63 protein-coding genes (2 of these 63 only partly in view) are annotated in these 57,671 nt (G+C 35.8%); 49 read left to right on the forward strand and 14 right to left on the reverse strand.

The window, feature by feature from the left end; genetic code table 11:
* From alaS to M948_RS34380, 11 genes are all read left to right on the forward strand, one after another.
* Positions 1-664, forward strand: the final stretch of a protein-coding gene (alaS, locus tag M948_RS34330; RefSeq protein ID WP_021291024.1) for an alanine--tRNA ligase. The gene continues 1,979 nt to the left of window position 1, outside the view; the window shows 664 of its 2,643 coding nt (coding positions 1,980-2,643); its start codon lies off the left edge, out of view; the stop codon is at positions 662-664.
* Positions 665-795: 131 nt separating this feature from the next.
* Complete coding sequence (locus M948_RS34335) at positions 796-1,068, forward strand: IreB family regulatory phosphoprotein (protein ID WP_021291025.1); 273 nt, start codon at positions 796-798, stop codon at positions 1,066-1,068.
* The gene (ruvX, locus tag M948_RS34340) at positions 1,065-1,478 is read left to right on the forward strand and encodes a Holliday junction resolvase RuvX (protein ID WP_021291026.1); all 414 of its coding nucleotides are present in this window, start codon (positions 1,065-1,067) and stop codon (positions 1,476-1,478) included. The genes M948_RS34335 and ruvX overlap by 4 nt, the downstream gene beginning before the upstream one ends.
* 11 nt (positions 1,479-1,489) lie before the next feature.
* Positions 1,490-1,777 (forward strand): DUF1292 domain-containing protein, encoded by a 288-nt coding sequence (locus M948_RS34345; RefSeq protein ID WP_021291027.1) that lies wholly within the window; start codon positions 1,490-1,492, stop codon positions 1,775-1,777.
* Positions 1,778-1,901: 124 nt separating this feature from the next.
* On the forward strand, positions 1,902-3,020 hold the full coding sequence (mltG, locus tag M948_RS34350; protein ID WP_021291028.1) for an endolytic transglycosylase MltG: 1,119 nt from the start codon (positions 1,902-1,904) through the stop codon (positions 3,018-3,020).
* Between the two features lie 82 nt (positions 3,021-3,102).
* On the forward strand, positions 3,103-3,738 hold the full coding sequence (locus M948_RS34355; protein WP_021291029.1) for an O-methyltransferase: 636 nt from the start codon (positions 3,103-3,105) through the stop codon (positions 3,736-3,738).
* Between the two features lie 24 nt (positions 3,739-3,762).
* The gene (gene udk, locus M948_RS34360; protein ID WP_021291030.1) at positions 3,763-4,395 is read left to right on the forward strand and encodes a uridine kinase; all 633 of its coding nucleotides are present in this window, start codon (positions 3,763-3,765) and stop codon (positions 4,393-4,395) included.
* A 189-nt stretch (positions 4,396-4,584) separates the two neighbouring features.
* Positions 4,585-5,061 carry a transcription elongation factor GreA gene (greA, locus tag M948_RS34365; protein ID WP_021291031.1) on the forward strand — a complete coding sequence of 159 codons (477 nt, stop codon included), beginning with the start codon at positions 4,585-4,587 and terminating at the stop codon, positions 5,059-5,061.
* Positions 5,062-5,493: 432 nt separating this feature from the next.
* Positions 5,494-6,183 carry a YrrS family protein gene (locus M948_RS34370; RefSeq protein WP_021291032.1) on the forward strand — a complete coding sequence of 230 codons (690 nt, stop codon included), beginning with the start codon at positions 5,494-5,496 and terminating at the stop codon, positions 6,181-6,183.
* Positions 6,184-6,208: 25 nt separating this feature from the next.
* Positions 6,209-6,898 carry a 5'-methylthioadenosine/S-adenosylhomocysteine nucleosidase gene (mtnN, locus tag M948_RS34375; RefSeq protein WP_021291033.1) on the forward strand — a complete coding sequence of 230 codons (690 nt, stop codon included), beginning with the start codon at positions 6,209-6,211 and terminating at the stop codon, positions 6,896-6,898.
* A gap of 76 nt (positions 6,899-6,974) precedes the next feature.
* Positions 6,975-7,211: a YrhC family protein gene (locus tag M948_RS34380; protein ID WP_021291034.1), complete on the forward strand. Its 237-nt coding sequence runs from the start codon at positions 6,975-6,977 to the stop codon at positions 7,209-7,211.
* Between the two features lie 37 nt (positions 7,212-7,248).
* Here M948_RS34380 and sigK read toward each other — a convergent pair whose 3' ends face one another.
* From sigK to M948_RS34425, 9 genes are all read right to left on the reverse strand, one after another.
* On the reverse strand, positions 7,249-7,953 hold the full coding sequence (sigK, locus tag M948_RS34385; protein WP_021291035.1) for an RNA polymerase sporulation sigma factor SigK: 705 nt from the start codon (positions 7,951-7,953) through the stop codon (positions 7,249-7,251).
* A gap of 126 nt (positions 7,954-8,079) precedes the next feature.
* A complete protein-coding gene (locus M948_RS34390; protein ID WP_021291036.1) occupies positions 8,080-9,558 on the reverse strand; it encodes a UDP-N-acetylmuramoyl-L-alanyl-D-glutamate--2,6-diaminopimelate ligase in 1,479 nt (492 codons plus the stop codon).
* A gap of 101 nt (positions 9,559-9,659) precedes the next feature.
* Positions 9,660-10,034: a monovalent cation/H(+) antiporter subunit G gene (mnhG, locus tag M948_RS34395; protein ID WP_021291037.1), complete on the reverse strand. Its 375-nt coding sequence runs from the start codon at positions 10,032-10,034 to the stop codon at positions 9,660-9,662.
* Positions 10,015-10,329, reverse strand: coding sequence for a Na(+)/H(+) antiporter subunit F1 (locus M948_RS34400; protein ID WP_021291038.1), 315 nt, complete (start codon positions 10,327-10,329; stop codon positions 10,015-10,017). The genes mnhG and M948_RS34400 overlap by 20 nt, the downstream gene beginning before the upstream one ends.
* Positions 10,326-10,802, reverse strand: coding sequence for a Na+/H+ antiporter subunit E (locus M948_RS34405; protein WP_021291039.1), 477 nt, complete (start codon positions 10,800-10,802; stop codon positions 10,326-10,328). Before M948_RS34405 ends, M948_RS34400 begins: the two co-directional genes overlap by 4 nt.
* 7 nt (positions 10,803-10,809) lie before the next feature.
* Entirely contained in the window at positions 10,810-12,291 is a 1,482-nt protein-coding gene (locus M948_RS34410; protein WP_021291040.1) for a Na+/H+ antiporter subunit D, read from the reverse strand.
* Positions 12,284-12,622 (reverse strand): Na(+)/H(+) antiporter subunit C, encoded by a 339-nt coding sequence (locus M948_RS34415; RefSeq protein ID WP_021291041.1) that lies wholly within the window; start codon positions 12,620-12,622, stop codon positions 12,284-12,286. Before M948_RS34415 ends, M948_RS34410 begins: the two co-directional genes overlap by 8 nt.
* A gap of 2 nt (positions 12,623-12,624) precedes the next feature.
* Entirely contained in the window at positions 12,625-14,946 is a 2,322-nt protein-coding gene (locus M948_RS34420; protein ID WP_021291042.1) for a Na+/H+ antiporter subunit A, read from the reverse strand.
* A gap of 332 nt (positions 14,947-15,278) precedes the next feature.
* Positions 15,279-15,425, reverse strand: coding sequence for a sporulation histidine kinase inhibitor Sda (locus M948_RS34425; protein WP_021291043.1), 147 nt, complete (start codon positions 15,423-15,425; stop codon positions 15,279-15,281).
* A gap of 543 nt (positions 15,426-15,968) precedes the next feature.
* Between M948_RS34425 and M948_RS34430 the strand changes: the two genes are divergently transcribed.
* The 11 genes from M948_RS34430 to M948_RS34480 all read left to right on the forward strand — a co-directional run bounded on the left by M948_RS34430 (position 15,969) and on the right by M948_RS34480 (position 24,586).
* Positions 15,969-16,484 carry a YqeG family HAD IIIA-type phosphatase gene (locus M948_RS34430; protein WP_021291044.1) on the forward strand — a complete coding sequence of 172 codons (516 nt, stop codon included), beginning with the start codon at positions 15,969-15,971 and terminating at the stop codon, positions 16,482-16,484.
* A 2-nt stretch (positions 16,485-16,486) separates the two neighbouring features.
* Positions 16,487-17,587, forward strand: a complete 1,101-nt coding sequence (gene yqeH, locus M948_RS34435; RefSeq protein WP_021291045.1) for a ribosome biogenesis GTPase YqeH — start codon at positions 16,487-16,489, stop codon at positions 17,585-17,587.
* A 12-nt stretch (positions 17,588-17,599) separates the two neighbouring features.
* Positions 17,600-18,436, forward strand: coding sequence for a shikimate dehydrogenase (aroE, locus tag M948_RS34440; protein ID WP_021291046.1), 837 nt, complete (start codon positions 17,600-17,602; stop codon positions 18,434-18,436).
* 1 nt (position 18,437) lies between these two features.
* A complete protein-coding gene (yhbY, locus tag M948_RS34445; RefSeq protein ID WP_021291047.1) occupies positions 18,438-18,728 on the forward strand; it encodes a ribosome assembly RNA-binding protein YhbY in 291 nt (96 codons plus the stop codon).
* An 8-nt stretch (positions 18,729-18,736) separates the two neighbouring features.
* Complete coding sequence (locus M948_RS34450; RefSeq protein WP_021291048.1) at positions 18,737-19,303, forward strand: nicotinate-nucleotide adenylyltransferase; 567 nt, start codon at positions 18,737-18,739, stop codon at positions 19,301-19,303.
* The gene (gene yqeK / locus M948_RS34455; protein WP_021291049.1) at positions 19,293-19,862 is read left to right on the forward strand and encodes a bis(5'-nucleosyl)-tetraphosphatase (symmetrical) YqeK; all 570 of its coding nucleotides are present in this window, start codon (positions 19,293-19,295) and stop codon (positions 19,860-19,862) included. Before M948_RS34450 ends, yqeK begins: the two co-directional genes overlap by 11 nt.
* A gap of 5 nt (positions 19,863-19,867) precedes the next feature.
* On the forward strand, positions 19,868-20,221 hold the full coding sequence (gene rsfS, locus M948_RS34460) for a ribosome silencing factor (RefSeq protein ID WP_021291050.1): 354 nt from the start codon (positions 19,868-19,870) through the stop codon (positions 20,219-20,221).
* Positions 20,222-20,226: 5 nt separating this feature from the next.
* The gene (locus M948_RS34465) at positions 20,227-20,979 is read left to right on the forward strand and encodes a class I SAM-dependent DNA methyltransferase (protein ID WP_021291051.1); all 753 of its coding nucleotides are present in this window, start codon (positions 20,227-20,229) and stop codon (positions 20,977-20,979) included.
* Positions 20,980-21,089: 110 nt separating this feature from the next.
* The gene (locus tag M948_RS34470) at positions 21,090-21,698 is read left to right on the forward strand and encodes a helix-hairpin-helix domain-containing protein (protein WP_021291052.1); all 609 of its coding nucleotides are present in this window, start codon (positions 21,090-21,092) and stop codon (positions 21,696-21,698) included.
* A 31-nt stretch (positions 21,699-21,729) separates the two neighbouring features.
* The gene (locus tag M948_RS34475) at positions 21,730-22,302 is read left to right on the forward strand and encodes a ComE operon protein 2 (protein WP_021291053.1); all 573 of its coding nucleotides are present in this window, start codon (positions 21,730-21,732) and stop codon (positions 22,300-22,302) included.
* A 4-nt stretch (positions 22,303-22,306) separates the two neighbouring features.
* Entirely contained in the window at positions 22,307-24,586 is a 2,280-nt protein-coding gene (locus M948_RS34480; protein WP_021291054.1) for a DNA internalization-related competence protein ComEC/Rec2, read from the forward strand.
* A gap of 85 nt (positions 24,587-24,671) precedes the next feature.
* Here the strand turns inward: M948_RS34480 and M948_RS42840 are convergent, their stop codons facing one another.
* Entirely contained in the window at positions 24,672-24,806 is a 135-nt protein-coding gene (locus M948_RS42840) for a YqzM family protein (RefSeq protein WP_021291055.1), read from the reverse strand.
* Positions 24,807-25,126: 320 nt separating this feature from the next.
* Here M948_RS42840 and holA point away from each other — a divergent pair, with 320 nt between their 5' ends.
* A complete protein-coding gene (gene holA / locus M948_RS34490) occupies positions 25,127-26,152 on the forward strand; it encodes a DNA polymerase III subunit delta (protein WP_021291056.1) in 1,026 nt (341 codons plus the stop codon).
* Between the two features lie 45 nt (positions 26,153-26,197).
* On the opposite strand, the gene rpsT is transcribed toward holA, so the two are convergent.
* Positions 26,198-26,464 carry a 30S ribosomal protein S20 gene (gene rpsT, locus M948_RS34495; RefSeq protein ID WP_021291057.1) on the reverse strand — a complete coding sequence of 89 codons (267 nt, stop codon included), beginning with the start codon at positions 26,462-26,464 and terminating at the stop codon, positions 26,198-26,200.
* Between the two features lie 205 nt (positions 26,465-26,669).
* On the opposite strand from rpsT, the gene gpr reads away from it, so the two are divergent.
* From gpr to lepA, 4 genes are all read left to right on the forward strand, one after another.
* Positions 26,670-27,779 carry a GPR endopeptidase gene (gene gpr, locus M948_RS34500; RefSeq protein ID WP_031335495.1) on the forward strand — a complete coding sequence of 370 codons (1,110 nt, stop codon included), beginning with the start codon at positions 26,670-26,672 and terminating at the stop codon, positions 27,777-27,779.
* A gap of 108 nt (positions 27,780-27,887) precedes the next feature.
* Entirely contained in the window at positions 27,888-29,048 is a 1,161-nt protein-coding gene (gene spoIIP / locus M948_RS34505) for a stage II sporulation protein P (RefSeq protein ID WP_031335496.1), read from the forward strand.
* Positions 29,049-29,060: 12 nt separating this feature from the next.
* Positions 29,061-29,384: a hypothetical protein gene (locus M948_RS34510; RefSeq protein WP_021291060.1), complete on the forward strand. Its 324-nt coding sequence runs from the start codon at positions 29,061-29,063 to the stop codon at positions 29,382-29,384.
* A 299-nt stretch (positions 29,385-29,683) separates the two neighbouring features.
* Positions 29,684-31,492, forward strand: a complete 1,809-nt coding sequence (lepA, locus tag M948_RS34515; protein ID WP_021291061.1) for a translation elongation factor 4 — start codon at positions 29,684-29,686, stop codon at positions 31,490-31,492.
* 323 nt (positions 31,493-31,815) lie between these two features.
* Here the strand turns inward: lepA and M948_RS34520 are convergent, their stop codons facing one another.
* Genes M948_RS34520 through M948_RS34530 form a run of 3 tightly spaced genes read right to left on the reverse strand, consistent with a single transcriptional unit; the run spans position 31,816 to position 35,474 of the window.
* On the reverse strand, positions 31,816-32,931 hold the full coding sequence (locus tag M948_RS34520; RefSeq protein WP_021291062.1) for a Ger(x)C family spore germination protein: 1,116 nt from the start codon (positions 32,929-32,931) through the stop codon (positions 31,816-31,818).
* Positions 32,928-34,016 carry a GerAB/ArcD/ProY family transporter gene (locus M948_RS34525; RefSeq protein ID WP_021291063.1) on the reverse strand — a complete coding sequence of 363 codons (1,089 nt, stop codon included), beginning with the start codon at positions 34,014-34,016 and terminating at the stop codon, positions 32,928-32,930. Before M948_RS34525 ends, M948_RS34520 begins: the two co-directional genes overlap by 4 nt.
* Before the next feature lie 36 nt (positions 34,017-34,052).
* Positions 34,053-35,474, reverse strand: coding sequence for a spore germination protein (locus M948_RS34530; protein ID WP_021291064.1), 1,422 nt, complete (start codon positions 35,472-35,474; stop codon positions 34,053-34,055).
* 654 nt (positions 35,475-36,128) lie between these two features.
* On the opposite strand from M948_RS34530, the gene M948_RS34535 reads away from it, so the two are divergent.
* From M948_RS34535 to era, 22 genes are all read left to right on the forward strand, one after another.
* The gene (locus M948_RS34535; RefSeq protein ID WP_021291065.1) at positions 36,129-37,043 is read left to right on the forward strand and encodes a class I SAM-dependent methyltransferase; all 915 of its coding nucleotides are present in this window, start codon (positions 36,129-36,131) and stop codon (positions 37,041-37,043) included.
* A gap of 452 nt (positions 37,044-37,495) precedes the next feature.
* Positions 37,496-38,656: a radical SAM family heme chaperone HemW gene (hemW, locus tag M948_RS34540; RefSeq protein ID WP_021291066.1), complete on the forward strand. Its 1,161-nt coding sequence runs from the start codon at positions 37,496-37,498 to the stop codon at positions 38,654-38,656.
* A 155-nt stretch (positions 38,657-38,811) separates the two neighbouring features.
* Entirely contained in the window at positions 38,812-39,843 is a 1,032-nt protein-coding gene (gene hrcA / locus M948_RS34545; protein ID WP_021291067.1) for a heat-inducible transcriptional repressor HrcA, read from the forward strand.
* Positions 39,844-39,944: 101 nt separating this feature from the next.
* Complete coding sequence (gene grpE, locus M948_RS34550; RefSeq protein WP_021291068.1) at positions 39,945-40,550, forward strand: nucleotide exchange factor GrpE; 606 nt, start codon at positions 39,945-39,947, stop codon at positions 40,548-40,550.
* A 29-nt stretch (positions 40,551-40,579) separates the two neighbouring features.
* Positions 40,580-42,418 carry a molecular chaperone DnaK gene (dnaK, locus tag M948_RS34555; RefSeq protein WP_021291069.1) on the forward strand — a complete coding sequence of 613 codons (1,839 nt, stop codon included), beginning with the start codon at positions 40,580-40,582 and terminating at the stop codon, positions 42,416-42,418.
* A 194-nt stretch (positions 42,419-42,612) separates the two neighbouring features.
* On the forward strand, positions 42,613-43,740 hold the full coding sequence (gene dnaJ / locus M948_RS34560; RefSeq protein ID WP_021291070.1) for a molecular chaperone DnaJ: 1,128 nt from the start codon (positions 42,613-42,615) through the stop codon (positions 43,738-43,740).
* 93 nt (positions 43,741-43,833) lie between these two features.
* On the forward strand, positions 43,834-44,772 hold the full coding sequence (gene prmA / locus M948_RS34565; RefSeq protein ID WP_021291071.1) for a 50S ribosomal protein L11 methyltransferase: 939 nt from the start codon (positions 43,834-43,836) through the stop codon (positions 44,770-44,772).
* 29 nt (positions 44,773-44,801) lie between these two features.
* Positions 44,802-45,560 (forward strand): 16S rRNA (uracil(1498)-N(3))-methyltransferase, encoded by a 759-nt coding sequence (locus tag M948_RS34570; protein WP_021291072.1) that lies wholly within the window; start codon positions 44,802-44,804, stop codon positions 45,558-45,560.
* Positions 45,560-46,909, forward strand: coding sequence for a tRNA (N(6)-L-threonylcarbamoyladenosine(37)-C(2))-methylthiotransferase MtaB (mtaB, locus tag M948_RS34575; RefSeq protein ID WP_021291073.1), 1,350 nt, complete (start codon positions 45,560-45,562; stop codon positions 46,907-46,909). The genes M948_RS34570 and mtaB overlap by 1 nt, the downstream gene beginning before the upstream one ends.
* Positions 46,910-47,031: 122 nt before the next feature.
* Positions 47,032-47,703, forward strand: coding sequence for a deoxyribose-phosphate aldolase (gene deoC, locus M948_RS34580; RefSeq protein WP_021291074.1), 672 nt, complete (start codon positions 47,032-47,034; stop codon positions 47,701-47,703).
* A 133-nt stretch (positions 47,704-47,836) separates the two neighbouring features.
* Positions 47,837-48,013, forward strand: a complete 177-nt coding sequence (rpsU, locus tag M948_RS34585; protein ID WP_019377991.1) for a 30S ribosomal protein S21 — start codon at positions 47,837-47,839, stop codon at positions 48,011-48,013.
* Positions 48,014-48,028: 15 nt separating this feature from the next.
* A complete protein-coding gene (locus M948_RS34590) occupies positions 48,029-48,481 on the forward strand; it encodes a GatB/YqeY domain-containing protein (RefSeq protein WP_021291075.1) in 453 nt (150 codons plus the stop codon).
* Between the two features lie 182 nt (positions 48,482-48,663).
* Positions 48,664-49,989 (forward strand): NfeD family protein, encoded by a 1,326-nt coding sequence (locus M948_RS34595; protein ID WP_021291076.1) that lies wholly within the window; start codon positions 48,664-48,666, stop codon positions 49,987-49,989.
* Between the two features lie 80 nt (positions 49,990-50,069).
* The gene (gene floA / locus M948_RS34600) at positions 50,070-51,065 is read left to right on the forward strand and encodes a flotillin-like protein FloA (protein ID WP_021291077.1); all 996 of its coding nucleotides are present in this window, start codon (positions 50,070-50,072) and stop codon (positions 51,063-51,065) included.
* A gap of 16 nt (positions 51,066-51,081) precedes the next feature.
* The gene (locus tag M948_RS34605) at positions 51,082-51,591 is read left to right on the forward strand and encodes a hypothetical protein (RefSeq protein ID WP_021291078.1); all 510 of its coding nucleotides are present in this window, start codon (positions 51,082-51,084) and stop codon (positions 51,589-51,591) included.
* A 174-nt stretch (positions 51,592-51,765) separates the two neighbouring features.
* Positions 51,766-52,050: a sporulation protein YqfC gene (yqfC, locus tag M948_RS34610; RefSeq protein WP_021291079.1), complete on the forward strand. Its 285-nt coding sequence runs from the start codon at positions 51,766-51,768 to the stop codon at positions 52,048-52,050.
* Between the two features lie 10 nt (positions 52,051-52,060).
* Entirely contained in the window at positions 52,061-53,278 is a 1,218-nt protein-coding gene (gene yqfD, locus M948_RS34615) for a sporulation protein YqfD (RefSeq protein WP_021291080.1), read from the forward strand.
* Positions 53,279-53,280: 2 nt separating this feature from the next.
* Entirely contained in the window at positions 53,281-54,243 is a 963-nt protein-coding gene (locus M948_RS34620) for a PhoH family protein (protein WP_021291081.1), read from the forward strand.
* Between the two features lie 71 nt (positions 54,244-54,314).
* Positions 54,315-56,456 carry an HD family phosphohydrolase gene (locus tag M948_RS34625; protein WP_021291082.1) on the forward strand — a complete coding sequence of 714 codons (2,142 nt, stop codon included), beginning with the start codon at positions 54,315-54,317 and terminating at the stop codon, positions 56,454-56,456.
* Positions 56,457-56,921 carry an rRNA maturation RNase YbeY gene (ybeY, locus tag M948_RS34630; protein WP_021291083.1) on the forward strand — a complete coding sequence of 155 codons (465 nt, stop codon included), beginning with the start codon at positions 56,457-56,459 and terminating at the stop codon, positions 56,919-56,921.
* Positions 56,911-57,273, forward strand: coding sequence for a diacylglycerol kinase family protein (locus M948_RS34635; protein ID WP_021291084.1), 363 nt, complete (start codon positions 56,911-56,913; stop codon positions 57,271-57,273). Before ybeY ends, M948_RS34635 begins: the two co-directional genes overlap by 11 nt.
* 246 nt (positions 57,274-57,519) lie before the next feature.
* Positions 57,520-57,671: the 5' end (the start) of a GTPase Era gene (gene era, locus M948_RS34640; protein ID WP_021291085.1), read on the forward strand. Its footprint extends 751 nt past the window's final position; the window shows 152 of its 903 coding nt (coding positions 1-152); it begins with the start codon at positions 57,520-57,522; its stop codon lies beyond the right edge, outside the window.

Consider the following 57,671-nt stretch of genomic DNA (forward strand, 5'->3'; position numbering starts at 1 on the left):
CGGTGATTATAGTATTGAGTTATGTGGCGGTTGTCATGTAGTAAATACGGCTGAAATCGGTTTGTTTAAGATAGTTTCCGAAAGTGGCATTGGTGCTGGAACGAGAAGAATTGAAGCAGTTACGAGCAAGCAAGCTTATCAGTTCTTATCGTCAAAACTCGGTGTGCTCCACCAGTCTGCCCAATTGCTAAAATCAGCGGAAGAAGCAGTACCTGAAAAAATAGAAAGCCTATTCCAAAACATCAAAGATATGCAAAAGGAAAAAGAGTCTTTACGTGCTAAATTATCCAATGTTGAAGCATCATCTATTCTTAATAACGTAGAAACCATCGAAGGGGTTCCTATATTGGCAGAAAAAGTAGATGTCGGAGATATGAATCAATTACGCAATATGGTGGATGATTTAAAACAAAAACTTGGGTCGGGAATCATTCTATTAGCGATGGAAAGCAACGGAAAAGTTCAATTAGCTGCTGGTGTATCGAAAGATCTAATGGATAATGGATTTCATGCTGGTCAACTCATAAAACAAGCTGCGCAAGCCTGTGGCGGCGGTGGCGGTGGACGTCCTGATATGGCTCAAGCTGGGGGGAAAGATGCAAGCAAAATCATCCAAGCATTGTCTACAGTGAAGGATTATGTAATAGAACAAACCAATCGCTAATTTGTATATCGGCTAGTAAAAAAGATATAATTAATTCTATAATCATGTTAAGATAATAGAAGAAGCTTACATTCTGAAAATGATTTCACTAAGGGTCATTTTCAGAATGATTCTAAGATCGAGGTGTCATGATGAGTTCAATTGATAAAACGATGAAGTTCAATTTTTCGGAGGAACCATTTGACCAGGATGTTAAGGAGATACTGTTCACTGTGCATCAAGCATTAAAAGAAAAAGGATATAACCCGATCAATCAGATTGTCGGTTATTTACTTTCTGGTGATCCAGCATATATCCCACGGTATAATGATGCGCGTAATCTAATTCGGAAAATTGAACGTGATGAAGTAATTGAAGAACTGGTTAAATTTTACTTAGAGCAGCAACCCGAGGATGAACAATGAAATTACTTGGATTAGATGTTGGCTCCAAAACCATTGGTGTCGCTGTTAGCGACGCACTTGGTTGGACAGCACAAGGAATTACCACATTAAAATGGAATGAAGAAGAGATTACTTCTGCAGATAAAGAAATAAAAGCTTTAATAGATGAGCATCAGATAGGGAAAGCTATTATTGGACTTCCCAAGAACATGAATGGTACCATCGGTGAACGAGGAGAAATGTCGATCGCTTATGCAGAACATGTTAAAAATACGCATGGTATTGAGACCGAACTATGGGATGAGCGTTTAACGACAATGGCTGCGGAACGAGTTTTATTAGAAGCTGATATGAGTAGGAAAAAGCGTAAGAAGGTCATTGATAAAATGGCTGCGGTTATGATTTTACAAGGTTACTTAGACCAAGGATAAGGAGTGAAAAGATGGCATTAGAAGAAAAAGAGCGAATTATTATTCCTGATGAAAATGGAGAAGAACATCTATTTGAGGTATTGTTTACCTTTGATGTGGATGAAACAAAACAAAGCTATATTGCTGTTATCCCTGTAGAACAGTCAGAGGATGAAGAAGTAGAAGTTTATGCTTTTCGTTATGAAGAAAAAGATAATGATGAGGATGATTTATCCTTATTTCCAATCGAGTCTGACAAGGAATGGGAAATGGTTGAAGAGATGCTCCATACATTAGCAGACCAGGAGAACGAAGTATAAGTTCCACTTCATTTATGAAAGCTGATGTCACATTCTGACATCAGCTTTTTATGTTTCAGCATAAAATTAATGGAATATAATAGCGATTTTTAGTATAATATAGCGGAATGAGAGGGGGATATTCATGTCCAAAGATAAAAAGAATAGCAATTTCAGGGACAACCTCGAGGCTCGTAGTGAAGAAGCCAAAACCGTTCGTAAAATTGTATCTATTATTATTATCGCTTTATTGTTAATTTTGTTAATAGGTGGTATTTCTGGATATTTATATGTAAAATCTGCGCTTGAGCCAGTGGATCCAGAAAGTAATGAAGAAGTGAAAGTAACGATACCAATTGGTTCATCATCTTCACAGATTGCTTCTATTCTAGAGAAAAACGGAGTTATTAAAGATGCGCTTGTTTTTCGTTTTTACATAAAATTTAATAATGAATCTAATTTTCAGGCTGGTGAATATACATTTACAACTGGGATGAAATTAGACGAAATCATTGACTCACTGAAAAATGGCAAAATTATGGCAGAACCAGTACATTCGATAACGATTCCTGAAGGAAAGACTGTGGAAGAATTAGCAGAAATTTATGCAAAAGAATTAAGCTTTACAAAAGAAGACTTTTTAAACAAGGTAAATAACAGGAACTTTATCGAGCAATTAATGGAAGCATACCCTTCTATTTTATCGGATGACATTTTAAATCCAGAAATTCGGACGCCACTAGAAGGTTACTTATTCGCATCTACTTATGAATTTTATGAAAAAGAACCAAGTGTTGAAACAGTTATTTATGAAATGATGAAAAAGACAGATACAGTGGTATCTAAATACCTTGATGAGATTAGTGAGAATAATTTTTCTGTCCATGAAGCCGTTACCTTTGCTTCGGTGATAGAAAAGGAGGCAAGTACAGCAAAACAACGTAAAAAGATTGCTGGTGTTTTCTATAACCGCATTGAACAAGGTATGAAACTACAGACAGACCCAACCGTATTATATGCATTAGGCAAACATAAAGAACGAGTACTTTATGAAGATTTGGAAATAGAGTCTCCATATAATACATATTATGTAGAAGGTTTACCTATTGGTCCGATTGGTAGCTATGCTGAAAGCTCTTTAGCAGCAGCATTGAACCCTGAAGATTCTGATTACTTATACTTTCTACATGATGGAGATGGAGAGATATATTATGCAGAAAATCTAGAGCAGCATAATAAAAATAAACAAGAGCATATGAATTAACTTGCCATACTGATTCATCCCCCTGTTTCATTTTAAATGAGAAGGGGGATGAATCCGATTTATTCTAAAAAGAGGGTATTTCATGGATGAACAAATAATAAACTATTTATCGAAGATTTTACCAGCAAGAGAAGAAAACATCAGTGATCTAGAAAAAAAAGCAAAAACAGAAAAAATACCTATTATGGAACCAATAAGTATGCATTTTGTACTACAAATGCTACGTCTAAAACACCCCATCAACATCTTGGAAATCGGAACAGCAATTGGATATTCTGCATTAAGGATGCTGGAGGCAGTTCCCAACGCTAGTATTATCACAATCGAAAAGGATGAACAGCGTTATCAGGAAGCAATTAAGAATATTCAAAAGCAAGGTAAAGAAGAGCAAATACATGTTATTCATGGGGATGCACTCGAACAATTAAATAATTTGCAAAAAGATCAATTATTTGATGTAATATTTATCGATGCAGCAAAAGGTCAGTATCGACGGTTTTTTGAGCAATCAGCACCTTATTTAAATAAAGCGGGCATGATACTAACTGATAATGTTTTATTTAGGGGGTATGTTGCCCAGCAAGAGCTGGCACCAGCAAGATTTAAGAATATGGTCAAAAAAATCGATAATTATAATGAATGGCTTATGCATCATCCAGATTTTACAACGACTATTGTACCAATTGGAGATGGAGTTGCAATTAGTTTAAAGAAGTGAAGCTTAGAAGGGAGTACCTTATCCATGCAGGATAGACCAGTAGTAATTGGCGTGGCTGGTGGAAGCGGCAGCGGTAAAACATCTGTCACACGCTCTATATGCCAGCGATTCTCCGATCAAACCATTCTTGTTATTGAACAAGATTATTATTATAAAGACCAAAGTCATTTGCCCTTCGAGGAGCGGTTAAATACAAATTATGATCATCCACTGGCCTTTGATAATGATTTGTTAATTGAACATATACATGCATTGCTAAAGGGAAAAGAAATTAATAAACCTGTTTATGATTATAAAATCCATACAAGATCAGAAGAAGTCATTCTGGTCCAACCAAAGGATGTGATTATTCTAGAAGGGATTTTAATTCTAGAGGATCCTCGATTAGTGGATTTAATGGATATTAAAGTATATGTTGATACGGATGCAGATCTACGTATTATTCGTCGCCTGATGCGAGATATAAATGAGAGGGGCCGGTCTTTAGACTCTGTAATCGATCAGTATATTAATAATGTAAGACCGTCTCATTTGCAATTTATCGAACCTACGAAACGATATGCAGATATTATTATTCCAGAAGGTGGACAAAACCATGTAGCAATAGACATTATGGCAACAAAGATTGAAAAAATACTTTTCAAAAATCAAACCTAGAATTAAAGAAAAGTGTTGAAAATTTGTAAGAAGTCTGCCATAGTAATGTTTAGTACATTTTTTCAGGTAATTGAGACATGAAAATCATATCTTGGTTATTTCAATATGTTTATTCACTCAATGTCAATTAATTAAAAGGGGTTAGTAATCCTTAAGAGGTTACTAAAGGAATAAAAAGGAGTGTTTAGAATGGCTACAGAGAAAAGTTATTATATGACTCAAGAAGGAAAGAAAAATTTAGAAGAAGAATTACATTATTTGAAAACAGAAAGAAGACAAGAAGTCGTTGAACGCATAAAGGTAGCACGTGATTTTGGGGATCTTTCTGAGAACTCGGAGTATGATGCGGCTAAAGACGATCAAGCCTTTGTAGAATCAAGAATTGCACAAGTAGAGAAAATGATTCGTAATGCAGTAATCATTGAAAATGATAATGATAATCCAAATATTGTTTCATTGGGTAATACAGTCACCTTCCAAGAGCTTCCTGATGGTGATGAAGAATCCTATACAATCGTAGGTAGTGCAGAAGCGGATCCTTTTGAAGGAAAGATATCCAATGATTCGCCCATGGCTAAAAGTCTGCTTGGACAAGAAGTAGGTGCTCAAGTTACGGTGGCAACTCCAGGAGGAGAAATCGAGGTTAAAATTGTAAAGGTTGACTAAAAAACGAGCATAGCCCGTTTTCAGGCTGTCGAGAAACTCGACAGCCATCTTTATTTAAAGAAGTTCAAAATGAACTGTATCGGTTGGCTCTATGATTCATTGCGTGTCGTGTCTCTAGGTCAGAAGAAAGGCATAATGTAATGAGAGAGAAAAAGAGATTTTCTACAAACTGGTTTGCCTGCTTTTTTGATAGGAGAATAAAAAACGAGTACGTTACGACAGCCAATTAAACTGGAGATCTTTCAGAGAAAGTGAAGTTCTATCCACGGAAAAACATCCTGTTGCGTCTACACTTTTAGAGTGCCGCTGTTAGGTTATTAGGAAGAAACAACAAATTGTCTAATGTTAAGATACAATTGTAATATCTCTATCATATTCTTCTGCTTCAAAAATATGATATTATAGTAGAGTAGATATGGGAGGGCTAAAAGTATGAGTGATTTAGATAAAGGTTCGAGACTAAATAAATTTGAAAAACGTAGAAAAAATACGAAGTCTATTTCCATTTTGCTTGTGGTAGTTGCCATTCTAATCATAATATTTCTTGGATTTTTGATATTTGGTGGTGGCGAGGATAATACGTCAGAAGAAACCGACTCATCAAATTCTGAAAATCAATCCGAGCAAGAAGAAAATAATAATGAGGATAATAATAGCAGTGGAGACCAATTTACTAGAGGAGATAGCGAAGAAGATGCTGCAAATAAAGAAGACCAGGACCAGAATAATGATCAACAAGAATCCACAGAAGAGGATACGGAAGCAGAGAATAATGCAGAGGTAGAAAAGGAACAAGTTGAATCATCTAATAGTAATGTGGTTGAAGCTTATACGGGTGATTGGGAGCCAATTGGAACAGAACAGGAAGGACCGCATACTACGAATTATAATGATGGATCTCAAGATCGAATTGAGATAGCTCGAGCAGCAGCAGAAGTGACTGGCCTCGATGAAAGTTCAATGGTTACCCATTGGGTAGGTAATGGAGGAGACCAGAAAGTAGAAGCAACAGTGTCTAACTCTGATAATACAGAGATATACCGAGTTTATTTATCATGGGTTGATAATAACGGTTGGAAACCAACAAAAGTAGAAAAATTGAATCAAGTAGAAACAAATTAAGAATGCGTGTGATGGAGGAGAAGCCATGACAATAGGTATCATTGGTGCTATGGATGAAGAGGTTGCTCTAGTATTAGAGACAATGACTGAAAAACAAGAAAAAGAAGTTGCCAACTGTTTATTTATAAGTGGTAAACTTAATGGACAAGCTATCGTTTTATTAAAATCTGGAATAGGTAAGGTTAATGCTGCAATGGCAACAACTATTCTGCATGAGCGATTTACAGTTGACTGCATTATAAATACAGGATCTGCAGGTGGTTTTGCAAAAGAATTAGAAGTAGGAGATGTTGTAATATCTACTCAGGTCGTCCATCATGATGTGGATGCAACAGCATTTGACTATGCATATGGTCAAGTACCAAGTATGCCTGCAATGTATGATGCAGATGCAGGATTGGTAACTAAAACTACAAAAGTAGTTCAGCAAATGGGAATCCGCTCAAAAGAAGGCATCATTGCTACAGGGGACTCATTTATGTCTGATCCTAATCGTGTAGTATTTGTTCGTGAAAAATTTCCTACGATGATAGCCGCTGAGATGGAGGCTGCTGCTGTAGCGCAAGTCTGTTATCAATACAAAACGCCATTTGTAATTATTCGAGCGTTGTCAGATATAGCTGGTAAGGAATCTTCAATATCGTTTGATGCATTTCTAGAAACGGCAGCAACGAATGCGGCAAATCTAATTATTAAATTAGTGAGAGAAATCTAATTATAATTTACCATTAATTACCTCCTGCTTAACCTATTAATCTATGATACGATCTATAAGTAGAAGGAGGGCTATAATGGTGAATGAGCGGCTGAAACAGCTACAAAATAAATTTAAGGACTATCAACGATTTATTGGAGCCTTGCTTATCTTAGCTAGTTACTTATGGTTGGGGGCTATGATCAATACCTTTATTCGACCTTCTAACGATGGACCAGTGTTACTGATTTTAGCATTTCTATCTGTGGTACTAGGAATAGGGCTTGCATTTAAACAAAAACAAATAAAACAAGAAATAGAGGAGGAGCGCTAATCTTTAAGATTAGCGCTCCTTTGGTTTAGATCGCACGTTATCTTCCTCGTTCCTTCCGATAATACTCATGGAATACTTTCATTAATGCTCTCTTCTCAATACGTGATACATAACTACGAGAGATGTTTAATTTTTTCGCAATTTCTCGTTGGGTCATCTCTTGTTGGTCATTAAGGCCGTAACGATAAACAATGACTTCTCTTTCTCGATTATCTAAAATAGCGAAATAATCCTCCATCTTTTCTATTTCCATGTTGAGTTGGATAAATTCTATAATATTTTGATTCTCGGCTTCCAAAATATCGATAAGACTAATTTCATTTCCCTCTTTGTCTTGGCCAATAGGGTCGTGCAGGGAAACATCTTTTTTTACTTTTTTTAACGCACGTAAATGCATAAGTATTTCGTTTTCAATACAACGAGCTGCATAAGTTGCAAGTTTTGTTCCTTTATCAGTGGAATAACTTTCAACTCCTTTAATCAAACCAATTGTGCCAATTGAAATAAGGTCTTCTGCATCTTCTCCTGTATTTTCAAACTTTTTAACAATATGTGCCACTAATCGGAGATTATGTTCGATTAGTTTATTTCTTGCTGTTTCACTTCCGTCCTGCATTTGTTTAATATATTCTATTTCTTCTTCTGGTGGTAAGGGTTGAGGGAAAGCGTGATTTTTAACATAGGAAACAAAGAACATTGCTTCTTTAATAAGAAGTGCTAAGGCACTTAAAATGCCGGACAAATATATCCTCCTCCTCCATATTACGGTCTGGGCCATCACCTATACCTTATTGTTATGTACGGAGGAGGTAGAAAGTGTCTGTCCTTTAAAAATTTATGCTCTTAACAATAAATAAAGCCCTGTACTTTAATCCGTGTTACGTTGGAATTTAGAATTGGCAAATTCAGTGGCGATAAGTGCGTCATTATGTGGGTGTTTTGTTTCACCAATAATTTGATAATTTTCTTGTCCTTTACCTGCAAAAATAATGGTATCTCCAGGCTCACTAATTCGAATCGCTTGTTCAATAGCTTGTTTGCGATCGGATATGAGTAGGTAATCATCGTGTAGCATCCCCTTTTCCATATCTCGAATGATTCTGTCGCTTGCTTCAGTTCTTGGGTCGTTCACTGTCAAGATAACAACATCAGCATGTGAAGCTTTTTTTGCCATCAACGGTCGCTTTTCTCGATCTCGTTCACCGCCAGTACCAACTACTAAAATGATGCGTTTCTGTTTAAAAGGAGCAACTGTTTTTATACATTTTTCGACGGCATCTGGCGTATGAGCATAATCGACATACATCGTAATTGGCGCATTTACAACTAATTTCTCCATTCTCCCGGTTATATTAGAAATTTCAGGTAAAAAATGGATCATCGTTTTTATATCATTGCCATCTGCGTATAGGGAAGCAAGAGCAGCTAATGTGTTATAAACATTAAACTCACCTAATAAGTTGATAGCGATAGTAACTCTGCCTTCAGGATATTCTAAAGTAAATGTTGTCTCATTGATTGTATAGTTTATGGCAAATGCTCTGAAATCAGCATTTTTGTGTAAGCCATAAGTAATAACTTCGGCTGAAGTAGCCATCTTATATGTTTCTGACCAAGGGTCGTCCTGGTTAAGAATGGCATATTTTGATTTGGACATATCATTACCTAGCTGCGCGAATAAAAGCCCTTTTACATAGCCATATGCTTCCATCGTTTGATGATAGTCTAGATGGTCTTGAGAAAGGTTTGTAAAAACTGCGATATCATAGTCAATTCCCCATAGACGTCCTTGGGCTAAGCCATGGGAAGATACCTCCATAACCACCTTTCTTACATGCTGATCACGTGATAGAGCTAGTAAAGCTTGATTTGTGAGTACATCGCTCGTGGTGTTTTCGGTATAGTACTTTTTGTTATCGACTTGAAAGCCGTTTGTACCAGCTAAAGCTGATTTTATCCCGCATCGTTGAAGTAATTTTTGAATTAAGGTTGTAACTGTCGTTTTACCATTTGTACCAGTGACCCCGAATAGTGTCATTTGAGAAGAAGGGTAATTGTGGAATTTATTGATTAGTTGTGCCATTGCTCTTTTTGTATCAGGAACTAGGATGAATGCAGATTTGTTAAAATCTATTTCTAACTGCTTCTCAGCGACAATAATATTAGCTCCGTTATTTATTGCATCATGGTAGTAATCATGACCATCCTGCTTATGACCAGAAATACAAATAAATAAGGAATTGTTGGTAACTTCCCTAGAATCTTGATGTATCGAATTAACGCATTCCGGTAGATGTCCGTAAATTTGCTTTAAATGGAGACTTTCCAGTAATTCCAGTGTTTTCATGATTGTATCCTCTCATCCTTTAAAGTAACTATATTTTATCCGAGTAGAAAATAAATATTTATGAAAAAGAAGTGACTGTCGGGAGACGGTCACTTCTTTTGTTATTGATTCTCTGTATATTCATTGATTGCATCCTGATAAGCATCTCTGCGATTTTTAAGATGTGGTTTTACTCCATAAGCATGCGCAGCTCTGCCAATCATATGAGCTGAAACGGGAGCTGTTAAAAGAATAAATACGATAGCTAAAAGTAATTTACCACTAACAATACCGTGTGCTAAATAGAGATAAAGAAAAGCTCCAATAAGAATACATGCAATTCCTAATGTCGATGCCTTTGTAGCGGCATGTAATCTCGTATAAACATCTGGGAATCGAACAATCCCGATAGATGCCGATAAAATAAAGAATGTTCCACCAAGAATAAATACAATTACAAGTATATTTAAAATGATGCTAATCCAAGTCTCTATCAATGATAACACCCTTTTCTAGATATTTTGCAATTGCAAGCGTTGAGAGAAATGCTAGGATTCCAATTAATAAAATGACATCGTTCAGTTTTGTCGTAACAATGTGTATTGCCAATAAACCTGCCAGCCCCATTAAATTAATTCCGATTGCGTCAAGAGCCACTGCCCGATCTGGTTGAGTCGGGCCAGCAATCACTCGATACAATAAGAATGCTAATGAAATAGCAACACCTATAAAACAAACGATTACAACAACAGATAGTAAATCTTCTGTTGCAGCTAAAATATTATCTGTCATCGTGTCACCTCCATAATTGCTTTTTCGAAAGTATTCTTGATCGATAATATGGAAGCATCACTGTCGTCAATATGCATGGCGTGAATGAATAGTTTTGTATTATCACGAGAAACTGCTACAGATAGCGTTCCCGGTGTTAGCGAAATTAGATTAGCTAATAAGGTAATTTCCCAGTTACTTTTAAGCTCGGTTGGAAGTTCAAAGATACCAGGCTCAACATCTGGCTTTGGTGTATAAACTAACTTCACAATATCCATATTTGAGGAGAATAGTTCCTTGATAAAGAGCAGGATTAATCGCACAATTTTTATAACACGTCGTAAATAAAACGTGTCTGGGACAAATCGTCTCAATAGGAATAAGAGAAGAATTCCCCACAGATATCCAGCGATAAAGCTTGGAACAGAATACGATTCACTTAAAAACATCCACATGAATGCAATAATTAAGTTAATTACAATCTGAAAGGCCATTTAACAACTACTCCTTTAACACAGAATCAATGTAGATTTCCGGATCAAGCAGGTAAGTAGAAATTGACTCGATACTCGGATAGAAGAATTCTGCTCCAACACCTAACAGTACAGAAATTGCCAATAAAATAACGATGGGACCAAGTAACCCTTTTGTAGATTTTTTTGGTATGTCACCCATTGTTTCTTTATCTCCCCAGAACCCATTTATAAATATCTTTATAACGGAGTAAAGGATAAGTAAACTAGTGATTAGGCCAACAATGGCAATAGCTATTTCACCCTGCTCAAATGCACCTTTTAATAGAAGAAGCTTGCCAATAAATCCGCTGAATGGCGGCAGGCCAGCTAAAACCAACGCGGAAATAAACAAGAGCCATCCTAGCATCGGATAATGGTGAATAAGCCCTCCCATTTTACGTAAGTCGGAGGTTCCAGCAACATATGCAATTACTCCGACGAGTAAAAATAGGGCAGACTTGATTATCATGTCGTTAATCAGATAATAGATAGTACCGCTTATTCCATCTGGATTTAATAAGCCAATGCCTAATATAATAAACCCAATAGCTGGAATAATATTATAAGCAATGATTAATTTAATATTGGATGTAGATAATGCACCAATAACACCAAATATCATTGATAATCCAGCAATCCATAAAAACATCTCATGTGTCAACTCTGTTTTATGGATAAAGATTAATGAGAATACACGTAAAATCGAGTAAATTCCTACCTTTGTTAATAATGCACCGAATAAAGCCGATATAACTGGGTTCGGTACAATATACGATTTAGGAAGCCAATAATATAACGGAAATAGGGCAGCTTTGGTAGCAAATACAAAAAACAGTAATATCCCTATCGTTGTTAATATTCCTTGTTGATCTACCTCTTGTACTCTTTGGGCAATTTGTGCCATATTTACAGTTCCTACAACGGAATATAGAAAAGCGATTGCTGTAACAAACAGCATAGAAGAAAATAAGTTAATGAGTAAGTATTTTAATGATTCTCTTAACTGTACTTTGCCCCCGCCTAACACAATTAAGCCATACGAAGCCATAAGTAATACTTCAAAGAATACAAAAAGGTTAAATAGATCACCAGTTGTGAATGCCCCAGACACACCAGTAATTAAGAAAAAGAAAAAGGGATAAAAATAGAAATTCTCCCTTTTATCTAATTCGGCGTGAGGTGCATAGAAAGCACAGGCTGTTGCAATCAGGTTCGTTGTTAGCACCAATACCGCTGCAAGGCCATCCATGACTAGAATGATTCCATATGGAGCCATCCAATCGCCTGTTTCCATTACAATGGTGCCTTTATCAAAAACATGCCATGTAATATAACCAGCTGTAGCTAAACTGATTAAGGAAAACAGTTTGGTTAGTGCCCTGGATACTCTGACTTTTTGATTAAAGAAAATCAGAATGATTGCTGATATTAATGGAATGATGATTGGTAATACCGCTAAATTACTCATTTTCGTTACCCCTTAATTGTTCCATATTATCTGTATTATTCTCTTTCGTCGTACGATAGGCCAGAACTAATAGGAGACTGGTGACTCCGAAACTAATTACAATGGATGTAAGAATTAATGCTTGTGGTAGTGGATCCGTATAATCGGAAATGCCTTCGGTTAATACAGGAGGCTGTCCTGTTTTTAACCTTCCCATCGTGAGAATAAGAATATGTGCACCGTGGGACAGCAAAGCTGTACCAATAACAATTCGTAGCAATTGTTTTTGCAAAATATTGTAGATAGCTGTAGCAAAAAGCACTCCTGCTAAAATAGAAGTGATAATTTCCATATCTATTCTGCCCCCTTATTGTTTTTATTTTTAATGAGGCCAACGATAGCAAGCGCAGCTATACCAAGAACGGCAATTTCAAATAGCGTATCTAGTCCACGCATGTCTACGAGAATTACATTAACAATATTGTCTCCGCCACCAAGTTTATATGAGTTTTCTACAAAATAATCAGAGATAGATTCAAACCATCTACTGCTATGAGCTGAAATAGCAACTAATGTGATTAAAGTACCAAAGCCAATAGAGATAATTGCATTCATTGCTTTTGTCTTGGCAGAATCCGTGGACTTTCTTAGCTTTGGAAGATGGTAGAAACATAATAAGAAAAGCGCAACTGAGACAGTTTCGATAACAAGCTGAGTAAGGGCAATATCAGGAGCCCGATAAATAACAAATAATATTGCTACCCCGAATCCAACGACACCTAAAACAAGAACAGCAGCTACGTTATGATTCATATAAATTGTTCCAATTGCAGCTGCAATCATTACCATAACAACTGCTATTTCAATAAATGATATATCTGCCAACTGATTTGTATTCATAGCAAAGCCATCACTGATAAACATAAACACAAAGGATACGATTAGGGTTGTTCCTAATATTAATGACATATATGTCTTGAGTGATCCTGTCATGTAATACTTCGTAATAGCCTGAGATACGGTATCTACATTTGCAACGATTGCATCGTAAACCTTATTAAAACTAACTTTTCCAGGCAGAAGGCGATAAACTCCCTGCCATTTACTTCTAGTTAAGAAAAGGGTGGCACCTAATGCGACTACAATTAATGACATCCATAGAGCAGGTGAATTCCAACCATGCCAAAACTTCACTTTATGAAACTCTGCGTTACTATTAATTGCCTCAGCTGCATGCTGCAAGAAAGGCGCATTTACCATATTTGGGAACAATCCAATTAGGATTACACCAAGTACTAATAAAATAGGTGAAACAAGCATACCAAAAGGTGCTTCATGTGGTTTCTTAGGAAGCTGACATAAATTCTTTTTTCCGGTAAATGTACCGAAGAAGAAGTACATGGAATAAACAAATGTAAAAATACTCCCTAGCACTGCCAAATATGGAATCGCTTGAGACCAGAAACCTGGGTCTTCTAAATGAATACTTGCTTCAAAGAAGAGTTCTTTGCTATAAAATCCATTTAAAAACGGTAAAGGTACACCTGCCATTGAGAAGGTAGCAAATATAGCCAAAGTTGCAGTTATTGGCATAAAAGTGGCTAGTCCACCAAGTTTGCGAATATCCCTTGTACCCGTTTCGTGATCGACGATTCCAGCAACCATAAATAGACTACCTTTGAAAGTTGCGTGATTTAATATATGGAAGACAGCTGCAAACACAGCGGCTGTTGTTCCAAATCCAAGCATTGTCATTATCATTCCAAGTTGACTGATAGTGGAGAATGCAAGAATAGCTTTTAGATCTGTTTGTCTTACTGACATATAAGATCCCCAACATAGGGTGATTATCCCAGCTACACTTACGATAATAAAGAACCATTCGTAACTAGAGAAAATAGGAGAGAATCTAGCAACTAAAAAGATACCTGCCTTTACCATCGTTGCTGAGTGGAGGTATGCACTTACTGGCGTGGGAGCCTCCATTGCATCGGGTAGCCAAATATGAAATGGGAATTGGGCTGATTTTGTAAACGCTCCTAATAAGATAAATCCCAATATTAGTGGCAAATAATTACTGCTTAGAATCACATCAACTTGATTTATCATCTGCTGGATACTAGTTGTACCTGTAACCACATATAATAGAATAAAGCCACCTAGCATACTTAATCCGCCAAGAACGGTAATTAACATTGACTTTAATGCGCCATAACGTGAGCGCTCTTTAAAATGCCAATAACCGATCAATAAGAAGGAAGATATGGAAGTTAATTCCCAAAATGTATATAGTACAAAGAGATTATCGGATAAAACGACCCCTAACATCGCACTCATAAACATAAGAAGATAAACATAAAAATGTCCTAATCTTTCAGATTTATCTAAATAATAAATGGAATAAAGTACAACTAACGTACCGATTCCACTAATTAATAAAACAAACAACAAGCTTAGACCATCCAAATAAAAATCAAAATTTATGCCCAAAGAGGGTATCCAGCTATATTGTTCAAGAATTGGACTGAAATCACTTCCTACAAATTGAACAAAATAGAGAAATATAATAAAAGGAACAAAGAAGACAAAAATGCCTGTATGTATCTTTTCTTTGAGTTTACTTAATGCAGGGATAAAGCATGCAATAAGAAGTGGAACAAGTACTGCAAAAATCATCGAATGGGACTCCTCCTTCATTAAAATCATCGCTGTTGTTATTTTGTACGTAATTGTGTATTCCATTACAGAAATTAGAGAACGATAAAAATGTGGTACGTTATCCATCGGGGAAAATGTAAAATGCTAGGGCTGATGTTGATTCAAACTACTTGTTTATTAAAGTAGGGAAATTGCTTGATATGAATGGTTTTAACACTGCCATTATGTATCAATTATCCAAGAAATAGTTTAACACAATAAATTACCAATAAAAATAAAAAACCCTTAGGATTCATAAAATCTTAAAGGGTTTTCGTGTTTCTACATATTTATAATACATCTAAAATTTTTTAACCTGATTTTGTGTTTTTTATTTTATGCGATAAACGTCTTCTATGAATTTCTTCTTCTATCAGGGATAGAAAATCAGGGCTTAAATTTAATTCATTTGCTGTAAAATAGGATTCAAGTAATAATTCGTCGGACAAATGCTCCATAAATACAGCCCTCCTAAAAGTGGGAATCTTCTGCAATTAAGTTAATAATAATTTACCATGATCTAACAGGCAGGACAAGGTGCAAGTTATCTACATGAGGGTGTAGATAACTTGTGTACAAAAAGTTTAAATCTCCCTTAAACATGATTAAATCAACTCGAAAATTGTTAATAAAGTTATCCACAATGCAAAAAATGAAGGTATTTGTCGAACGATTTATGCATATTTTCGGCTTAAATTACATACTTCAAGTAGGATTGACAAATCATTTGTTCCTTTCATTTATTATCTGGCAATGAAGTTTTCTTTTATCGACAAAGTTTCGCTTTCCCCCTCATGTAACTAGCAGTAGTAATCCTTCTGCAACGGAAACAGGGAAGAGGGTGGGACTGCCAGTAAGTGCCCGATTGGCTCAACTATCATTCCAAAAAAAGCAAATGGAATGAAGTTTCGCTTTATAATTCTAGAAAGATGGTATAGGATATGGTTATAATAGAGACTTAGGTTTACTGTTAGTAGATAGAGTGATAATGAGGTGTCAGTGTGTTAAATTATTTTCTTCCGAACGAACATGTAAAAAGTATCTTTGATATTCACCCTGCTGTTCTAAAAGACAAGGGGATTAAAGGTATCATTACGGATTTAGATAATACATTAGTTGCTTGGGATGTAAAAGAAGCAACTTCTGAAGTTATTCAATGGTTTAAACTTATGAGAGAACATGGAATTAAAGTAACGATCATATCCAATAATAACCAAGAGCGAGTAAAAGTATTTTCGGAACCATTGGATACTCCATTTGTATTTAGTGCAAGAAAACCATTAAGTAAAGCATTTAAAACAACGGCAGAGAAAATGGACTTAAAAAATGAAGAAATTGTTGTCATTGGTGATCAATTATTAACGGATGTTTTAGGTGGCAATTTCGCAGGTTTTTATACCATCTTAGTTGTTCCGATTGTCCAAACGGATGGTAAAATTACGCAATTTAATCGCAGGATAGAACGACGTATATTGTCTTATATGCGTAAAAAAGGAAAAATTAGCTGGGAGGATTAAAGATGGAGGATTTATACTGTCAAGGTTGTGGTGCAAAAATTCAATCTACCGATAAAGGTCAGCCTGGATACACACCACCATCCTCGTTAAATAAAGAAGATGTTTTATGTCAACGATGTTTTCGCCTAAAACATTATAATGAAATACAGGATGTATCTATTACGGATGATGATTTTTTGAAAATGGTAAGTCAGATAAGAGAAAAAAAGGGGCTGGTTGTCCATGTTATAGATATTTTTGATGTAAATGGGAGTTTAATTAGCAGCCTGCCACGAATTGTAGGAGATAATCCGGTGCTATTAGTAGGAAATAAAATGGATTTATTACCGAAGTCGGTGAATAAAAGAAAACTTACACAATGGCTTCGCTCTCAAGCGAAAGCAGTTGGAATAAAAGTAAAGGACGTTTGTTTGATTTCTTCTACAAAAGGGCAAGGGATGGAGGAATTAACCGAGCAAATAGAATCATTTCGTGATGAGAAAAATGTATATATAGTAGGTACGACAAATGTTGGGAAATCAACCTTTATTAATCGCCTTATTAAACAATCTACGGGGTTCAGTGAAGTAATTACAACATCTTACTTTCCTGGCACGACACTAGGTTTTATTGAAATCCCTTTAGATGAAACGTCCTCCTTAATAGATACACCGGGGATTGTAAACAAACAACAGATCGCTCATTACATTTCATCAGCTGATTTAAAACTTATTACACCGAACAAAGAAATTAAGCCACGAACGTACCAATTGAATGAAGGACAAACGTTGTATTTTGGTGGCTTAGCTAGGTTGGATTTTGTAAAAGGTCCTCGGCAATCCTTTGTTTGTTATTTTTCAAATCAGTTGCCAATCCATCGTACGAAACTTGAAAAAGCAGATGAATTATATGAAAATCATATTGGTGAACTTTTGTCACCCCCAAATAAGGAATCATTGCAAAAACTCCCAAAACTAACTGTAAATAATTTTAAGGTTACACAAGATAAACAAGATATCGTGTTTCCTGGTCTCGGATGGGTTAGTATCATGGGAGACGGTGCAACAGTGGCTGCGCATAGCCCAGAAGGAGTAGCTGTTTCAATAAGGAATTCATTTAATTAGGAGGGGGAAGTTTTGAACTACCGATTTGGTCTAATTGGTTATCCAATTCAACATTCTTTATCACCTTGGATACATAAAAGGTTTATGGAGAAAACAAGAAGTAATGGATCGTATGAAAAAGTTGAAATTTTGCCCACTGAACCATTTGAAGACAAGCTAATTCAGTTAAAAAAAGAGCGATTAGATGGATTTAACGTAACGGTACCTTATAAACAAGCGATTATTCCTTTTCTTGATGAAATAGACCCTACTGCATGGACCATAGGTGCTGTGAATACAGTGGTGAATATTGATGGCAAATGGAAAGGCTATAATACCGATGGGATTGGTTATGTCCGATCCTTACAGTCTAAATACCCAGAGTGGTTCGCTAAGGCTAAAAAACGCGCGCTCATTCTTGGTGCAGGTGGAGCTGCTCGCGGAATATTTGTGGCATTAAAACATGCGGGGTTTGCAAAAATAGATATTGCTAATCGTACATTACAAAATGCTGACTCGATTATAGAGATCAGCCCGCAAAATGCTGCTGCTTTAACGTTCAGTGATGCAAAGGAAAAACTTCAAGAATATGATGTTCTGATACAAACAACATCTGTTGGAATGAAGCCATCGATTGAACAGTCAATTATCGATTTGAAGGACTTACATTCAGTCATAGCTAGTGATATTGTTTATCAGCCAATTAAGACTACTTTTTTACAGCAAGCTGAAGATAATGGACTCTCTATCCATTACGGTCATACAATGTTGCTCTATCAGGCGCAATATGCATTTGAAATATGGACAGGTATAAAGCCGTCTGTAATCGGAATGGATGAGGAATTACAACGTATATTGGAAGGAAGATAATATGTTATCAGGAAAACAAAAACGTTTTTTACGTGCAAAAGCAAATCAACTGAAACCAATTTTTCAAGTAGGTAAAATTGGTGTAAACCAAAATATGATCGAACAAATTATAGATGCCTTAGAAAAGCGTGAGTTACTTAAGGTCAGTATATTACAAAATTGTATGGAAGATAAAGATACTGTTGCGCGTTTATTAGCAGAAGGTACAGGAGCCGAAGTCGTGCAAATTATTGGCAATAATATTGTCTTGTATAAGGAATCTGAAGAAAATAAGCAAATTCATCTGCCGTAGGTGACACGATGAAACATATTGGTATTTTAGGTGGAACGTTTGACCCACCACACATGGGACATTTAATTATAGCAGAAGAAGTAAGGATAGCATTGCAGTTAGATGAAGTGTGGTTTATTCCTTCCTATACACCACCTCATAAAGCCCAAACAAAAACGAGTGCTCGTGATCGCTTAAATATGGTTAAGCGCGCAATCCAAGACAATCCTTTTTTTAAAGTGAATACAATCGAACTGGAGCGAAGCGGTAAATCGTATACGATTCAAACAATAAAGGATTTACAGGAACAACATACGGATACGACATTTTATTTTATTATAGGTGGAGACATGATTGAATATTTGCCAAAATGGCATCGAATAGAGGAGCTTATACAGTTAATTGAATTTGTTGGAGTACAAAGGCCGAATTATTCAATAGAAACTCCTTATCCCATTACTGTAGTGGATATTCCATTAATGGAGATTTCTTCGACTTTCTTGCGAGATCGTATGAGACAAAACAGATCGGTACACTACTTCCTTCTTCCATCCGTATATAACTATATGAAGGAGCATCAATTATATGAACATTGATCTAATAAAGGAGAAAGTAGAACCTCATTTAACAAGAGAACGGTATGAGCATACATTACGTGTGGCAGAGACGGCAATTCAATTAGCTATACGCTTTGATGCATCAAAGGAAAAAGCTCAACTTGCAGGTATTTTACATGATTATGCAAAATATCGCTCGAAGGAGGAATTGGCAAGTTGGATCGAAACATCTGATTTGCCCAATACATTACTCGATTTTCATCATGAATTGTGGCATGGACCAGTGGGAGCGCTAATGGTAGAACGTGATTTTGGAGTGGAAGACTTGGAAATTCGTAATGCTATTCATTACCATACAACTGGAAGAGCAAAAATGAGTAAACTAGAAATGATCATTTTTTTAGCTGATTACATTGAACCAGGAAGGAAATTTCCGGGAGTGGATGAAGTAAGGAAAACATCTAAACAAGATCTAGAACATGCCTGCCTAATGGCATCGCAGAATACAATTAGGTATTTAATGTCGAAACAAGCTACAATCTACCCGGATACATTTCATACGTATAATGATTTAACTAGAAGGGTCTACGGAGGTTAGCACTAATGGAAAATAAAAATATTATTCAACTTGTTGCGGAAGCTTGTGATGATAAGCGTGCAGAGGATATCATTGCCTTGGATATGAATGATGTATCTTTAGTGGCAGATTACTTTTTAATTTGCCATGGTAATAATGAGCGACAAGTCCAAGCTATTGCAAGAGGGATTAAAGATAAAATGGACGAACATGATATATCTTTAAAACGATTAGAGGGATTTGAACAAGCTAGGTGGATATTAGTTGATATTGGAGATGTCGTTTGTCACATTTTCCATAAAGATGAACGTCATTATTACAATCTAGAACGTCTTTGGGGAGACGCTTCCCAGGTCTCTATTCAATTGGAACAGGATTGATATCGATGGTCTACAAACGAATGGCAAATGTATATGATATCTTGATGAAGGATGCACCATATGATCAGTGGATACAATTTACAGAAAATCTAATTCAGGGAAGAAACATCCAGCAGATAGCAGATTTAGGATGTGGTACAGGAGAAGTTGCCATTAAGCTAGCAAAAAAAGGCTATCAAGTAACTGGAGTTGACTATGCAGTTGATATGCTTACGTACGCTGAGCATAAAAGTAGCAAAGAAAAACTTCCGATTCAATGGATATGTCAGGATTTACGCCATCTTGATGGGTTGCAATATCAAGATTTAGTGATTAGTTACTGTGATGTTATTAATTATATAACTACGGAATCAGAATTAAGGGATACATTTAAGCGTATTTATCATGCTTTGAAACCAGCTGGTTTATTTTTGTTTGATATTCATGCTATTTCATTTATAACAAATCATTATATCAACGAAACATTTGCTGAAGTTAATGACGAAGCATCTTATATTTGGTTTTGTAATGAGGGAGAGCAGCCTGGAGAAATGCATCATGAGCTTACTTTTTTTATGACGAATGATGATGGTATCAGTTATTCTCGCTTTGACGAGGATCATTATCAGCGAACATTTTCTATTGATTTTTATAAAAATTTATTAATGGATGCTGGTTTTAAAAATATAAAAGTCTACGGAGATTTTTCGGTAAAAGAAGATAATATAACGAAAAATACTGCAAGAATTTTCTTTTCAGTCGAGAAATCCTCAGAATAATTATGTCTTCTGAGGACTTTCTCGTAAAAAGGGATTAGAAGTGTGTTTGTCGAAGAATGTATAGGTAAATATCTTTCCTCACCTTTTCCCCGAACAAAGGAGGTGAACCCTTGTACTTCGATCGTATTAAAAAAATTCTCTTCTTAATCGGAATCCCTATCACTATTATTATATTACTGATTGTAATGAGCGATAGAAGTAACAACGAAGATGAGACACAAATAATAGATAAGAATGAACCGAAAGATCCAGATGATCCATTGTCAGACAAAGCAACATCCAATGAAGCGCTAATAGATGATCAGCAAATGGTGGTTGATGTTAAAGGTGAAGTGAATAAACCAGGAGTTTATGAAATGGAAGAAGAAGATCGTGTGATTAATGCTATTGAAATAGCTGGTGGTTTTACAGAAGAAGCGGATCAAACGCAAGTTAATTTAGCACAGCGAATTCAAGATGAAATGGTTATTTCTGTAGTTAAAGAGGGAGATACTGAAGCCCAAACCTTATCCGTAAACGAAAAGGATAAGCTTCATCTTAATCAAGCAACTTTGGAAGAAATTGAAGCATTAAATGGTATCGGTCCAACAAAAGCAGAAGCAATCGTACAATATCGAGAAGAAAATGGACTGTTTAAAAGTGTAGAGGACTTATTGAATGTTTCAGGAATCGGTGAAAAAACGCTTGAAGCATTTCAAGAAGATATTCAAGTTCCGTAATAATGTATCAACTTAAAAAGGGGAATAGAGGATGGAACGTATTTCTTGGGATCAATATTTTATGGCGCAAAGTCACTTATTATCACTTCGCAGCACGTGCACTAGACTAATGGTAGGCGCTACAATTGTTAGGGAAAAACGCATTATAGCTGGTGGTTACAATGGCAGTGTTTCTGGCAGTGTTCACTGTATTGATGAAGGATGCTATGTCATTGACGGCCATTGTGTACGAACAATTCATGCAGAAGCAAATGCATTATTACAGTGTGCAAAATTTGGTGTTCCTACACAGAATGCTGATATTTACGTTACACATTTTCCTTGCCTACAATGCTGTAAGCAACTAATTCAAGCAGGAATTCGTACGGTGTATTATGCAGAAGATTATCATAACCATGAATATGCTATTCAATTATTTAAAGAAGCAGGTGTGACAACGAAAAAAGTAGAGCTAAACTACTTGGCTGTTGATACCGCTTATACCGAAAAACAAATATATATTCAGGAGCTTTTTCGTAAATTGGAAACTACAGATATAGATACAAGCGAATTAGAAGCATGGAAAAAGAAGGCTACCCAATTATTTGATTTAAGCAAAAGGTGAGGCTGTGAGCGGAAATTGGCACTATCCAGCGCTTGCAGCTACTGTGAGCATCGTTGCTGTATTCGTCGAACAATTTAGTATCATCGTAGTTTGGTTTATAAGTTTGATGTTTTTATTTTATAGGAGGAGGATAGCTGCATTACCACTTATGCTATCTCTCCTATCCACTATCTTTTTTTACTTCTACATCCCACAACTGGACGTTATGTTAAATCCAGTGAACCAACCTCTAAATGAACGTAGAATTCTATCTGGTCAAATTATCTCTCCAATCAACCAAACCTCAGAAATGATATCATTTACTTTCCAAGAAAAAGCTTCTCCTTTCAGTATTGCTATTACGTATTTCCACTCCGGCCAGGATGAATTGAAACCTTTGGTAGAACTGCAGTTTGGAGCAGAATGTACGATCGATACATTAATTGAATTACCTAACACTGCAACAAATCCTGGACAATTTGATTACGCTAAATTTTTAAAGACAAAAGGGATTGCTTACGAAGCAACACTGTCTAATTTAGATGATGTAAACTGTCGGAAGACAGATGGGATCTTACATTATATTTTTCAATTTCGCATGCAATTACTTAGCTACATTGATCATCATATCAGTGAAGATGCCGCTGTATGGGTTCGTGCTCTGGTTTTAGGCGATGACTCTGGTATAGATGATACAACGATTGATTTATTTCAAAGGTGGGGACTTAGTCATCTCTTAGCTATTTCAGGATTGCATGTCGGTTTAGTAATCTCTATGTTGTATTTTATTTTTATTAAAATGAATGTAACAACGAAAGAAACAGCTCATTGGATCATGATGTTAGGTTTGCCGGTTTATGCCATTTTAGCAGGCGGAGAACCATCTGTATGGCGCGCCTGTTTAATGACTCTACTCGTTATTGTTATAATGAAATTAAAATGGAGAATTAATACTACCGATGTAATAAGTATGATTTTTCTCTTGCTCATCTTAGTTAATAATACAATTATCTATCATGTTGGTTTCCAATTTTCCTTTTCTGTAACATTTGGTTTATTGTTATCAAGGCGTGTTATCGCAAGAGATGAATCAAGAATTCGCCAACTATTATGGATTAGTTTTGTTGCGCAAATGACGATTCTCCCCTTCCAATTTTATTATTTCTACACATTCCAACCGTTATCCTTACTTTTAAATGTCATCATTGTTCCTTATTTCACACTCTTTGTTATTCCAACTATGTTTATATTGCTTATTACTTCACCAATATCGTTGCTTCAATCATTTTTTGATCATTCATTTGTAACCATTCACTCTATATTTATAAATTTCCTTGAGATCATTGATCACTACTTCAATTACCCATTTGTAATTGGACCTTTATCTGTTCTTGCAATCCTAATGTACTACCTTACATTTATTAGGTTTATGCAGTTTATAGAGCGTAAGAAACAAGCAACAGCTTTCTATTACGGGTTTTTACTTGTTGTTATCCTTGTTAGTGATGCATCAAGACCTTATTTTTCTCCTTGGGGATCCGTGACAATGTTGGATGTCGGCCAAGGGGATGCATTTGTCATTGAAATGCCATACCGAAAAGGTGTAATAATGATTGATGCAGGTGCAACCTTTTCCTTTAATGATCAAAAAGCAACGAATTCCGTTTTTAAACAAGTGATTAAACCATTTTTGCATGCGAAAGGAATTTCATCTATTGACACTATTTTTATCAGTCATGAAGATACAGATCATATGGGGAGTATTCCGTTTATTCTCCATGACTTTACAGTGAAGTCAATAATAATTAGTGATTTTTACGATCAAGGGAATCTGCCGGTTTCTAATTCGAAAATAAATTTATATAGGGTGAAACGTGGAGATACGATAAAAATGAAAAACCTTGTCTTTCATGTCTTATCTCCAACTAATGACAAGTCCTCACCAAATGAGAATTCATTAGTGTTGTATACAGAGCTAGGGGGTAAAAAATGGTTATTTACAGGCGATATTAGCAAAGATGAAGAAGCAGAAATAATTCATACTTATCCAAACTTAACCGTTGATGTTTTAAAAATTGCTCATCATGGTAGTCAAACATCTTCAGATAAGCAAATGTTAGACCAGCTGAAACCAGATATCGGATTAATCTCCGTCGGAAAAAATAATACGTATGGTCATCCAGCCCGAGAGGTGATTCAACTATTAGAATCACATGATATGTCAATACTTCGAACCGATCGTCATGGAGCTGTTCAATATCATTTTAAAGCAAATAAAGGAACATTCTTTCAAGTTTTGCCATAAGAATATATCATCATCGCTTAACATAATAAAAAGAGACTGTATAACAGTCTCTTTACTACGTTCATTTATGTAATGAACTTGGGAATTATGAACCGGCTACACTGACAATTACTCCAATAGCAAATATTACGAGAAAGAAAATAAAGGAGAACGCAAAGCCTTTAATGGAATCTACAACGTCATTATTTTTAGATTGAATCTCTTTTTCAAATTCGTTCACAAAAACCCCTCCTATATCACCATTAGTATAAATTAAATAATTAAAAAAATCCATACTTGCAGTTATTTTTTCGTCAAAGATGAATCATCCCAAATTTAGAAAGACTTAACATCTATACTTTTTACTTAGAAAGGAAAATCTATAGGTAAATCCAAATATCGCTTGGTCAGCTGTTTCTAGGGCAGGTGAGTCAGGCGTTGATATAGATTGGAGAGGGAAGAGAGATGCTTCCTCTCTTTCCCTCTCTTAAATTCCTTGCCATTCTTTGAATTGCGCTTTACCATTATATATAGTTAAAGAAAATAGTTGGAGTGAATGGCATGTCATACTTAGATGTAGCTAAACAAGTTAAAAAGAATAACATAGCTTCGGTATATTTAATTTATGGAAATGAATATTATTTTATACAGAACCTAAAGAAATATTTAACAAAAGCTGTAATTGGAGAAGAAACAGATAATTTGTCCACATATGATTTAGAAGAAACACCCATTCAGGAAGTTATTGCTGATGCAGAAACCTACCCTTTTTTTGGTGAACGTAAACTAATCTTCGCTACAAATGCATCATTTTTAAAAGCAAAACCAGATAAGCTTTCCTTTGAGCATAAATTAGAAGTATTGCAGCAATATCTTCAATCTCCAGTTGAATATTCTGTACTTGTTCTCATTGCTCCATATGAAAAGATCGATGAGCGAAAGAAAATAACCAAGCTGCTAAAAAAACAAGGAACAGTTGCTATTTGTAAACCCATAAAAGAATATGAATTGAAGACATGGATCAATCAACTTGCTGATCAAATGAAAGTGACTGTTGAAGATAATGTGTATGATATGCTCGAATCAGAGCTTTCAACTAATTTGAATTTATTAGAAACGGAATTAAAAAAATTGGCAATGTTTGTTGGTGAAAATGGGGTAATTACAAAAGAGGTTGCGTATGATTTACTATCCCATACTACTACTGATTCCTCGCTTAGACTCGTTGATGCAGTAATGAATCGAGACTTATATAAGGCGATAAGTATTTATAAAGATTTGGAAAAAATGAAAGAAGAACCAATTGCACTAATAGGTTTACTAGCTTTTCAATTTCGAACCATTCTTCGTGTGAAATTTTTGAAGCAAAGAGGATATAGTCAATCCCATATGCAAAAACAACTCGGAGTGCATCCATATGTTATTAAGATAGCCATGCAACGCGAACGAAATTTTACTATCGAAACGTTGGAATACTTCATTACGCAATTGGCTGAAGCAGATGCTACTTTAAAAAGAGGTACAATGGAAAAAGATCTAGCCTTTGAAATCTTACTTTATCAATTAATCAATGGGAAAACAGCTTAATGTGTTTTAAATAAAAAACGATCCTTCGAAGGATCGTTTTTATGATTATGCACCAAGCTGGTTCACTTTTTGAGCCAAACGAGATTTTTGACGGTTTCCAGTGTTTTGATGAATAATTCCTTTTTGAACAGCTTTATCAATTGATTTGATAGCAGTTTGTAAAGCAGCGTTCGCATTTTCTTTATCTTTAGACGTAATCAATTTTTCAACATGCTTGATTTGAGAACGCATTTCAGTTTTCTTCGTATTGTTGTTTGAACGTTTTTTGCTGTTTGTTTCAACACGTTTAATTGCAGATTTAATATTAGCCATTGTTCCTTCACCTCCTAAAAAACATCATCACAAATATCGAATGTATTTGTTTTATCCTAAAGTGAAACAGATTACATTTTGTCTCTGGACAAGAGACATTTTACCAAACGAAAGGAACCTTTTCAATAGCTTTAACCGTAAATGTATGAGTTTCGATATTTTGTTAACGCTATTATTAGTATCTTTCGGAAAGGATGATGAAACGATGAATGAGAATAATGACAAGTTAGTTCCATATCAAGTAAGGACAGATTTAGCAGTAGAAGCAAAGGATATGTATGTTGAGCAGCAAGAAAACCCTGATGAGCAGAAAGTGAAGGGTGTAACCATAAAGGAGAGAGAACAAGATGGGATTAGAATCTCTTATGTTGAGATAAATGAGACAGGAGCTGATTTATTAGGAAAGAAGCCTGGATCCTATATTACGATCCATGCGGATGGTGTCAAACGACAGGATACAAAGCGACAAGAATTAGCGGCAAAGGTGTTAGCCAAAGAGTTAGAAGAACTTATTAAAAATAACGATATACCAATTGAAGGGAAAGGTCTAATCGTAGGATTAGGTAATTGGAATGTTACACCAGATGCGCTTGGTCCAATGTCCGTTGAAAAAGTTTTAGTAACCAGCCATTTATTTGAGATGGAGCATGAATCAGTATCTGATGGATATCGCCCAGTAGCAGCAGTAACTCCTGGTGTCATGGGAGTAACGGGGATCGAAACGAGTAACATTATATTTGGAATTGTGGATAAATATCAACCTGATTTTGTGATTTGTATTGATGCATTAGCTTCTCGTTCTATTGAGCGTGTGAATGAGACAATTCAACTTTCTAACACAGGTATCCATCCAGGTTCTGGGGTAGGTAATAAACGTAAGGAGATTAGTAAGGAAACATTGGGTGTTCCTGTAATTGCTATCGGTGTGCCAACTGTCGTTGATGCTGTGACCATTGCTAGTGACACAATTGATTTCTTGTTAAAACATTTTGGTAGAGAGTGGAAGGAAAAAGATGATCCTTCTAAGTCACTAACACCTGCAGGCTTATCATTTGGAGACAAACGTTTAACAGATGAGGATTTACCAAATGAAGAAAAGCGTCAAACCTTTATGGGGATTGTTGGAACTCTACCAGACGAAGAAAAGAGAAAACTAATTACTGAAGTACTAACTCCACTAGGGCATAATCTAATGGTTACACCAAAAGAAGTAGACGGATTTATGGTTGATATGGCAAGTGTTGTTGCAAATGGGATAAATGCAGCGCTACATGAAACCGTGGATGTTGATAATTTTACTTCCTATTCTCGGTAGTATTTCTCTATCACGTCTTAAATTATTTAAGAGATTTGGTTCTAGTCTCTATTTTTACGACATAGAGTGAACTATAAAGAAGTCGTGAAATTAGGAAAGGGTGGAACCATGAACGTGAAACTCAAAAGCGGCGTAAACCTGTTTTATAAAAGAAGTGGTATCTACATTGCAGGTTTAATTATCGTTTGTATATTAATTGGTCTAATAACAACTGTTAAGCCGGCATATCGGTTATCCTCTGGAATAATAACGAGTTGGACAAGTGATATAAACAGTGCGACTTTTTTATATTTACTAGGGTTAGAAAATCACGCTTTCCAACAAGCTTTTACAAAGGATCAATCTTTTCCTGATTTTTCATCTACTATCTTTCAACTAGCTACAAGTGTTAAACCAGATGATCCAAGAAGCCTCATCGGAAATGAATTACCAGGTTTTTCAACATTTGATAACCAAATCTTAATTGCTGGGGAAGGGACGAATTATACAAACCTCCCGTTTGAATCCTCCCCACCATTAAAAGAGGTTTTAAAAGATAGGCAAGCAGTCATTAATGATGATGAAGAAAAAGAATCACAGGAAAGCGTAGAAAGTAAAAATGAACCTACTACTGGTAATAAAAATGTAGTATTCCTATATAATTCTCATAACCGTGAGTCGTTTTTGCCGCATCTACCAGATGTAACCGATCCTAATCATGCACACCATAAAGAAGTAAATATTACAAAAGTAAGTGAGCGGTTAGCTAAAACATTACAAACTAAGGGAATTGGAACAGCTGTTGATCATACAGATATTATGGCAGAACTAAATAAAAAGGGATGGGATTATGGAAAATCCTATGAAGCTTCACGAGAAGTAGTTTCTGAGGCCTTTTCAACAAATAAAGATATTCAATATGCATTTGACATCCATCGAGATTCAATCGGAAGAGAGAAGACGACCAAAGAAATCAACGGACAATCCTATGCAAGGATTATGATCGTAGTGGGCGCGGAACATGAATCCTATGAAAGGAATCTTGAGTTAGCTACTGAATTACATTACATGATAGAAGAACGATATCCAGGTTTAAGTAGAGGAGTTCTACCCAAAAAGGGTGAACTAACAAATGGAATTTTTAATCAGGATATTTCAAATAATGCGCTACTACTGGAATTTGGTGGAGTGGAGAATAATCTGGATGAACTTTATCGCTCGGCAGACGCTCTTGCAGAAGTCTTTAGTGAAATGTATTGGAATGCTGAAGAAGTGAATGCAGCTTCATAGGAGGTATGGGAAATGGCTCGAACTTTAATCGTACTATTATTACTTGCTGTATGTTTTTTAACTGGGGTTGTCTATGGAAATGGTCATACAGAAAAAAATACAGATGATATAGAAATGGCGAGTTTACCATCTGAAGCAAATTCTGATTCCAATCAACCAGAGTCAGAGGAGGTGGTACAACGAACGACCAACAAAACCACGGCTGATGGAACTGTGGAAACCGATGGGCCATCACCTGTAACGGAAAAAACAGCTTCCATTATTGAAGCTGGTGTAACGGGGCTATATGAAGTTATTGTAGAGGTTCTCTATCAAATCTCGCAACTGTTCTTCTAATGAGTTTAAACGAGGCAGAGGTAAAAGTGATATGCTCTCTTCAAAGTAGACAGATCAAAAATAACATCTGCTATTTTAGAGAGTTTTTTTCGGTTTTTAGCAGCTCATATTTGTCACTTCGACCGGTAACAATTTAAGTGATGTCTCATCCCAACTTTTTATTCGTTGTTGTAAGTAACGTCGTTGTTCTTGAACATCCATGCTTCTATTGCTATAATCAATGCTAGTCATTGTCGCTGATAATTTAACACTTTTATCACCAAATTACTGATAAAAGTAAGTAGGAGTGAACATCACTAATGGCAAAAATCAAAAGAAACGTGCGTAATTTTTCGATTATTGCACATATCGATCATGGCAAGTCTACATTAGCGGATCGAATATTAGAAAGAACGAAAGCAATTACACAAAGAGAAATGAAAGATCAATTGCTTGATGCGATGGATCTAGAAAGAGAACGAGGAATTACGATCAAGTTAAATGCAGTTCAATTAAATTATCAAAGTAATCATGGTGAGGATTACATCTTCCATCTTATTGATACACCGGGACATGTCGATTTTACATATGAAGTTTCGAGAAGTCTTGCTGCATGTGAGGGTGCAATTCTTGTAGTTGATGCAGCTCAAGGCATTGAAGCGCAAACGTTAGCAAATGTTTATTTAGCTTTAGATAATGATTTAGAAATTATCCCAGTAATAAATAAAATTGATTTGCCGAGCGCAGACCCAGAACGAGTAAAACAAGAATTGGAAGATGTTATCGGTATAGATAAAGACGATGTCATTCTCGCTTCGGCAAAATCAAATATTGGTATCGAAGAGATTCTAGAAAGAATAACCACAGACATACCAGCTCCTACTGGAGACACGGAAGACCCATTAAAGGCTTTGATTTTCGACTCCTTATATGATCCTTACAGAGGTGTCATTGCTTATGTATGTATTAAAGAAGGATCACTTAAAGTAGGGGATAAAATTAAAATGATGGCTACTGGAAAAGAATTTGAAGTAAATGAATTGGGCGTTTTTAGTCCAAAACCAATTCGTAAACATGAATTAACTGTTGGCGATGTTGGTTACTTAACAGCATCCATTAAAAATGTGGGTGATTCCAGGGTTGGAGATACAATTACATTAGCGAGCTGTCCAGCTGCCGAACCGTTACCTGGGTATAAACGTTTAAATCCAATGGTTTTTTGTGGACTTTATCCGGTCGATGCCAAAAACTACAATGACCTTCGAGAAGCATTGGAGCGACTGGAGTTAAATGATTCCTCACTACAATACGAGGCCGAAACGTCACAGGCATTAGGATTTGGCTTTCGTTGTGGGTTCTTAGGTCTTTTGCATATGGAAATTATTCAGGAACGTATTGAAAGAGAATTTAATATCGAATTAATTACAACAGCACCGAGTGTAATATATGAAGTGGAGCAGGCAAATGACGAAATTATTTCGATAGACAATCCTTCTGTTATGCCAGATCCGCAACAGATTAAAGATGTTAGAGAACCGTTTGTGAAAGCTACAGTCATGGTTCCGAATGATTACGTTGGGTCGGTAATGGAAATATGTCAGAAAAAACGCGGACAATTTATCGATATGGAATATTTAGATGAAATCCGTGTCAATATTACCTACCATATTCCTTTATCTGAGATCGTTTATGATTTCTTTGACCAACTAAAATCACAAACAAAAGGATATGCTTCCTTTGATTATGATATAATTGGTTATCGTTCCTCTGATTTAGTAAAAATGGATATTTTATTGAATGGAGATACCATTGACGCACTTTCCTTTATTGTACATCGTGATTTTGCTTATGAACGAGGAAAGCACATCGTCGACAAATTGAAAGAACTAATTCCAAGACAACAATTCGAGGTTCCTGTTCAAGCTGCCATCGGGAATAAAATCGTAGCCAGATCTACCATTAAAGCGATGCGAAAAAATGTTTTATCCAAATGTTATGGTGGCGATATTTCACGTAAACGTAAACTATTGGAGAAACAAAAAGAAGGTAAAAAAAGGATGAAAATGGTAGGTTCTGTCGAAGTTCCTCAAGAAGCCTTTATGGCAGTATTAGAAATGAATGATGATTAAATCAGCGTTTATAGACATTGATACCAAATAATAGATGCTCTGCCACCGTAATTAAATATTGGGTGGCAGAGCTATTTATTTTCGCTCACCATCCTTTTGAAGATGTCCACTGTTTGATTACGCATGTTTTTTTAGATGTAGGTAGGTATCAAGAGTAAGGAAGCTGCTAGGACCTCTTTCTGGATGTTTTTAATGGGATAAAAAAAGTCAGTCAAATAACTGTGGCTGTGGATTCAGGATGCTCTTAAAACAAATTGTAGAGCGGGTGTTCAGCGCGACGTTTAAATAGGGTGTTCCATCAGTGAGAAATGTACGGTGAACCATCATTTTAAATTTGATGAACTCTGAATATGCATATTAACATCAGGTGTAATCTCGATTTCCTTATACACTTTTTCCCATTCGTGATTTTTAAGAAAATCAGGGTACTTTGAGTTTAGTTGTTTTTGGATCGCTAATATATCGCTTTGTGCTTCCTTTATAATTTCTGTTACTTCCTTTGCATTTTCAGTTAAATATGTCGATGCCTTTTTATCTAGTTCTTGATTCGTCACTTTCTTTGGTGAGCCTGCCAGACTTTGGATTCTACCGTATAAATCAACTTTAATTGTTAACTGGACATTCCCAGATGATTTATCAACAATTAAATCCGAGTTCTGCTTAACTTTCTCAACGAACACACTAAATTCATCTTTTTTCTCATTGTCGTTAGTAATTTGAATTACGCGAGCCTTCTCAATTTTACCTTGCATAAATAATGCAAGAGAGGTTTGATCTACTGATAACACCTCGCCAGTATAATAGTCATTTTTAAATAGTGCTGTTCCTAATAATTCTACACGATTCAAGTCAGATTTTTGAATATAGGGGATCATTGCATCTCTTTCTTTATCTACTATCTCATTCCAAATTGTAAAGGTATTAGCTTTTGGTATGTGCGTTTCTTTTTCCGCATTTTCAAATAAGTTTAATATATAAAAAGCAATAGGACTTTTACTTATTTGGAGTGACAGAATTTCACTGGCCTTCCCCTTAGTAATTGCAACTTTAGACGTTAAATACCCTTGTTTGGATCTAGCAATGGGTTCAAATAAAGAGGATATACTTTTTTGTTCTGCAAGATCTTCTCCAACTAATATCAAAAAAGCCTTACTGATATCCATATCTCCAGAAATTTTATTTACTAATTCGGTATTGATGCTAGAAGTACTTACTCCATCAGCTTCGATTATTTCATCAGACAAATCAAATTGCCCACCACCACTGCCGCGAAGGTTTAATTCCCGAACAGATCCTCGAATGTTTTCATGATTTTGTTCATCGATATCAAAGCTGATTCCATTAATGATTCTTTTTTTGTTTAAATTGGTCTGATCCCAGCATCCGGTCATCGATAGTAGAATGAAAATGCAAGAGACAACTATAGTGAATTTTTTCATGATGGATGCTCCTTTTTTTTCAATATGTAGGAGGCTAGCAATAGAATGAATGGAATCATAAACATAACAACATAACTGATGATGTTAAGATACTTACCGTATAGTTCAAAAGATTGATCTGATTTACTAGCTAATAGAAAAAGAACATAGACGAGTGCACCATTGATATACACAAAGTAATTATTCTTCTTGGGGGTGGTCGTTTTCCAATGGCTTGCAAAATAGATATACACAGCTATTGACATTACAACAGGAATGATCCATAAAGGTAAAAAGACAAGGTCAAGTCGATCGATCATAGTAAAGTGTAAGGGCCTAAACATATATACGATCGGAAGTTTTAATTGATTAATCATTGTTGGGTTTAATATGACGAAAGCAATTACGGTTAGATATACAGTTGTCGCTACTACAAAGATATTAGAAAATGTAATAACTTTTAAAAATGCTTTCCCTTTGTATTTTGCACTTGAGTAAAGAAATAAAATGATTTCAAAACCGTATAATGCAAGAAGGGAATCCTTAAGCCCTTTAATTATATTCGACAAGCCGGAATTCCCAACCGGCGTTAAATTCCTTCCCTCCATTGGTAAGAGAAAAGAAAAAAATGATAGCACAATAATAAATATAATGGCTACAGATAATACAGTAAATACTCTCACAATAATTTGCAGATTGCTGCTGCATAAATAAATACAAATTGCTAACAGTAGAAAGCTAATCGCCCAATGAGGCGTCATTGTTAGTAACACATTTTTAACTAATTTACTCGATGCAATTAAAATATACGTTGAAGTCAGTATGAGGTATATATATGTGATTACATTAAAAATGTATCCCAGGTGTGTACCGAGAATTTTTTTAGTTAATTCAAAATATGGTAAAGATGGAAAGCGTCTTAATAACAACCAATACAACACAATTACTAATTGTACAGTGCATCCAGCTAAAATAATGGATATCCATCCATCTGATTTTGCGGATTGCTGTAAGGCGTTTGGCAGATAAAGGATACCGAAACCAATTTGAAGTTGAATAAGTAATAAGAATAATTGTGATTTTGTAATAGGTTCAACTGCACTCATTTGAATTCCCTTTCTATAAAGTGACATTAATCAGTTTTATCTTTTGGATCTCACAAAAGAATCTTTGATGCCATTGATATCAAGTGGAGATAATGGATAGAAATAAGGTCTGTCAAACGATTTTAAATTACATAAATGGATGATTAGAAGCGTGAACGATGCAGTTAGACCTAAAAACCCAAAAATATTGGATAAAACCATAAATGGAAAAGCGAGTAATCTAACTCCAGTCCCCATTTGATTAACGGGAGCAACGAAAGAAGCTATGGCAGTTAATGCGATAACTACAATCATTACATTGGAAACCAAACCGGCTTCTACAACTGCTGTTCCAATCACTAATCCTCCTACAACTCCAATTGTTTGTGCGATAGGTGACGGAAGTCGAATCGATGCTTCTTTTAATAACTCCAAAACAACCTGCATAGTAATAGCTTCCCAAAAAGGTGTTAAAGGAACAAACTCGGTTTGTACTCTCAATGCATATAGTAAACCGAGTGGCAATATTTCGGTGTGAAAGGATACAACAGAAATATAGAGCGAAGGTAGAATGATGGCAATGATGAAACTTACTAAACGAATAATACGAAAAAAAGTACCTAAGAACCAGCGGTTATTATAGTCATCTGGTGATTGATAAAAGCTGAAAAAGGTGATAGGTAATACCAGCACTTGTGGATTTTCATCCAGAATTAATACTATTTTCCCCTCTGATAAATAAGCCTGAGCTCTGTCAGGTCTTTCGGTAGTCAAAACTTGTGGAAAAACCGTATAGCTGTTATCCTCGATGTGCTCTTCTAACTCACCGGAAGATTGTATTTTGTTCGCTTTAATATTACGTATCCTTCTTATGACTTCTTTCAATACCTCATGGTCGACTAAGTCTTCAATATACAATAACCTTGCTTCGGTTTGCGCCTTCCTCCCCACTGTGAAATTTTTGATTACTAGGTTCTCGTGTTTATTTCTTTTTTGAAGCAGAAAAACATTGGTATTGAGATCTTCGGTAAAACCATCACGTGGTCCTTTTATTATTTTTTCATTCTCCGGCTCTGCTATTGCACGATTTTGTGTATTGGGTACTGGTATGATGATCGCTTTCTTTTCTCCTGGTATTAGCAGAACGAGGTTGCCATGTTTTAAGGATTGCACAATATCTTGTGTTTTCTGTTCGGTTTTAATTTCTGCAGATTGAATAATGGAGGAAATCCTATGAAAAATATCACTTTTATGTATTAATTTAAGATGTTCTGAGTTGAAAAAATGAAGAATCGGATCAAACACATTTTTTTCAAAAGAACTTTTATCTACCATTGAATCTAGATATATACAAATGCATTGCATTTCTTGAATGTATAGTGTTCTTGTCTTAATATCATCTGACTGGAACATTGCTTTTTTAATCAGGTCTACTTTAATATTTATGTCATAAGTAGAACTAGGGCGTTTTGAGGGCATAATAGGCTCCTTTAATATAAATACATTTATTTGTCAGTTTGTACAAAAATAGCTTTAATATACGAAGGGGGATACGTGTGTTACAATTTAGATAAATTGATATTGTTAGGAGGAGTTTTTACCGTTGTTCTACAATCCCGCCCCAATAATGAGTAAAGGATTTAAATCAAATTTAAGAAACTTAAACTTTGCCAAATAGCTTAGCTCAGAAAGAAAGCAATTATTGTTAAGATGAACAAGAGTAAGGAATTCTGCTAGGATCTAATCTTTTCCGAATATCTTTAATGGGTGCTTCTTGTTCTTTTTAAAGTACAACCTAGTGAAATAACACAATGTTCACTTCCTTTGACATTCGTTTTTCTCTTGGCAGGAAAAGCAAATCAGCACATGGTTACTTTGAATAATTCCATATAAAAAACCACTTCTGAAGTAAATTCTGTCGCAGCATAAATCACATTTACCAATGTACTCTTTTTCCATAAATCCTCCTTATCCACTTGCTTTTTCTATTATTTAATTTCTGTCATCTTAAAGTACTTGACAAAATAATTTATTTATGCTATAATTTACTTTCTGAATAACACGTTATATAATAGGATTCTCCTGGCCAGGTGAATCCTATTTTTATTGCTCTAAATGAAGGAGTGTTGTTGAATGAAAAAAGATGAGTCGAGCTTAACTTCATTAGTAGCAGCTTTTGGTCGAGCTTACCATAGTCAATTCGATACACCTAAGATTTTTGATGATTATTTAGCTAAAGATTTATTTTCGCAAAAAGAATGTAACGACATCAAAGACAATATGGTCCAAGGCATACAGTTCTTCAATAAAGAAATAGCGCAAAAGTTCGAAGGTAATACAGATGAAATATTAAAATGGATTACTCAGGTTCAACTTTCTCCAACGCCATTGGCACGAGCGGCATATTGTGAAAATGTATTACTTAATGAAGTCAGGTTAGGATTAAAACAATATGTCATACTTGGTGCTGGGTTAGATACTATTTGTTTCCGTCACCCAGAATTGAAAAACAGCTTAGAAATATTTGAAATTGATTATCCAGCTACACAGGCATTTAAAAAGAAAAAGCTGGATCAAGCTAATTTCAACATCCCTAGTAATCTTCATTTTGTTCCTATGGACTTCACCCAAAAGTTTTCCTATCAAAATCTAATAGATGAAGGGTTTGATAACCAAAAAACTTTCTTTAGTCTTTTAGGAGTTTCTTATTATTTAACACAAGAGGAAAATGCCAACTTGATAAATAAATTATTTACCAAAGTTCCATCAGGAAGCTCTCTAGTTTTTGATTATGGAGATGATAAACTTTTTAAAGAAAAAGGAATGTCTAATCGAGTTCAAAATATGATTCAAATGGCTTCGGCTAGTGGTGAGCCAATGAAATCGTGTTTTACGTATGAGGAAATAGAGGAAGTGTTAGCAGACGCAGGTTTACTCATTTATGAACATTTATCGCCTGTTACGATTAATCATCGATTCTTTCATAATCGTACTGACTATTTGTCTGCTTTCGAAACGATTCATTACATCCATGCTGTAAAAAAGTAATAGTTTAGGTTAATAAAAACTTACTTCCTAATCTTCTTTAAGATTGGGAGGTAAGTTTTTATAAGGTTTATATATTTTATTTATTCATAAGTACTCCACAATCTCGATTTTGTTTTATAATAAGGAAGAATAAATTTAAAAGGTATTTATAAGGACAGTAAAATTCAAAACTAATATGATTCTACCCTGCCGACCTCAAATAGGTGGTAATTATAATTAAAGCAAGATACATTTAAATTCGATTCACTAATTAAACACTTTTAAAACGTTGGTGTAACCATACTTGATAATTGCAACTTGTTATAATAAAATACACAAGAATATACCTTTGAAATAAGAAATCTTTATGGCATGATTAAAAATGAATGATTATTATCTGAAAAAGAAGGGGAGAGCTGTTTAATAGAAAATATAGCAGTTTCCCTTTTTCCATGTTTGGAAGGAGCAATAATATGAATGCAATTCAATCTGTATATATTCATATCCCATTTTGTCAGCAAATTTGTCACTACTGTGATTTTACAAAGTTTTTTTATAACGAGAAACTTGCTGATGATTATATTGAGGCATTGAAACACGAGATCAATGCTTATGTAACGGAGAATGGAAACGATGTAAAAACGATATTTATTGGCGGAGGAACCCCAACCGCACTAACGGTAAGCCAGTTAGATGCTTTGCTTTCGTTTATCAAACAAAAATTTGACATATCCCGTTGTGGGGAATTTTCGATTGAAGCAAATCCGGGGGATTTTACCGAAGATAAAGTGAAATTATTAAAATCTTACGGTGTGAATCGAGTGTCGCTAGGCGTCCAAGTTTTTGATGATCAAATGTTACAAGAGTTAGGTAGACTGCATAAAGTGAAAGATGTGTATCAGACTATTGAGTTATTGCAAAACAATGGAATCACAAATATTAGTACAGATTTAATCTATGCGTTACCAAAGCAAACCATTAAACATTTTGAAGCATCACTTAATCAAGCGATGGCACTTGGACTTCCGCATTTGTCAACATATGCTTTGCAAATAGAACCCAAAACGGTGTTCTATCAACGACATAAAAAAGGAAAGCTTCATCGACCTGCGCAAGATGAAGAGGTAGAGATGTATCAAATATTAAAGGATACGACAAAAAAACATGGATTAAATCAATATGAAATAAGTAATTTTGCAAAACCAGGATTTGAAAGCAAGCATAACCTTACGTATTGGGATAATAAATTCTATTATGGTTTCGGAGCTGGAGCTTATGGATATATACCAGGTGAAAGATATGGTAATATTAGGCCTTTACCCGCATATATAAAAAAAGCAATAGCTGATGGGAAGCCTGTATTACATGTTGATCCTATAAGTGAAAAGGAACAAATAGAAGAAGAAATGTTTTTAGGTTTACGTAAAATGCAAGGGGTCAGTAAGCGAGCATTTACGAGTAAGTTTGGTTTTCCTCCTAGTAGATTATATGCATCGTCCATTAATGAGCTCAAACGAAAAGATTGGTTAAAAGAAGCTGGCGATTACCTTCAACTAACTGAGGATGGCAAGTTGCTTGCGAATGAAGTATTTGAGAGATTCTTGCTGGAGGAAGAAGTTGCGGATATGAATTAAGAAATAATAATAGTCTGTCCTTTACAGGCTATTTTATTATGCTCTCGTGTGAGTATAAATGTAGAATTCATTTCATTGACAAAAAAAAGTGGATTTGGTACTTTAATAATAGCATTAGCACTCGAGAGGGATGAGTGCTAACAGAGGTGATCATCATGTTAACAGAAAGGCAGTTATTGATTTTACAGGTCATTATTGATGATTTCATCGAGTCGGCGCACCCTGTTGGCTCACGTGCTATATCAAAAAAAGACGATATTCCTTATAGTGCTGCCACGATTAGAAATGAAATGGCTGACCTAGAGGATATGGGATTTCTTGAGAAAACACATTCATCTTCAGGTCGTGTTCCTTCAGAAAAGGGATATAGATATTATGTGGATCATTTGATTTCACCTAGTATTTTACATGAAGATGGAGATGTCATTAAGCATATTGTTAATGACGGCTTCTTTGAGTTTGAACAAATTGTTCAAATGTCGGCGGAAGTATTATCACAATTAACGAATTATACATCGATCATTCTTGGTCCTGAAATTTTTGAGACAAAGCTGAAACAATTGCAAATTATAACATTATCTTCAAATACTGCGGTAGCTATTCTCGTTACAAATACTGGTCATGTTGAACATCGATCCTTTACTATTCCGACTGAGATTAACCCTTCTGATTTAGAAAAGTTGGTTAACATTCTTAACAACCAATTGTCAGGAGTACCGATTATTCAATTAGCGGATAAGTTTAATACGGAGATTGTATCGATGTTAAATCAGTATGTTTCTGACATAGGAAAATCCTATCAATATTTGAATGAAGTGCTTTTTCATGAGCATCCTGTCAAATTATATATTGGCGGAAAAGCAAACATGCTCATGCAGCCAGAATTTAATGATGTTGATAAAATAAGATCCTTTTATTCAATGATTGAAAATGAGGATAAAATAGCACATCTATTAAAGCAATCAAATGGCGGAATTAAGGTTTCCATTGGACAAGAAAATGATGTGGATGCGATTAAAGACTTTAGTTTAATTACTGCTGCTTATCATCTTGGAGAAGGTCAAATGGGAACGATCGCTTTACTAGGACCAACAAGGATGGAATATCGGAGAGTAATTTCGTTATTAAATATTCTTTCTCATGAAATGACAGATGCATTATATATGTGGTATAAAAACAATGGATAAATAATTGGTTTTATACCGTCTTGCTGTAATTCGTATTGTTTCTTTCGACAGCATGACATGTTATAGTGAATGATGGTTATTTTAAAATGGAGGTGTCAGACGTGGAAGAACAGGATAAGCATTCAACATCCGCTACGCAAGAAGAGGAAAAAGCGGATGGTCAAACAGTGAAGGAAGCAGAAGCCGATGAAACTATTGAAATTATCGATTCCAATGAAGGGAACGATACGGCTGACAAGAATGAACAAGTCTCAGAATTGCAATCAAAAGTAGATGCTTTACAAAAGGAAAAAGATGAACTGCAACAGCGTGTCCTTCGAATTCAAGCGGAGTTTGATAATTATAAGAAGCGGACGTTGAAAGAAAAAGAAGCGGACCGTAAATATAAATCTCAAGACTTGATTCAAGAATTATTACCTGCCTTAGATAACTTTGAAAGAGCATTGCAGGTTGAAAAAACAGATGAAAATGCAGGTTTAATTGATGGCATTACGATGGTATATAACCAAGTGAAGGAAGCCATTGTTTCACAAGGAGTTGAGGAGATCGACACAGTAGGTGAAGAATTTGATCCTAATCTACATCATGCAGTGATGCAAGTGGAAGATGAAGAAAAATCCTCAAATACAATCGTAGAAGAATTGCAAAAAGGGTATAAGCTAAAAGACCGTGTTATCCGACCAGCAATGGTTAAAGTAAATAAATAATTGGTTTGGTAGTTAAGGAGGAAATAATGATGAGTAAAATTATTGGTATTGACTTAGGTACAACAAATTCCTGTGTGGCTGTAATGGAAGGTGGAGAATCTGTAGTAATTCCTAACCCAGAAGGAAATCGTACAACCCCATCTGTAGTTGCATTTAAAAACGGTGAGCGTCAAGTTGGTGAAGTAGCAAAACGACAAGCAATTACAAACCCAGACACGATTCAATCAATCAAACGTCATATGGGTACCGATTATAAGGTGAAGATAGAAGATAAAGAATTTACTCCACAAGAAGTTTCTGCGATTATCTTACAGCATATTAAATCATATGCAGAGGACTATATTGGTGAACCAGTAAGCAAAGCTGTTATTACTGTTCCTGCGTACTTTAACGATGCGGAGCGTCAAGCAACAAAAGATGCTGGTAAGATTGCCGGTTTAGAAGTAGAACGTATTATTAATGAGCCAACTGCTGCTGCACTTGCATATGGCATTGATAAAGAAGATGAAGACCAAACGATCTTGGTTTACGACTTAGGTGGAGGTACATTTGATGTTTCTATTTTAGATATCGGTGACGGTACATTTGAAGTAGTTTCTACCGCTGGAGATAATCGTCTTGGTGGAGATGACTTTGATGATGTTATTATTGATCATATGGTACAAGAGTTTAAAAAAGAAAATGGAATTGACCTTTCTAAAGATAAAATGGCAGCTCAACGCCTAAAAGACGCTGCAGAGAAAGCGAAAAAAGATCTTTCCGGTGTAGCCCAAACCCAAATTTCATTGCCATTTATTACGGCCGGTGAAGCAGGACCATTACACTTAGAAATGAACCTAACTCGTGCTAAGTTTGAAGAACTTTCTTCTGATCTAGTTGAACGTACAATGGTTCCAACCCGCAATGCTCTATCTGATGCAGATTTATCAGCTAGTGATATTGATAAGGTAATTCTTGTTGGTGGTTCTACACGTATCCCAGCAGTACAAGAAGCAATCAAAAAAATGATCGGTAAAGACCCTTCAAAGGGAGTAAACCCTGATGAAGTCGTTGCGTTAGGAGCTGCTATTCAAGGTGGCGTTCTTCAAGGTGATGTAAAAGATGTTGTTCTTCTTGACGTAACCCCATTATCTTTAGGGATTGAAACAATGGGTTCTGTAACAACAAAATTAATTGAGCGTAATACTACTATTCCAACAAGTGAATCACAAGTATTCTCAACAGCTGCGGATAACCAAACTGCTGTAGATATTCATGTGCTTCAAGGTGAACGCGAAATGGCTGCCGATAATAAAACATTAGGTCGCTTCCAGCTAACAGATATTCCGCCAGCACCAAGAGGAGTACCACAAATCGAAGTTTCATTCGACATTGATGCAAACGGTATTGTAAATGTTCGTGCTAAAGATTTAGGTACAAATAAAGAACAATCCATTACGATTAAATCTTCTTCTGGCCTTTCTGATGATGAAGTAGATCGTATGGTAAAAGAAGCAGAAGAAAATGCGGAAGCAGATAAGCAACGTCGTGAAGAAGTTGAACTTCGTAATGAAGCAGATCAATTAATCTTTACAACGGATAAAACGATTAAAGATTTAGGCGACAATGTTTCAGATGAAGAAAAACAAAAAGCAGAAGCAGCTAAAGAAGAATTACAAAAAGCAATTGAAGCTGATGACCTAGATCAAATAAAAGAAAAGAAAGAAGCTTTACAAGAACAAGTACAACAGCTTTCTGTTAAAATGTATGAGCAAATGCAACAAGAGCAACAAGCTCAGCAATCACAAGATGGTTCAGGTAATGACGACGATGTAGTTGATGCTGATTATCAAGAAGTAGATGATGAAGAAGATAAAGATAAAAAATAAACGCGATAACAGGATATCACCATATTAAGGATTCCTAGTTTCCTTATCCTGTAAACAAAAAAGTCAAAGTCAGGATCCTCTTGGCTTTGACTTTTTTACACGTTTATTGGTTTGTATGATCATTTGCCACGATGGTTAAGATGGTGGTAAGATAGAAGCTATGCAAAAGTGTGTATCGGGAGAGTGATTGACAAGTGAGTAAACGAGACTATTATGAGGTGCTTGGTGTTGAAAAGAATGCATCTAAGGACGAAATTAAAAAGGCTTATCGTAAGTTAGCAAAGAAGTACCACCCAGACTCAAATAAAGAAGAAGGCGCTGCGGATAAATTTAAAGAAGCTAAAGAAGCCTATGAAGTATTAGGGGATGAAAATAAGCGGGCACAATATGATCAGTTTGGTCATGCAGGTGCACAAAGCCAAGGTTTCGGTGGCTTTGGCGGAGCCCAAGATTTCGGTGGCGGTTTTGGTGATATCTTTGATATGTTCTTTGGGGGCGGTGGACGTAGACGCGATCCAAATGCGCCACAGCAAGGTGCTGATCTTCAGTATACAATGGTGTTAGATTTTGAAGAAGCGATTTTTGGTAAGGAAACGGACATTACCCTTCCTAAAGAGGAAACATGTGACACATGTTCTGGTTCTGGGGCAAAACCTGGAACAAAAACAAAGACATGTTCCCATTGTAATGGTTCAGGTCAACTAAATACGGAACAAAATACACCATTTGGTAAAGTGGTAAATCGTCGGGTTTGTCACCACTGTAATGGAACAGGAAAGATCATTCCAGAGAAATGTAATACATGTGGCGGATCAGGAAAAGTCAAAAAGCGTAGGACGATTCATATTACGATACCAGCTGGTATTGACGAAGGACAGCAAATCCGTGTAACAGGAAAAGGTGAACCAGGTGTAAATGGAGGGCCTCCAGGAGATTTATTTGTGGTTGTACAAATAAACCCTCATGAATTCTATCAACGGGAAGGTGACCATATTTTTTGCGAGCTTCCGTTAACATTTGCGCAAGCTGCACTTGGTGATGAACTCGAAGTTCCAACTGTGCATGGGAAAGTTAAACTGAAAATACCTGCGGGAACACAAACTGGTAAAACTTTTCGTATGAAAGGCAAAGGTGCTCCTAATGTTCGGGGCTATGGTTATGGAGATCAGCATATTAAAGTGAAGGTAATGACACCAACAAACTTAAGTGATCGTCAAAAAGAATTGTTACGGGAATTTAATGAAATTGGTGGGAATGAAGCTACCGATGAACAAGATAGTTCTTTATTTGAACGGTTTAAGAAAGCATTTAAAAGCGAGTAACGGTGCGGATTATCCCACCGTTTACATAATTTAATGAACAAACATTCAATAGTAAGAAGATAATTGATTAATGAAGAAATGGGTGGATCCATAATGAAATGGTCTGAACTCTGTATTCACACTACGAATGAAGCAATCGAGCCTATTTCCAATATTCTCCATGAAACAGGAGCAAGTGGGCTTGTAATTGAAGACCCGATGGACTTGGAAAGAGAGCATCCAACAACATTTGGGGAAGTTTTTGAATTAAATCCAGATGAGTATCCGGAAGAAGGTGTGTATATTAAAGCATATCTTCCAGTAAATAGTTTTTTAGGTGAAACGGTTGATGAGATTAAGCAAGCAATTAATAATCTCATGCTATATGATATTGATTTAGGAAGAAATCATATATCCCTAAGTGAAGTTCATGAGGAAGAATGGGCAACAGCGTGGAAGAAATATTATAAACCAGTTAAAATATCAAAGCATATTACCATTATACCAACATGGGAAGAGTATACTCCTGTAGACACGGACGAAGTAATTATTGAGCTGGATCCCGGTATGGCATTTGGAACCGGTACGCATCCAACGACGGTGTTGAGTATTCAAGCTTTAGAACAATTTCTGGCTGATGGCAACACAGTAATTGATGTCGGGTCAGGTTCAGGAGTACTTAGTATTGCTTCCGCATTACTTGGTGCAAGACAAGTATACGCATATGATTTAGATGATGTGGCGGTGAAGAGTACCGGTTTAAATGCGAAATTAAATAAACTTGATCAACAGATTCAGGTGAAGCAGAATAATTTACTAGATAACGTCAATATAGAAGCGGATGTTATTGTATCTAATATTTTGGCTGAAATTATCGTACGTTTTGTGAAAGAAGCATGGAATAACTTAAAACCGGGTGGATACTTTATCACTTCTGGAATAATTCAAAATAAAAAACAACTCGTAAAAACAGAACTAGAGAGTCAAGGGTTTCAGATTGTCGAAATGAATGAAATGGAAGAATGGATATCTATTGTAGCCCAAAAAGTGTAGTGTTATTTTTCCAAAAGTAGGTGGTGTAAGTGCAAAGATATTTTGTTCCTGCTGCAACATGGAGTGAGCAAACGATAAAAATCATTGGGGATGATGTTCATCATATCAAACGTGTGATGCGCTTCAAGGTTGGCGATCAGATTATATGCAGTCACCCTGATGGACATGCAGCAATTTGTAAGATTACTATTTTGGATAATAATGTAGTATATGTTGATATTGTAGAGTGGTTAGATCAGAATGTAGAATTACCTGTTGAAGTAACAATTGCTCAAGGGCTTCCGAAAGCAGATAAACTGGAAATGATTGTCCAAAAAGGGACGGAACTAGGAGCTTCCAATTTTATTCCTTTTCAAGCGAGTCGCTCCGTTGTAAAATGGGATGAAAAACGTCAGGATAAAAAATTAAAGCGATTGAGCAAAATTGTAAAGGAAGCTAGTGAGCAGAGTCACAGAAACAAAGTACCAATGATTTATCCAAATCAATCATTATCAGAACTTATTGATCTAGCCAGTAGCTATGACTTTAAAGTTTTTGCATATGAAGAAGAAGCTAAAACAAGTGAATATCATTCTTTAAGTAGTGTCTTAAAACAGGTAGGAGAACAACAGCGTATATTCGTTTGTATTGGGCCAGAAGGCGGATTTACAGAAGCAGAAGCTGTATCACTTAAAGATAATGGCTTTCAGGCAATTCGTCTAGGACCAAGAATATTACGTACAGAGACAGCATCCTTATATGCGCTTGCTTGTATTTCGTATCATTTTGAAGAAATGAGGTGTAATTAATGCCAACAGTAGCATTTCACACGTTGGGCTGTAAGGTTAATCATTATGAGACTGAAGGTATTTGGCGTATGTTTATGGATCATGGTTATGAACGCGTTGATTTTGATCATGATTCTGATGTGTATGTCATTAATACGTGCACAGTTACGAACACTGGGGATAAAAAGAGTAGACAAGTAATACGAAGAGCGATCCGAAAGAATCCCGATGCTATTGTGTGTGTAACTGGCTGTTATGCTCAAACATCGCCTGGTGAAATCATGGAGATTCCTGGTGTAGATGTAGTAGTAGGTACACAAGATCGAAAAAACATGATTGGTTATATCGAAGAACATAAAAAATCAAAAGAACCAATTAATGGTGTTTCAAATATTATGAAAAACAGAGTATTCGAAGAGATGGATGTACCAGAATTTACAGATCGAACAAGAGCCTCTCTAAAAATTCAAGAGGGCTGTAATAATTTCTGTACCTTCTGCATCATCCCATGGTCACGTGGATTGCTTCGTTCCAGAGAGCCGGAAAATGTCATAGCTCAAGCTCAAAAGCTTGTTGATGCTGGGTATAAGGAAATTGTTCTTACCGGAATTCATACAGCGGGTTATGGCGAAGATATGAAGGATTATAATTTTGCCATGCTATTACGTGACTTAGAGACAAAAGTAAGTGGTTTAAAACGTATCCGAATTTCATCTATTGAGGCGAGCCAAATTACAGATGAAGTTATCCAAGTGATGGATCAGTCTAAAAAGATTGTAAGACATTTGCATATTCCTTTGCAATCAGGTTCTGATTCTGTGTTGGCAAGAATGCGTAGGAAATATTCGACTGCTTATTATAAAGAAAAAGTTATGAAGTTAAAACAAGCTTTACCTGGTTTAGCAATTACTTCGGATGTTATTGTTGGATTCCCTGGAGAAACAGATGAGGAGTTTAATGAAACATATGAATATATAAAGGAAATTGGTTACTCTGAATTGCATGTATTCCCATTTTCACGTCGGACAGGTACACCGGCAGCCCGTATGAGTGATCAAATTGATGATGAAGTCAAAAATCAACGGGTTCATCAATTAATCGAATTATCGAATCAATTAGCCAAAGCATATGCATCTCAATACAATCATGAAGTTTTAGAGGTTATTCCTGAGGAACATTCAACTGATGATGAGAATCCAAATCGTTTAATAGGTTATACCGATAATTATTTAAAAGTAGAGTTTGAAGGAAATCCTGATATGATTGGTAAGCTAGTTCGAGTAAAAATAAACAAAGCTGGTTATCCTATTAATCAAGGTACTTTTGTCCGTGTACTTGATGATATCGTCTATTCAGAAGCAGCAAATTAATCAAAACCCGGCCATGGATGACCGGGTTTTCCTATTGATTAAAATAGAGATCATAGATTTTTTCCCCATTCCATGCTATGATACAAGAGGTACGTACAACAAAGGTAGGAAGGAAGATACTAATGATTGAGAATTTAGCTAAATATATTGACCATACACAATTAAAACCGGAAACTACAAAAGACAAAATTACTCAAATTGTTAATGAAGCAAAAGAACATGAGTTTGCTTCTGTATGTGTAAATCCATACTGGGTTCCATATTGCTATGAAGAATTAAAAGATACTTCAGTGAAGGTATGTACAGTAATTGGTTTTCCACTAGGGGCTACTTCTACGGAGGTAAAAGTAGCTGAAACGAAACAAGCGATTAAAGATGGTGCAACAGAAGTGGACATGGTAATAAATGTTGGAGCTTTGAAATCCGGAGATGATGCAGCAGTAAAAAGTGATATGGAACAAGTAGTAAATGCTGCAAGTGGCAAAGCGCTTTCCAAAGTAATTATTGAAACATCGTTACTTTCTAATGATGAGAAAATCCGTGCTTGTAAATTAGCTAAAGCATCAGGAGCTGATTTTGTTAAAACATCAACCGGTTTCTCTGGAGGCGGAGCTACAGTTGAAGATATTCGTTTAATGCGCGAAACAGTTGGACCTGATATGGGTGTGAAAGCTTCAGGAGGAGTTCGTGATCTTGCGACCACAAAAGCAATGATTGAAGCGGGAGCAACTCGTATAGGTGCAAGTGCTGGGGTTTCCATTTTACAAGGAGTGAAAAGCGACTCTGATTATTAATATATACTTGAGAAACGCTTGAAAATATCAGTTGACCAAAATAAAGGATTATATTATACTTTAAAAAGGCATGTGGAAAGTATGCCATATGCTAGTACAATCTGTTTTGTGCTTCGGAGGGAGGGAAATTAGCATGTCAAATACAACTCGCGTTCGTAAAAACGAGTCTCTTGAAGATGCTCTTCGTCGCTTTAAGCGTAGTGTATCAAAAAGCGGTACATTACAAGAATATCGCAAGCGTGAACACTATGAAAAACCAAGTGTCCGTCGCAAAAAGAAATCTGAGGCTGCTAGAAAGCGTAAATTCTAAAGAGGGTGCAAACGCATGACTTTACTTGAAAAATTGAATCAGGATATGAAACAAGCGATGAAGAATAAAGACAAAGATACGCTTAGTGTTATTCGCATGGTAAAAGCTTCGTTGCAAAATGAAGCGATTAAGCTTGGTAAAGAATCATTATCCGAAGACGAAGAAATTACAATATTGTCTAGAGAAGTTAAACAAAGAAAAGATTCCCTCCAAGAATTCAAATCAGCTGAACGCGAAGATCTTGTTCAAAAACTAGAAAACGAAATCAATATTTTGCAAGAATATATGCCGAAACAGCTTACTGATGAAGAGCTTGAGGCAGTTGTTCAGTCAACGATTCTAGAAGTCAATGCCACTTCTAAAAAAGATATGGGAAAAGTAATGAGCGCTATTATGCCTAAAGTAAAAGGTAAAGCAGATGGTTCTCAAATTAATAAACTTGTACAAAAACAGTTAAGTAACGAATAATTAAAAGCCCCTAATCAATACATTGATTAGGGGCTTTTTAATAAAATCTAAGAAAACGCTTAAGTTATTGCCATTAGTATCAATATAGATAGGCTTATGGTAAGATTAGGTGAGAAAGAATTGAAACCATTTTACGGTTTATTCGTATAAATAGTAATCCTATTGTAAGGGGGTGAACATATTTGCCTGGGCAGAAATTAATTACATATGTGATCTTGCTATTTGCTGTTTTACTTTTTGGATTTAACCAGGAAATGCAAGTAAGTGCAAAAGATGGGCAGGGTGAATCTGTCTATATCATACCGATTGAAAGGGAAGTAGAGAGAGGTCTCCAGGCTTTTCTGAGTCGAACAACAGAAGAGGCAGTGAAAGAAGGAGCAGACCATATTATATTTGAGATTAATACACCTGGTGGGAGAGTAGATTCTGCTAGTGAAATAGCTTCTCTTATTCAAGATCTTGAGATTCCCACTACATCGTTTGTTGTAAATCAAGCATTATCAGCAGGTTCATATATCGCTTTAAACACAGATTCGATTTATATGAAACCACAAGCTACAATGGGAGCAAGTGGCGTGATTAATTCTGATGGAACTGCAGCTGATCAAAAAGCGCAATCAGCTTGGATTGCCGCAATGAAAAGCGCTGCTGAATCAAAGGGAAGAGATCCGTTATATGCTGTTGCAATGGCTGACAAAAGCGTAGATCTACCAGAATTAAATGCGGGCGAAGGGGAATTCCTCACTTTAGATCCTTCATCAGCTTTAGAGGTAGGGTACTCTGAAGGGACAGTAGATGATCGTGTTGAATTGTTAAATGAGTTAGGACTTGCAAATGCTACTGTAGTAGAAAAAGAAGCTACGCTAGCAGAGGAAATTGCAAGGTTTTTAACGAATCCAGTAGTGATCCCAATCCTGCTATCTATTGCTAGTATTGGATTAGTAATCGAAGTATTTTCTCCAGGCTTTGGTATCCCTGGAATTATGGGGCTCATTTCGTTAATCCTTTTCTTCTATGGTCATATTGTTGCAGGACTAGCAGGTATGGAAGCAATTGTTTTACTCATACTAGGGGTTGTATTAATTATTGCTGAATTTTTTGTGCCAGGTGGAATTGTTGGGGTATTAGGTATCGGAGCCATTATCGTTTCCTTATTTATGTCTGGCTATGATCTTGGCCACATGTCAATGAGTATAGGAATTGCCTTTTTAGTTACTTTAATTATCGCGGTTATCTTATTTAGAAGAATAGGAATGGATAAAGGAGTTTTTCGACATATTATCTTAAAAGAACAAACCACTTCCGAACAAGGATATGTATCTGCTGAAAATCGGTTAGATTTAATAGGTTCAGCTGGAATAGTCGTTACGCCTTTACGTCCTGCTGGAACAGCTATGATTGACCAGGAGCGATTAGATGTGGTCTCAGAAGGTGGATTCATCGATGAAGGTCAACAAATCAAAGTAGTAAAAGTAGAAGGCGTACGAATTGTCGTCAGAAAAATCTAACGTATGTTTAACTTAGCACCAGTAGGAGGAACTATTGGGAAAAGTTTTTACATTATATAATTTACCTAGGAGGTATGGACATGGAATTACAAGAATTTATGCCGCTAATTATTATTGCGGTAATACTAATTGCTGTTGCAATTTTATTTACATTTATCCCTGTTATGTTATGGATTAGTGCATTAGCAGCAGGTGTAAAAGTTGGAATCTTTCAACTGGTTGGGATGCGGCTGCGAAGAGTAGTACCTAATCGAGTAATCAATCCGCTAATTAAAGCCCATAAAGCAGGTTTGAATGTGAAAACAAATCAACTAGAGAGCCATTATTTAGCTGGTGGTAACGTCGATCGGGTGGTCAATGCATTAATTGCAGCACATCGTGCAAATATTGAATTGCCATTTGAACGAGGTGCAGCAATCGACCTCGCTGGTCGTGATGTATTAGAAGCTGTTCAAATGAGTGTAAATCCTAAAGTAATCGAAACGCCATTTATTGCTGGTATAGCGATGGACGGTATAGAAGTGAAAGCAAAAGCTAGGATTACAGTTAGAGCGAATATTGACCGACTTGTCGGTGGTGCTGGTGAAGAAACGGTAATTGCCCGAGTTGGGGAAGGTGTTGTAAGTACAATCGGTAGCTCAGAAGCCCATACGCAAGTTTTAGAAAATCCAGACTCTATCTCTCATAATGTATTAAATCGCGGATTAGATGCAGGAACTGCATTTGAGATTTTGTCCATCGATATTGCAGATGTGGATATCGGTAAAAACATCGGAGCAATTTTACAAACAGACCAAGCAGAAGCAGATAAGAATATCGCCCAAGCAAAAGCTGAAGAACGTAGAGCAATGGCTGTTGCTCAAGAACAAGAAATGCTTGCACGTGTTCAAGAAATGCGTGCTAAAGTTGTTGAAGCAGAAGCAGATGTACCATTAGCACTGGCAGAAGCACTACGGTCAGGGAATCTAGGTGTCATGGATTATATGAATTACAAGAATATCGATGCTGATACAGATATGAGAGGGTCTATCGGAAAATTATCTGAAGACAATAATGAAGAAAATGATCATAAATAGATAAAGGTGGGGTTTGATGGATGCCTTGTCGAATTTAATTGAAGCTATTTTTAGTAATATCTTTATAATTTTTGTAATCATTGCTGGAATCATTGGTTTTCTTAGGGATGGCTGGAATAAAAATAGCGAGAAGGAAAGTAGCTCAAATCGGCCAAACCGAACTCCTCGTCCAATGAGAGATAATTCGAATCGTGACGCATCTTTCCCAACTACCAGTCAGCCACAAACCAGCTCGACGATTTCAGTAGAACAGCAGCATAAAGAGCAAATGGAAAGATTAGCTGGTCAAATGGGTGCTAATCGAAAAGTTGATCAATCGGAGAGTTACAACAAAGAGACAGCTTTTAATGATCTGACACGAAATGTTGAAAAAGAATTGACAGAACAACAGATTCGGTTGAAAAAACAAGTATCCAATAATTTGACGAAGAAAGGGTTAGTGAATGGCGTTATTATGGCTGAGGTGTTAGGAAAGCCAAGAGCATTGAAACCATATCAAAACGTGATATATGAAAGGAAAAAATAAACCGTCATTTTTTAATTCTCTTCACTCGTAAGTTTTTATACTTACGAGTGTTTTTTTGTTCATAATAATTGATCATTGAATATGAAATTGGCAAACGAACGTGTTTTTTGAGCGGATTATGTTCTTATCTCCTTCAAACTTTCATAAATATGAATGTGAGAGGGGGCTGCATTTGTGAAGAAACTGCAACAAGGAATCCGACCATGGTTAACAAAATATTTTGCACTTCCTTCAGATGTGGTACTTGAACTTCCTAGAATCACTGTGATTGGCCAATTGCATGTATATATTGAAAATCATAAGGGATTGGTTACATATTCGGATACGGAATTAAAATTAAGAGCAAATAACGGTTATATCCAAGTAACAGGATCAGCCTTTGTATTAAAGATGATGCTACCTGAAGAGATCTTACTAGAAGGAACAATAAGCGATATAAAATTCTTACCCGATGGATAAGGAGGAGGACATGAAGTATATCCAAGAATCAGCATTAACTGGTTATGTAACAATTGCAGTTACTGGGGAAAAACCGGAGTTGTTTTTCCAGCATTGTACAAGCTATGGGATACGTGTATGGGATGTCAGAAAAACCAAAAACGATGTTTGCGAGGGAAATATAAAGGTAAGTGATATAAAGCAAATTAAACAATTAAGAAGAAGAACACAATATAAAATCAGATTTAAACAACGAAAAGGCTATCCTTTTTTTATACGTAAATTACTTGGAAAAAAGGAATTATTGCTGGGATTCTTCTTAAGTATTTTACTGATTTTATTTCTATCCAATATTCTATGGGAAGTTAAAATAACGGGAGTACCTAAAGATATTGAAGAGAAAATTAATAAGCAGTTAAATCAATATGGAATTCATCCTGGAACATGGATATTTTCTTTAGAGTCACCGAAAGAAATTCAACAACAATTATTAGATGATGTTCCTGAATTATTATGGGTAGGTATTGATCAAAAAGGGACAACCTTCTATTTAGAGGGAGTTGAAAAGGTTGTTGTAAAAGAAGAAGAAACACCTGGTCCTAGAAATCTAATTGCCTCCAAAAAAGGGATTATCAAAAACATGTATGTAACAAAGGGTGTTCCTCAGGTACATGTTAATGACTATGTAGAACCGGGAGATCTTTTAGTATCTGGAAATATGGGTGTGAATGAGGAAGCAGAACGAGAAGATGATGAGCATAAACAAGTAGGTTATGTAGCAGCAGATGGAGAGATAATGGCCACAACTTGGTATGAAGTGAAAGTTTCTGTTCCTCTACAAGCTAATACGGAACAGTTGACGGGAAATCAAGAAAAGAAATTTCATCTAGGTTTTGGAGATTTCCGGGTGCCTATCTGGGGATTTGGGTCGACAGAGTTTGAAAATACGCACCGAGAAATTTCAGAAGAACCAATTCGATTTTTTAAGTGGGAACTTCCTGTTAAACTTATTGAAACCTTAGTAAGTGAAAAAACGTATGATAAACAGAAAAGAACAAAAAATGAAGCTGTCGAAGCAGGGATAAACCAGGCAAAAGAAGAATTGAGATTACGGCTAGGACCAAAGGCTCGAATTGTATCTGAAAAAGTTTTGCATGAATCATTAGAGAATGGTAAAGTTAAACTAAACTTATATATGACTGTAGAAGAAAATATTGTTGAAACACAACCTTTACGTCAAGGAGATTGAGTATGCCAGAAAATCTTACGGAGATTGATTTACAACTTTCAAATCCAAATGAGGCATTAGCATTATTTGGCACAAATGACAAGAATCTTTTTCAATTAGAAGAATTACTTAACATTTCGATTGTAACAAGAGGCGAACAAGTTCGGGTGTCTGGAGATAAAGAAGCAATAGATCTTGTTCAAGACATACTATTAGCGTTGCTTTCGGTTATTCGTAAAGGATTAAGCATAACTGAACGAGATGTAGTATATGCAGTCGAGTTAGCTAAAAAAGGGAAATTAAATCAATTTGAAACATTGTATGAAGATGAAATTACGAAAAATGCAAAGGGAAAATCAATACGGGTAAAAACGCTAGGACAACGCAATTATATAGCGTCAATAAAAGCAAATGATCTTGTATTTGGGATAGGGCCTGCAGGTACTGGTAAAACTTATTTAGCAGTTGTTATGGCAGTTCATGCTTTAAAAAACGGATTAGTAAAGCGTATTATCTTAACGAGACCAGCTGTAGAAGCTGGAGAGAGTTTGGGTTTTTTACCTGGAGATTTAAAAGAAAAAGTAGATCCATATCTAAGGCCATTATATGATGCGTTACATGATGTGTTAGGTGCAGAGCACACGATTCGATTAATTGAACGAGATACAATTGAAATTGCTCCGCTAGCATATATGCGTGGTAGAACGCTGGATGATGCATTTGTCATATTGGATGAAGCACAGAACACAACCCCTGAACAAATGAAAATGTTCTTAACTCGCTTGGGATTTGGATCCAAGATGGTAATCACCGGAGATATTACTCAAATTGACTTACCTAAAGGGGTTCAATCTGGTCTGCATGCTGCTAGCCATTTATTGAATGGGGTGAAGGGAATAGGATTCGTATATCTGGAACAAAATGATGTTGTACGTCATCCTTTGGTTCAACGTATCATAGAAGCTTATGAACAAGGAAATAAATGAACCAGAATGTAAGACCCTTTGTAGATGGGTCTTATTTCTGTATTTTCCTGGTTAAAAGGGGGTAGAAACAATTGTTTAAAAAGAGATTCAATGTTTCTGCATGGATAAAGAAAAGCTCTAATAAATGGCTGATGATTATTCTTTCTACTATATTACTAGCAGTATTCTTTTTTGTAATGACGATTAATAATGTACATACCGAAACGTATGAAATTGAGCGTTTTAGCAGAGCACAGGAGACTATTCGTTCGCCAGTTACGATGGAGAATGAACAAGAAACAGAACGGAAAACGAGAGAAACTGTCCAAGCAGTAGAAGACAGGTATGATATTGATCAAGAAATTACGGACGAACGAGTTGCTTATGTAAATGAACTTTTTGATGCGGTGAATAAGTTAGATCAAGATATTGGCGCTGGACAAGACAATTCAGAAGATGCTTCTTCACCACCTCTTTCAAATCAGGAAAAGGTACAACGATTAAAGCAAATCTTGTCACCAGAAATTACCGAAGGAATAAGTGATGATTTATTGTCTCAGTTAGTGGAAATCCCAGAAAATGATCGAAACAATGGAAAGAAGCTTTTCTTGGAATCGCTAACAGAAACAATGAACAATGGCGTACGAACAGAGAATACCCAGAGTGCGATCACCAGTATTAATCAAACTATTAAATATGAAGCGTTGAATACAGATATAAAAAACGTGTTAACGAGTTTAACGGAATTCGCTGTGGTTGAAAACTCCTTTTTCGATGTGGATAAAACAGCAAATGCTAGGAAAGAAGCTGCTAGTAGTGTTGACCCTGTAGTTATTAGAGCAGGAGAAATTATTGTTCGGGAAGAACAAATAATCACAAATGAGATTTATGAAAAACTGGACTTAGTAGGTGTACTAGATAAGGAACGTAATCTATTCCCCGGCATTGGCTTATCTCTACTTATTTTTCTGATTTGCTTTATCATTGCACATGAAATGAATTGGGTAGCTAAACATCATCAATTAGATCGAGGAAAAATAATTTCAATTGTACTAATTAGTATAATCATCCTTTCGTTGATGAAAATCGTTAGTATCTATACAACGCAAGTAAATCAATTATTTTATGTAATGCCAATAGCTACTGGGGCATTATTAATTAAGCAATTAATACATGAACGGTCTGCGATTGTCCTCAGTGGCTTGTACGCTATTTTAGGTAGTGTTATTTTTAATAATCAAATACCAGGATCACTTCATGTGGAAGCAGGAATCTATTTCTTTCTTTCCCAAATAGCAGCAATCATCCTCTTAATGAATGTGAAAGATCGACTTGCGATTGTTAAAGCAGGGTTAGGTATTGGTATTACTAATATGATTATTGTCGTATTATTTATATTTCTCTCGTTCGAAAAGTACGCCTTATCCGATATTTTTATCCAAACATCCTTTGCTGCGGCTTCAGCTTTTTTATCAGCCGTATTAACAATAGGGTTGCTGCCATTTTTTGAAACATCATTAGGAATCCTCTCGGACATCAAATTATTACAGTTATCGAGTCCAAATCAACCGTTATTAAAAAAACTGCTGACGGAGGCGCCAGGTACATATCACCATTCTGTTATGGTCGCAAATTTAAGTGAGACAGCATGTGAAGCTATTGGTGCGAATGGCTTGCTTGCGAGGGTAGGTGCATATTATCATGATGTTGGGAAGACTGTGCGTCCACATTATTTTATTGAAAATCAACTTGCAATAAAAAACCCTCATGATACCATTACTCCTGAGGAGAGTGCTAAAATCATTATTAATCATCCATATGATGGCGCAGAAATGTTAAGTAAACACCGTCTTCCAGAAGAAATCATTGATATTGCTAAACAACATCATGGTACATCCTTATTAAAGTTCTTTTATATCAAAGAACAAGGAAAAAACCCAGCAGTTACAGAGGATCAATTTCGTTATCCAGGACCGAAACCACAGTCGTCAGAATCCGCTATTATTAGTATTTGTGATTCAGTTGAAGCAGCTGTCCGTTCATTAAAAGAACCAACAGAAGTTAAAATTGAGGAAATTGTAACATCAATCATTAATAATAAAATGACTGACGGTCAACTTGATGATTGCCCACTAACATTAAAGGAAATAAATATAATACAACGAACGATATGTAATACATTGAAAGGTATTTTTCATTCTCGCATACAATATCCGATGAAGGAGGCAAAATAAGTGTATATTGATTTTCATGATAAAACCAACTCTGTACCGAGTGATTATATTGATATGATTCAACGCTTGGTAACCTTTGCAGCTGAAAAAGAAGGTATTACCCAAGAAGCGGAAGTATCCATTAATTTTGTGAGTAATAAGGAGATTCAAGAAATTAATCGAAATTATAGACAAAAGAACACACCAACAGATGTAATCTCTTTTGCAATGCAAGAGACTGGAGAAGGTGAAATAGACATTATTGATGAAGATTTACCGTTATTATTAGGTGATATTGTTATTTCTATTGAAAAAGCAAAAGAACAAGCAGAGGAATATAATCACTCATTAGAAAGAGAATTAGGTTTTCTAACGATTCATGGCTTTCTTCATCTTTTAGGATATGATCATATGTCAAAAGAGGATGAACAAAACATGTTTGCAAAACAAGATCAATTATTAGGTGAGTTTGGAATTGAAAGATAAAAAATGGTCGATTGGCTTTTCCTATGCTTGGGAGGGTATCGTTCAAGTAGTTAAATTGGAACGTAACTTTCAAATTCATTTAATAACGGCCCTTCTTGTCATTATTGCAGGGTTCATTCTTGGATTATCTAGAATGGAATGGATATTTATTGTAATAGCAATTGGTATTGTCTTAATTGCTGAAATGATTAATAGTACAATTGAAAGAATCATGGATTACATCAAGCCAGATATTCACCCAGCAGCCAAACAAATTAAAGATATGGCTGCTGGAGGTGTGTTGATCGCGGCAGTAGCAGCTTTTATAATTGGACTGTTTATATTTATTCCCAACATCATTGCTTTATTTTAGCTCCCTGAAGCCCCCAATTGTTGGTTAATATCCAACAATTGGGGGTAATTTATTATTGATTCACTATTTTAAGGAAAATACAAAATTTGCGTTTACAGGGTAATTATCCGTGAATTTTGTCTAGAGAAGTGCTATTTTAATAAAAGAACCAAAAGTTTTTAAAGCTTTTGTCGATTGCATGAAACAGAAGCTTATTTGTAGTATGATATGGATAAAACATTTGAAATACGTCGTGGAGGAAGCAACATGGAATATAGTTTTAAATCCGGATTTATAGCAATTATTGGTAGACCAAATGTTGGGAAATCTACATTTATGAATAGAGTGATTGGCCAAAAAATTGCAATTATGAGTGATAAGCCACAAACCACAAGAAACAAGATTCAAGGCGTGTTAAC

Source organism: Virgibacillus sp. CM-4 (assembly GCF_000445495.1).
Taxonomy (GTDB): domain Bacteria; phylum Bacillota; class Bacilli; order Bacillales; family Amphibacillaceae; genus Virgibacillus; species Virgibacillus salexigens.

Bases quoted from the DNA above. Each gene is read 5' to 3' on its own strand.
- M948_RS34335 (WP_021291025.1), top strand. From the start codon at position 796: ATGAGTTCAATTGATAAAACGATGAAGTTCAATTTTTCGGAGGAACCA.
- ruvX (WP_021291026.1), top strand. From the start codon at position 1,065: ATGAAATTACTTGGATTAGATGTTGGCTCCAAAACCATTGGTGTCGCT.
- M948_RS34345 (WP_021291027.1), top strand. From the start codon at position 1,490: ATGGCATTAGAAGAAAAAGAGCGAATTATTATTCCTGATGAAAATGGA.
- mltG (WP_021291028.1), top strand. From the start codon at position 1,902: ATGTCCAAAGATAAAAAGAATAGCAATTTCAGGGACAACCTCGAGGCT.
- M948_RS34355 (WP_021291029.1), top strand. From the start codon at position 3,103: ATGGATGAACAAATAATAAACTATTTATCGAAGATTTTACCAGCAAGA.
- udk (WP_021291030.1), top strand. From the start codon at position 3,763: ATGCAGGATAGACCAGTAGTAATTGGCGTGGCTGGTGGAAGCGGCAGC.
- greA (WP_021291031.1), top strand. From the start codon at position 4,585: ATGGCTACAGAGAAAAGTTATTATATGACTCAAGAAGGAAAGAAAAAT.
- M948_RS34370 (WP_021291032.1), top strand. From the start codon at position 5,494: ATGAGTGATTTAGATAAAGGTTCGAGACTAAATAAATTTGAAAAACGT.
- mtnN (WP_021291033.1), top strand. From the start codon at position 6,209: ATGACAATAGGTATCATTGGTGCTATGGATGAAGAGGTTGCTCTAGTA.
- M948_RS34380 (WP_021291034.1), top strand. From the start codon at position 6,975: ATGGTGAATGAGCGGCTGAAACAGCTACAAAATAAATTTAAGGACTAT.
- M948_RS34390 (WP_021291036.1), bottom strand. From the start codon at position 9,558: ATGAAAACACTGGAATTACTGGAAAGTCTCCATTTAAAGCAAATTTAC.
- M948_RS34400 (WP_021291038.1), bottom strand. From the start codon at position 10,329: ATGACAGATAATATTTTAGCTGCAACAGAAGATTTACTATCTGTTGTT.
- M948_RS34405 (WP_021291039.1), bottom strand. From the start codon at position 10,802: ATGGCCTTTCAGATTGTAATTAACTTAATTATTGCATTCATGTGGATG.
- M948_RS34410 (WP_021291040.1), bottom strand. From the start codon at position 12,291: ATGAGTAATTTAGCGGTATTACCAATCATCATTCCATTAATATCAGCA.
- M948_RS34415 (WP_021291041.1), bottom strand. From the start codon at position 12,622: ATGGAAATTATCACTTCTATTTTAGCAGGAGTGCTTTTTGCTACAGCT.
- M948_RS34420 (WP_021291042.1), bottom strand. From the start codon at position 14,946: ATGATTTTTGCAGTACTTGTTCCACTTCTTATTGCATGCTTTATCCCT.
- M948_RS34425 (WP_021291043.1), bottom strand. From the start codon at position 15,425: ATGGAGCATTTGTCCGACGAATTATTACTTGAATCCTATTTTACAGCA.
- yqeH (WP_021291045.1), top strand. From the start codon at position 16,487: ATGGAGGATTTATACTGTCAAGGTTGTGGTGCAAAAATTCAATCTACC.
- yhbY (WP_021291047.1), top strand. From the start codon at position 18,438: ATGTTATCAGGAAAACAAAAACGTTTTTTACGTGCAAAAGCAAATCAA.
- M948_RS34450 (WP_021291048.1), top strand. From the start codon at position 18,737: ATGAAACATATTGGTATTTTAGGTGGAACGTTTGACCCACCACACATG.
- yqeK (WP_021291049.1), top strand. From the start codon at position 19,293: ATGAACATTGATCTAATAAAGGAGAAAGTAGAACCTCATTTAACAAGA.
- rsfS (WP_021291050.1), top strand. From the start codon at position 19,868: ATGGAAAATAAAAATATTATTCAACTTGTTGCGGAAGCTTGTGATGAT.
- M948_RS34465 (WP_021291051.1), top strand. From the start codon at position 20,227: ATGGTCTACAAACGAATGGCAAATGTATATGATATCTTGATGAAGGAT.
- M948_RS34475 (WP_021291053.1), top strand. From the start codon at position 21,730: ATGGAACGTATTTCTTGGGATCAATATTTTATGGCGCAAAGTCACTTA.
- holA (WP_021291056.1), top strand. From the start codon at position 25,127: ATGTCATACTTAGATGTAGCTAAACAAGTTAAAAAGAATAACATAGCT.
- rpsT (WP_021291057.1), bottom strand. From the start codon at position 26,464: ATGGCTAATATTAAATCTGCAATTAAACGTGTTGAAACAAACAGCAAA.
- gpr (WP_031335495.1), top strand. From the start codon at position 26,670: ATGAATGAGAATAATGACAAGTTAGTTCCATATCAAGTAAGGACAGAT.
- spoIIP (WP_031335496.1), top strand. From the start codon at position 27,888: ATGAACGTGAAACTCAAAAGCGGCGTAAACCTGTTTTATAAAAGAAGT.
- M948_RS34510 (WP_021291060.1), top strand. From the start codon at position 29,061: ATGGCTCGAACTTTAATCGTACTATTATTACTTGCTGTATGTTTTTTA.
- lepA (WP_021291061.1), top strand. From the start codon at position 29,684: ATGGCAAAAATCAAAAGAAACGTGCGTAATTTTTCGATTATTGCACAT.
- M948_RS34520 (WP_021291062.1), bottom strand. From the start codon at position 32,931: ATGAAAAAATTCACTATAGTTGTCTCTTGCATTTTCATTCTACTATCG.
- M948_RS34525 (WP_021291063.1), bottom strand. From the start codon at position 34,016: ATGAGTGCAGTTGAACCTATTACAAAATCACAATTATTCTTATTACTT.
- M948_RS34530 (WP_021291064.1), bottom strand. From the start codon at position 35,474: ATGCCCTCAAAACGCCCTAGTTCTACTTATGACATAAATATTAAAGTA.
- M948_RS34535 (WP_021291065.1), top strand. From the start codon at position 36,129: ATGAAAAAAGATGAGTCGAGCTTAACTTCATTAGTAGCAGCTTTTGGT.
- hemW (WP_021291066.1), top strand. From the start codon at position 37,496: ATGAATGCAATTCAATCTGTATATATTCATATCCCATTTTGTCAGCAA.
- hrcA (WP_021291067.1), top strand. From the start codon at position 38,812: ATGTTAACAGAAAGGCAGTTATTGATTTTACAGGTCATTATTGATGAT.
- dnaK (WP_021291069.1), top strand. From the start codon at position 40,580: ATGAGTAAAATTATTGGTATTGACTTAGGTACAACAAATTCCTGTGTG.
- prmA (WP_021291071.1), top strand. From the start codon at position 43,834: ATGAAATGGTCTGAACTCTGTATTCACACTACGAATGAAGCAATCGAG.
- mtaB (WP_021291073.1), top strand. From the start codon at position 45,560: ATGCCAACAGTAGCATTTCACACGTTGGGCTGTAAGGTTAATCATTAT.
- deoC (WP_021291074.1), top strand. From the start codon at position 47,032: ATGATTGAGAATTTAGCTAAATATATTGACCATACACAATTAAAACCG.
- rpsU (WP_019377991.1), top strand. From the start codon at position 47,837: ATGTCAAATACAACTCGCGTTCGTAAAAACGAGTCTCTTGAAGATGCT.
- M948_RS34590 (WP_021291075.1), top strand. From the start codon at position 48,029: ATGACTTTACTTGAAAAATTGAATCAGGATATGAAACAAGCGATGAAG.
- floA (WP_021291077.1), top strand. From the start codon at position 50,070: ATGGAATTACAAGAATTTATGCCGCTAATTATTATTGCGGTAATACTA.
- M948_RS34605 (WP_021291078.1), top strand. From the start codon at position 51,082: ATGGATGCCTTGTCGAATTTAATTGAAGCTATTTTTAGTAATATCTTT.
- yqfD (WP_021291080.1), top strand. From the start codon at position 52,061: ATGAAGTATATCCAAGAATCAGCATTAACTGGTTATGTAACAATTGCA.
- M948_RS34620 (WP_021291081.1), top strand. From the start codon at position 53,281: ATGCCAGAAAATCTTACGGAGATTGATTTACAACTTTCAAATCCAAAT.